Origin of the sequence: Epibacterium sp. Ofav1-8 (assembly GCF_022348185.1) — a bacterium.
In the GTDB taxonomy this organism is placed as follows: Bacteria; Pseudomonadota; Alphaproteobacteria; order Rhodobacterales; family Rhodobacteraceae; genus Epibacterium.
Window position 1 is genome coordinate 1 of record NZ_JAKRFD010000018.1, and the last position, 57,543, is coordinate 57,543.

At 55.1% G+C, this 57,543-nt stretch carries 54 protein-coding genes (1 of these 54 only partly in view); 41 read left to right on the forward strand and 13 right to left on the reverse strand.

Annotation, left to right across the window (positions count from 1 at the left end; translation table 11 throughout):
- Positions 1 to 147: 147 nt before the first annotated feature.
- On the reverse strand, positions 148 to 543 hold the full coding sequence (locus MHM97_RS21170; RefSeq protein ID WP_239325355.1) for a DUF6220 domain-containing protein: 396 nt from the start codon (positions 541 to 543) through the stop codon (positions 148 to 150).
- Positions 544 to 546: 3 nt separating this feature from the next.
- On the reverse strand, positions 547 to 1,131 hold the full coding sequence (locus tag MHM97_RS21175; RefSeq protein WP_239325357.1) for an NAD(P)H-dependent oxidoreductase: 585 nt from the start codon (positions 1,129 to 1,131) through the stop codon (positions 547 to 549).
- A 94-nt stretch (positions 1,132 to 1,225) separates the two neighbouring features.
- Here MHM97_RS21175 and MHM97_RS21180 point away from each other — a divergent pair, with 94 nt between their 5' ends.
- Entirely contained in the window at positions 1,226 to 2,209 is a 984-nt protein-coding gene (locus MHM97_RS21180; protein ID WP_239325359.1) for a LysR family transcriptional regulator, read from the forward strand.
- 133 nt (positions 2,210 to 2,342) lie between these two features.
- Here MHM97_RS21180 and MHM97_RS21185 read toward each other — a convergent pair whose 3' ends face one another.
- Positions 2,343 to 3,707: an adenylate/guanylate cyclase domain-containing protein gene (locus tag MHM97_RS21185; RefSeq protein ID WP_239325361.1), complete on the reverse strand. Its 1,365-nt coding sequence runs from the start codon at positions 3,705 to 3,707 to the stop codon at positions 2,343 to 2,345.
- A gap of 745 nt (positions 3,708 to 4,452) precedes the next feature.
- Here MHM97_RS21185 and MHM97_RS21190 point away from each other — a divergent pair.
- The 7 genes from MHM97_RS21190 to MHM97_RS21220 all read left to right on the forward strand — a co-directional run bounded on the left by MHM97_RS21190 (position 4,453) and on the right by MHM97_RS21220 (position 14,592).
- Positions 4,453 to 5,331 (forward strand): LysR family transcriptional regulator, encoded by an 879-nt coding sequence (locus tag MHM97_RS21190; protein ID WP_239325363.1) that lies wholly within the window; start codon positions 4,453 to 4,455, stop codon positions 5,329 to 5,331.
- 1,132 nt (positions 5,332 to 6,463) lie between these two features.
- On the forward strand, positions 6,464 to 8,527 hold the full coding sequence (locus tag MHM97_RS21195) for a prolyl oligopeptidase family serine peptidase (RefSeq protein ID WP_239325365.1): 2,064 nt from the start codon (positions 6,464 to 6,466) through the stop codon (positions 8,525 to 8,527).
- A 123-nt stretch (positions 8,528 to 8,650) separates the two neighbouring features.
- On the forward strand, positions 8,651 to 9,676 hold the full coding sequence (locus MHM97_RS21200; RefSeq protein WP_239325366.1) for an alpha/beta hydrolase: 1,026 nt from the start codon (positions 8,651 to 8,653) through the stop codon (positions 9,674 to 9,676).
- Between the two features lie 369 nt (positions 9,677 to 10,045).
- Positions 10,046 to 10,966, forward strand: a complete 921-nt coding sequence (locus MHM97_RS21205) for a CPBP family intramembrane glutamic endopeptidase (RefSeq protein ID WP_239325367.1) — start codon at positions 10,046 to 10,048, stop codon at positions 10,964 to 10,966.
- A 303-nt stretch (positions 10,967 to 11,269) separates the two neighbouring features.
- Positions 11,270 to 11,944: a response regulator transcription factor gene (locus tag MHM97_RS21210; protein WP_239325368.1), complete on the forward strand. Its 675-nt coding sequence runs from the start codon at positions 11,270 to 11,272 to the stop codon at positions 11,942 to 11,944.
- The gene (locus MHM97_RS21215; protein ID WP_239325369.1) at positions 11,941 to 13,257 is read left to right on the forward strand and encodes a sensor histidine kinase; all 1,317 of its coding nucleotides are present in this window, start codon (positions 11,941 to 11,943) and stop codon (positions 13,255 to 13,257) included. Before MHM97_RS21210 ends, MHM97_RS21215 begins: the two co-directional genes overlap by 4 nt.
- Positions 13,258 to 13,656: 399 nt before the next feature.
- Complete coding sequence (locus MHM97_RS21220) at positions 13,657 to 14,592, forward strand: alpha/beta hydrolase (RefSeq protein WP_239325370.1); 936 nt, start codon at positions 13,657 to 13,659, stop codon at positions 14,590 to 14,592.
- Positions 14,593 to 14,735: 143 nt separating this feature from the next.
- Here MHM97_RS21220 and MHM97_RS21225 read toward each other — a convergent pair.
- Positions 14,736 to 15,838, reverse strand: a protein-coding gene (locus MHM97_RS21225) for an IS3 family transposase (protein WP_239325371.1) whose coding sequence is annotated in 2 segments (ribosomal slippage) — positions 14,736 to 15,577 and positions 15,577 to 15,838 — 1,104 coding nt in all. Because the reading frame shifts where the segments join, the coding sequence is not laid out codon by codon here.
- Between the two features lie 247 nt (positions 15,839 to 16,085).
- On the opposite strand from MHM97_RS21225, the gene MHM97_RS21230 reads away from it, so the two are divergent.
- Both MHM97_RS21230 and MHM97_RS21235 read left to right on the forward strand, forming a co-directional pair.
- On the forward strand, positions 16,086 to 16,313 hold the full coding sequence (locus MHM97_RS21230) for a hypothetical protein (RefSeq protein ID WP_239325372.1): 228 nt from the start codon (positions 16,086 to 16,088) through the stop codon (positions 16,311 to 16,313).
- A 193-nt stretch (positions 16,314 to 16,506) separates the two neighbouring features.
- A complete protein-coding gene (locus MHM97_RS21235; protein WP_239325373.1) occupies positions 16,507 to 17,133 on the forward strand; it encodes a hypothetical protein in 627 nt (208 codons plus the stop codon).
- 2 nt (positions 17,134 to 17,135) lie between these two features.
- Here the strand turns inward: MHM97_RS21235 and MHM97_RS22925 are convergent, their stop codons facing one another.
- The gene (locus MHM97_RS22925) at positions 17,136 to 17,906 is read right to left on the reverse strand and encodes a class I SAM-dependent methyltransferase (protein ID WP_370645782.1); all 771 of its coding nucleotides are present in this window, start codon (positions 17,904 to 17,906) and stop codon (positions 17,136 to 17,138) included.
- 34 nt (positions 17,907 to 17,940) lie between these two features.
- On the opposite strand from MHM97_RS22925, the gene MHM97_RS21240 reads away from it, so the two are divergent.
- From MHM97_RS21240 to MHM97_RS21340, 21 genes are all read left to right on the forward strand, one after another.
- Positions 17,941 to 18,369, forward strand: coding sequence for a hypothetical protein (locus MHM97_RS21240; protein WP_239325374.1), 429 nt, complete (start codon positions 17,941 to 17,943; stop codon positions 18,367 to 18,369).
- Positions 18,370 to 18,376: 7 nt separating this feature from the next.
- The gene (locus MHM97_RS21245) at positions 18,377 to 19,732 is read left to right on the forward strand and encodes a sensor histidine kinase (RefSeq protein WP_239325375.1); all 1,356 of its coding nucleotides are present in this window, start codon (positions 18,377 to 18,379) and stop codon (positions 19,730 to 19,732) included.
- A 953-nt stretch (positions 19,733 to 20,685) separates the two neighbouring features.
- Positions 20,686 to 21,054 carry a hypothetical protein gene (locus tag MHM97_RS21250; RefSeq protein ID WP_239325377.1) on the forward strand — a complete coding sequence of 123 codons (369 nt, stop codon included), beginning with the start codon at positions 20,686 to 20,688 and terminating at the stop codon, positions 21,052 to 21,054.
- A gap of 57 nt (positions 21,055 to 21,111) precedes the next feature.
- On the forward strand, positions 21,112 to 21,399 hold the full coding sequence (gene traL, locus MHM97_RS21255) for a type IV conjugative transfer system protein TraL (protein ID WP_239325379.1): 288 nt from the start codon (positions 21,112 to 21,114) through the stop codon (positions 21,397 to 21,399).
- Positions 21,396 to 21,953, forward strand: coding sequence for a type IV conjugative transfer system protein TraE (locus MHM97_RS21260; RefSeq protein WP_239325381.1), 558 nt, complete (start codon positions 21,396 to 21,398; stop codon positions 21,951 to 21,953). The genes traL and MHM97_RS21260 overlap by 4 nt, the downstream gene beginning before the upstream one ends.
- 8 nt (positions 21,954 to 21,961) lie before the next feature.
- The gene (locus MHM97_RS21265) at positions 21,962 to 22,681 is read left to right on the forward strand and encodes a TraK domain-containing protein (RefSeq protein WP_239325383.1); all 720 of its coding nucleotides are present in this window, start codon (positions 21,962 to 21,964) and stop codon (positions 22,679 to 22,681) included.
- On the forward strand, positions 22,681 to 23,961 hold the full coding sequence (locus MHM97_RS21270; RefSeq protein ID WP_239325385.1) for a TrbI/VirB10 family protein: 1,281 nt from the start codon (positions 22,681 to 22,683) through the stop codon (positions 23,959 to 23,961). The genes MHM97_RS21265 and MHM97_RS21270 overlap by 1 nt, the downstream gene beginning before the upstream one ends.
- Positions 23,958 to 24,347 carry a TraV family lipoprotein gene (locus MHM97_RS21275; protein ID WP_239325395.1) on the forward strand — a complete coding sequence of 130 codons (390 nt, stop codon included), beginning with the start codon at positions 23,958 to 23,960 and terminating at the stop codon, positions 24,345 to 24,347. Before MHM97_RS21270 ends, MHM97_RS21275 begins: the two co-directional genes overlap by 4 nt.
- A 211-nt stretch (positions 24,348 to 24,558) precedes the next feature.
- On the forward strand, positions 24,559 to 27,051 hold the full coding sequence (locus tag MHM97_RS21280) for a TraC family protein (protein ID WP_239325398.1): 2,493 nt from the start codon (positions 24,559 to 24,561) through the stop codon (positions 27,049 to 27,051).
- Positions 27,048 to 27,407, forward strand: coding sequence for a hypothetical protein (locus tag MHM97_RS21285; RefSeq protein ID WP_239325402.1), 360 nt, complete (start codon positions 27,048 to 27,050; stop codon positions 27,405 to 27,407). The genes MHM97_RS21280 and MHM97_RS21285 overlap by 4 nt, the downstream gene beginning before the upstream one ends.
- Positions 27,394 to 27,906: a S26 family signal peptidase gene (locus MHM97_RS21290; protein ID WP_239325405.1), complete on the forward strand. Its 513-nt coding sequence runs from the start codon at positions 27,394 to 27,396 to the stop codon at positions 27,904 to 27,906. Before MHM97_RS21285 ends, MHM97_RS21290 begins: the two co-directional genes overlap by 14 nt.
- Complete coding sequence (gene traW, locus MHM97_RS21295) at positions 27,903 to 28,550, forward strand: type-F conjugative transfer system protein TraW (protein WP_239325408.1); 648 nt, start codon at positions 27,903 to 27,905, stop codon at positions 28,548 to 28,550. Before MHM97_RS21290 ends, traW begins: the two co-directional genes overlap by 4 nt.
- A complete protein-coding gene (traU, locus tag MHM97_RS21300; RefSeq protein WP_239325411.1) occupies positions 28,547 to 29,536 on the forward strand; it encodes a conjugal transfer pilus assembly protein TraU in 990 nt (329 codons plus the stop codon). Before traW ends, traU begins: the two co-directional genes overlap by 4 nt.
- Complete coding sequence (trbC, locus tag MHM97_RS21305) at positions 29,521 to 30,276, forward strand: type-F conjugative transfer system pilin assembly protein TrbC (protein WP_239325413.1); 756 nt, start codon at positions 29,521 to 29,523, stop codon at positions 30,274 to 30,276. Before traU ends, trbC begins: the two co-directional genes overlap by 16 nt.
- On the forward strand, positions 30,266 to 31,699 hold the full coding sequence (locus MHM97_RS21310) for a hypothetical protein (protein WP_239325415.1): 1,434 nt from the start codon (positions 30,266 to 30,268) through the stop codon (positions 31,697 to 31,699). Before trbC ends, MHM97_RS21310 begins: the two co-directional genes overlap by 11 nt.
- Positions 31,690 to 33,000 carry a conjugal transfer protein TraN gene (gene traN / locus MHM97_RS21315; protein WP_255730096.1) on the forward strand — a complete coding sequence of 437 codons (1,311 nt, stop codon included), beginning with the start codon at positions 31,690 to 31,692 and terminating at the stop codon, positions 32,998 to 33,000. The genes MHM97_RS21310 and traN overlap by 10 nt, the downstream gene beginning before the upstream one ends.
- Positions 32,997 to 33,395, forward strand: a complete 399-nt coding sequence (locus MHM97_RS21320) for a TlpA family protein disulfide reductase (protein WP_239325420.1) — start codon at positions 32,997 to 32,999, stop codon at positions 33,393 to 33,395. The genes traN and MHM97_RS21320 overlap by 4 nt, the downstream gene beginning before the upstream one ends.
- Positions 33,395 to 34,219 carry a conjugal transfer protein TraF gene (locus tag MHM97_RS21325; protein WP_239325422.1) on the forward strand — a complete coding sequence of 275 codons (825 nt, stop codon included), beginning with the start codon at positions 33,395 to 33,397 and terminating at the stop codon, positions 34,217 to 34,219. Before MHM97_RS21320 ends, MHM97_RS21325 begins: the two co-directional genes overlap by 1 nt.
- Positions 34,220 to 34,232: 13 nt before the next feature.
- Complete coding sequence (locus MHM97_RS21330; RefSeq protein ID WP_239325424.1) at positions 34,233 to 35,468, forward strand: DUF1173 family protein; 1,236 nt, start codon at positions 34,233 to 34,235, stop codon at positions 35,466 to 35,468.
- Positions 35,465 to 36,856 (forward strand): conjugal transfer protein TraH, encoded by a 1,392-nt coding sequence (locus MHM97_RS21335; protein WP_239325426.1) that lies wholly within the window; start codon positions 35,465 to 35,467, stop codon positions 36,854 to 36,856. The genes MHM97_RS21330 and MHM97_RS21335 overlap by 4 nt, the downstream gene beginning before the upstream one ends.
- 3 nt (positions 36,857 to 36,859) lie before the next feature.
- Entirely contained in the window at positions 36,860 to 40,051 is a 3,192-nt protein-coding gene (locus tag MHM97_RS21340) for a conjugal transfer protein TraG N-terminal domain-containing protein (RefSeq protein ID WP_239325428.1), read from the forward strand.
- Positions 40,052 to 40,053: 2 nt separating this feature from the next.
- Here the strand turns inward: MHM97_RS21340 and MHM97_RS21345 are convergent, their stop codons facing one another.
- Positions 40,054 to 40,287, reverse strand: a complete 234-nt coding sequence (locus MHM97_RS21345; protein ID WP_239325430.1) for a hypothetical protein — start codon at positions 40,285 to 40,287, stop codon at positions 40,054 to 40,056.
- Positions 40,288 to 40,379: 92 nt separating this feature from the next.
- Here MHM97_RS21345 and MHM97_RS21350 point away from each other — a divergent pair, with 92 nt between their 5' ends.
- The 8 genes from MHM97_RS21350 to MHM97_RS21385 all read left to right on the forward strand — a co-directional run bounded on the left by MHM97_RS21350 (position 40,380) and on the right by MHM97_RS21385 (position 51,892).
- A complete protein-coding gene (locus MHM97_RS21350; protein WP_239325432.1) occupies positions 40,380 to 41,117 on the forward strand; it encodes a DsbA family protein in 738 nt (245 codons plus the stop codon).
- Between the two features lie 34 nt (positions 41,118 to 41,151).
- The gene (locus tag MHM97_RS21355; RefSeq protein ID WP_239325434.1) at positions 41,152 to 41,511 is read left to right on the forward strand and encodes a hypothetical protein; all 360 of its coding nucleotides are present in this window, start codon (positions 41,152 to 41,154) and stop codon (positions 41,509 to 41,511) included.
- Between the two features lie 158 nt (positions 41,512 to 41,669).
- Positions 41,670 to 42,155, forward strand: a complete 486-nt coding sequence (locus MHM97_RS21360) for a hypothetical protein (protein ID WP_239325436.1) — start codon at positions 41,670 to 41,672, stop codon at positions 42,153 to 42,155.
- 27 nt (positions 42,156 to 42,182) lie between these two features.
- Positions 42,183 to 42,617, forward strand: coding sequence for a hypothetical protein (locus tag MHM97_RS21365; RefSeq protein WP_239325438.1), 435 nt, complete (start codon positions 42,183 to 42,185; stop codon positions 42,615 to 42,617).
- Positions 42,618 to 43,160: 543 nt separating this feature from the next.
- Positions 43,161 to 45,434, forward strand: a complete 2,274-nt coding sequence (locus tag MHM97_RS21370) for a type IV secretion system DNA-binding domain-containing protein (RefSeq protein WP_239325440.1) — start codon at positions 43,161 to 43,163, stop codon at positions 45,432 to 45,434.
- Position 45,435: 1 nt separating this feature from the next.
- Positions 45,436 to 50,250, forward strand: coding sequence for a MobF family relaxase (mobF, locus tag MHM97_RS21375; RefSeq protein ID WP_239325442.1), 4,815 nt, complete (start codon positions 45,436 to 45,438; stop codon positions 50,248 to 50,250).
- Positions 50,247 to 50,717: a hypothetical protein gene (locus MHM97_RS21380; RefSeq protein ID WP_239325444.1), complete on the forward strand. Its 471-nt coding sequence runs from the start codon at positions 50,247 to 50,249 to the stop codon at positions 50,715 to 50,717. The genes mobF and MHM97_RS21380 overlap by 4 nt, the downstream gene beginning before the upstream one ends.
- Before the next feature lie 2 nt (positions 50,718 to 50,719).
- A complete protein-coding gene (locus MHM97_RS21385) occupies positions 50,720 to 51,892 on the forward strand; it encodes a hypothetical protein (protein ID WP_239325446.1) in 1,173 nt (390 codons plus the stop codon).
- Positions 51,893 to 51,995: 103 nt separating this feature from the next.
- Here MHM97_RS21385 and MHM97_RS21390 read toward each other — a convergent pair whose 3' ends face one another.
- The 7 genes from MHM97_RS21390 to MHM97_RS21420 form a co-directional block, all read right to left on the reverse strand.
- Positions 51,996 to 52,163 carry a hypothetical protein gene (locus tag MHM97_RS21390; RefSeq protein WP_239325448.1) on the reverse strand — a complete coding sequence of 56 codons (168 nt, stop codon included), beginning with the start codon at positions 52,161 to 52,163 and terminating at the stop codon, positions 51,996 to 51,998.
- 85 nt (positions 52,164 to 52,248) lie between these two features.
- Positions 52,249 to 52,701, reverse strand: coding sequence for a type II toxin-antitoxin system VapC family toxin (locus MHM97_RS21395; RefSeq protein ID WP_239325450.1), 453 nt, complete (start codon positions 52,699 to 52,701; stop codon positions 52,249 to 52,251).
- Complete coding sequence (locus MHM97_RS21400) at positions 52,698 to 52,937, reverse strand: FitA-like ribbon-helix-helix domain-containing protein (RefSeq protein ID WP_239325452.1); 240 nt, start codon at positions 52,935 to 52,937, stop codon at positions 52,698 to 52,700. Before MHM97_RS21400 ends, MHM97_RS21395 begins: the two co-directional genes overlap by 4 nt.
- Before the next feature lie 115 nt (positions 52,938 to 53,052).
- Complete coding sequence (locus MHM97_RS21405) at positions 53,053 to 53,442, reverse strand: thermonuclease family protein (protein WP_239325455.1); 390 nt, start codon at positions 53,440 to 53,442, stop codon at positions 53,053 to 53,055.
- A gap of 64 nt (positions 53,443 to 53,506) precedes the next feature.
- Positions 53,507 to 53,827, reverse strand: a complete 321-nt coding sequence (locus MHM97_RS21410) for an H-NS histone family protein (RefSeq protein ID WP_239325457.1) — start codon at positions 53,825 to 53,827, stop codon at positions 53,507 to 53,509.
- 802 nt (positions 53,828 to 54,629) lie between these two features.
- Positions 54,630 to 54,833 (reverse strand): hypothetical protein, encoded by a 204-nt coding sequence (locus tag MHM97_RS21415; protein WP_239325459.1) that lies wholly within the window; start codon positions 54,831 to 54,833, stop codon positions 54,630 to 54,632.
- A complete protein-coding gene (locus tag MHM97_RS21420) occupies positions 54,830 to 55,117 on the reverse strand; it encodes a hypothetical protein (RefSeq protein WP_239325461.1) in 288 nt (95 codons plus the stop codon). The genes MHM97_RS21415 and MHM97_RS21420 overlap by 4 nt, the downstream gene beginning before the upstream one ends.
- A 1,216-nt stretch (positions 55,118 to 56,333) precedes the next feature.
- On the opposite strand from MHM97_RS21420, the gene MHM97_RS21425 reads away from it, so the two are divergent.
- Both MHM97_RS21425 and MHM97_RS21430 read left to right on the forward strand, forming a co-directional pair.
- Entirely contained in the window at positions 56,334 to 56,675 is a 342-nt protein-coding gene (locus MHM97_RS21425) for a hypothetical protein (protein WP_239325463.1), read from the forward strand.
- Positions 56,676 to 57,016: 341 nt separating this feature from the next.
- Positions 57,017 to 57,543 carry the 5' portion of a ParA family protein gene (locus MHM97_RS21430; protein WP_239325465.1) on the forward strand. Its footprint extends 148 nt past the window's final position, so only the first 527 of its 675 coding nucleotides appear in the window; the start codon lies at positions 57,017 to 57,019; the stop codon falls past the right edge of the window.

Consider the following 57,543-nt stretch of genomic DNA (forward strand, 5'->3'; position numbering starts at 1 on the left):
TCTCGTGATCCAAAACCAGCCGCACCGCTCTCGCGCGCAGTTCTTCTCGATAACGTCTTCCGTTCTTCGTCTTTCCCATGACCCAGTATCCTTACTTCTGGGTCTCCGGCAAACAAGGGGCGGTTCAGAGGCGTTCTTACGACCTCATCAGTGAAGAGCATTTCGACGTTCCACCTTAGCGAGAATGACTAACGCCAAAGTTAATAGAAGAGCGCCATTGAAAGGATGGATGGCAAGTGCGCTAGTGTTGTCGATAGCTAGCACGACCTGTGTAATGTATAGGATAAGCGTAAGACCTGCCCACCAACAGAAGCCGCGCAGTCGCGCAACAGCAAACGCGCTGCCGACAAGCGCAAATACGGGCAATCCGACAATCCCACCAACAAGGCCGTGAAATTCCCAGGACATGCCGCCGAAGAGGGCTAGCCCAGCGAGCAGAAACTGTGCGCCAAGTAGTGCCGGAAGGGTACGCGCTGACCACAGAAAGAGAGCTGGAGTCCCTTGCTCAAGGTCCTTGAGTGTGTCGTGTTTCAGGGCATCCATGGCTCAAATGGTCTCCGAATTGCGGGATTGAGTTGAAGTGACGGTGATGAAGTCTGACAGTGCGCGACAATACTCTTTAGCCGCAGTTGAAAGAGCCTGGTCTGAGAGCCGGTCGGCCTCGAAGACCAGATAAGGTTTGTGCCAAGGCAGGCCGCAGCGATGTGCAGTGGCTCTTAGCGGAGTAAGGATTTCGTCAACCGTGAAGTGGTTTTGTCCTCCGCGCGTGTAGGCTGCGGGGAAGTTTCCGGCAGTCGCTGCGACCATAATGGGAGTTCCAACCAAACGATCACCCTCGGCCTCGCGTTCAATGTAATACATGCGGGTCAAGACTGCATCTTGCCACTCCTTCAGCAGCGAGGGTGTGGAATACCACTGAATTGGGAACTGCAGAACTATCCGCTCGGCTTTAAGCAGCATCTGCGCGTCCCGCGCCGCTTCACCAAAGAGTTCGATGCGGGCTTCGGGATATCGTGCCTGCATGTCGATTACTTCGACATCCTGCAAAGTTCGGGCCGCTTCGGCGAGCGCTGAGTTGGCCCTCGATGCGGCAAGGTCTCGATGAAAGACAAGAATCAGAGTTCCGGGCATCGTGGTCTCCTATGCTTCTGCGGAATTGCTTCGTTGTTAGGAGCCCACAAGAAATTACTCCAATCGATTTACGTTCTTTGCTATTATCGATGTCATGAATTTAAGAGCTGTCGACCTCAATCTTCTCGTGATCCTGGATGTACTGCTGGACGAAGCGCATGTCAGTCGCGCGGCGAAGAGACTAAACTTGTCCCAGCCGGCGGTTTCTGCTGCTTTGCAACGCTGTCGGCATCTTTTGGACGATGAACTATTGGATCGAGGGCGTGGGGCAATGCATCGCACGCCACGTGCAGATGCATTGCGTGGTCCATTGAAGTCGCTTCTTGCTGGAGTGCAGGACCTTATCGAACCTGATGAGGTTCCTCTGTCTGAGTTACGTAGGGTCATTCGTATAACCGCTGCGGACCTTCCGACAGCAACACTCGCTGGGCCGCTTTTAGAGACTCTTGGGAAGACCGCGCCGCATATTACAGTCGTGTTCCAGCCTTGGCATGGGGCTGACGCGGCCGCAGCTGCGCTGCGCAATGGCGACACAGATATGGCGATCTCCGTCTTTGACCAAAATGATAAAGATATCGATCGCCTCGTACTGTTAGAAGAAACCTACGTGGTTGCGATGCGTATCGATCATCCTGCAGCCGAAAAGTTCGACATAGACGCTTGGCTTGCTTGGCCGCATATAGTGGTTTCCGGCCGAGGTGAAATGCGTACGCCTCTTGATACCCAGTTGTCTGCATTGGGTCGCCAGCGTAGGGTCGGCTTGGTAGTGCCCTCGTTTCAACTTGTGCCAGACCTTCTCGAGCGCACCTTTCTGTTGTCTCTTATCCCAAAGCAAAGCCTAAATTGCTATCCCAATAATGCCCTTCTGATGCGGGAGCCTCCCATTCCGGTCACAGGGTTTCCGTTACACCTCGCTTGGCACAGCAGGCAGTCATCAGATAAGGGGTTGAGACATCTGATTACTGAAATAGCTGCATTATTCAGCACGAGCAATGCGCTGAATCGCAAACTCGTGCGGCCAGAAACTAGGATTTTCAACAACCTTCGCGATATTGAGCATTTTTTGCCACCGAACTGATGCAGGTTAAAGCGACGATGAATCCTTGTGTTTCTGAGATCCGATTTCATGCTGAATCAAAATTTAGAATGCCTCAAGCTTCTAAATGTCCCATTTAAGAATGTTCTTGGTTTGGTTTGTTTTTCTTTATTCGCTAGAGGCTTGCGATCTTTTGTGAGGGATCATTTGAAGAAGGTAAGCCAAGGCATCGGATCCTGATATCTCCTTTTCGACCTCGTACTTTGCAGGTTTGAAGTTCAGAAAAAGCCAACAAGACATCGTCTATCTTAGGGTCTTCGTTTCTAGCCGCAAGAATAGCTGCTTCGCTAACAACAACCTCAACGCCTAGCTCTCGTGTGAGCCTTTCGAGCCGAGTGGCGACATTTACCGTGTCGCCGATTATTGCAAACTCCAGTCTTTGCTCGTTGCCGATGTTTCCAATCATCACAATTCCTTCATGAACTCCTATTCCAATTCTCACCGCAACATTCTCCAAAATTTTTCTAGATGTGTTCCAGTCTTCCACCGCTTCGATCATCTCACGGGCGCACCGAATTGCGTTTCCGGCATCGCGGCTGCCGGAAACTGGCGCGCCAAAAATAGCGAGAACGCCGTCTCCGAGATACTTGTCCACTGTTCCGCCGTGGCGGAATATCACTTCATTCATCAGCCCATGGAATGTGCGAACGAATGAAAAAATTTCCTGGGGTGAGGCTTGCTCTGTTATTTCTGTAAATGAGAAAATGTCAACAACTAGGATGGTAGCGCATTTTTGTTGTGGTTCGTCGAATGCTGAAGGGCTGTTCGCAAGGTGCTCGACTATCTCTGAAGGGAAATGTCGTGCTAAGTTTCGCTTTGCTTGTGTGGCCTCAACTTTTCCAATCAACAATCGTCTGGAACGTACGACTGCAAACGAGAGCATTACCGTGACAATCAACATCAATGCGACTTCGTTCATCCATTGAAGGACACTGAGATAGTAGGGACTCAAGAACTCATCGAGACCTGGGAGGTTCTTGTCGGTCGAAAGAACAGTGTCATCTCGGGAGAAGATCCAAGCTACGCCCGCACTCCACATTATGGCACAGGAAAAACCAGCCCAAAGCATCCTCATCGGGGAAAAGCTAAATGCGGCTGCACCAAGTAGGATGAAGAAGTAGAGGAAGTTGTGGAATCGCAAATTGAGCTGCACTGGATGTGAAGATTCTAGAAGCGGGTTTGGGAAAATTAGGAGGTACGTCAAGAGGGCGGCATCTAAGAAATGGAGCGAAATGTAGGATAGGACTTTCCGCTTCCTGTCAGCTCCCCAAATAATTGGAATGAAGCCGAATGAAATAAATGCTGCGATGAAGGTTAGGTAGTAAAGAACTCGCAGGTGTGGAATGGAGAAAACAAGCCACACCGCAACGACCAAAAGCGTATAAATGCGCACTTTAATCTCAAAGCGGTCGTTTGCAGACTCCTCTTTTGCTATGACGTCCCAGTGATTTTCTGAATTATTTTTCGCGGTGTTTTTCATGTGTTTCAGTCTTCGCCATTGGAGCCCTTTGGGCATTGGGAATCATATTTCGCGTATTGAGATTGGGTGACTTGACAAGAGATATAGCCTTGGTGGCCGTGGTTTGTTTCTGCTTCTTGATGTTAATTTAGCCACATAACGGCACATGCATAGTAGTGAGAAGTTGTCTTTTGTTGTAGTTCAGGTGGCGAGCGGGGAAATTCTAAAATGACTAGCTTCAAGAAGTTTTTATAGTGTTAGGCCTTTAATTTCTTTCTTGGGCGGACTGCAGTGAAGTAGGCTGGGCGCAATATTCAAAGATTTGTTCTGATTGCTTTTCTTAGCGTGATTTTCAGGTTCCAGCTCAATGAGCTGCGGAACGGCGCTGAATTCGAAAAAGTTCTACCGAGGTTTCACGATCAACCTTCGCTTTTTTCGTCGATGCTTGGAGCGAAGAAACGCGAGGGATACAAGGTTGGCCTTGCTCGCCAACAAGAAAGTTCTTTCTTGCGTGGCACGCGCTGTCTGAAGCGATGCCTTTAAGAAGTTGAAGTCGATATCTTCCAGTGCCTGAATTGCAACTTCAGCGAACTTCCTTTGGGAATATTTGCCTACACCTTTTGTCATGATAGCAGCTAGACCGTTGTGGATCATGGCTTTGCCTTTTTTACACTTTCGAGAGTCATGATGGACTTGTTTCGTCGTCCACGGTATTGCTTTATTCCTGTTGGGGCTGGTTAGCGTTGCTTTACAAAGTGAGTGTGCCATGGATCTGAATCTGCTGACCCTCTTGCTCGCTGTTGCAGAGGAGAGCAACTTTCGAGCGGCCGCCGAACGGCTCGGCGTCACGCGTTCCGCAGTAAGTCAGGGTGTCCGTCGTCTTGAGGACGCTTTGGGTATTCAACTTGTCATGCGCACAACTCGTTCAGTCCGTCTGACAGAAGCTGGGGAGCGGCTGGTCGAGAGTCTTCGCGGTCCGTTGGAAGCTGTACAGAGCGCAATTGAAGCCCGCGAAGACGCGCCGCGTGGCAGGCTGAGGCTCGCCGTAACATCAATTGCCGAGGACTTTTTATCTGGGCCACTTCTTGCGCGTTTTGCCGAGGCCTACCCTCAGATCACGGTAGATGTGACCGTGACGGACGAAGAATTCGATATCGTGGAACGTGGTTATGATGCGGGGGTGCGGTTGGGCGAAGTCATCGAGCAGGACATGATCGCAGTTCCTGTTGGAGGCCCGCAACGCGAAGTCGCGGCAGCCTCGCCAACCTACCTGGCGCGACATGGCGTGCCGGATCATCCTCGAGACCTTCTGAGCCATCGGTGCATCGGTTGGCGGCCGGCGCCCAATACGGCGCCTTGGCGGTGGGAGTTTGAAACAGACGGCGAACCTTTCGACGTTATGGTGAATCCACAAATCACAACCAACGACCTCCGATTGATGTTGCGGACAGCACTGGCAGATGGCGGGATCACTTTCGCGCCGTGGGACTGCATGCAGGTACATTTCGCTGATGGCACGTTGATTCCGCTGCTGGAGGACTATCTGCCGCCCTTCGCAGGGTTCTATCTCTACTTTTCACAGCGCCAGAACATGGCACCGAAACTTCGCGCATTAATCGATCATGTACGACGCTGGAGACGTTGAGTAAGGCGCTGGGTCGTAGGGCTCGTATCCCCGGAAATTGCTATGTTAATGGCGAGGACGTTGATAGCCCTCGCCGCACCGAAATGTTCACGACCTCGGTGGTTCATTTGTAGGAGTTAGCCCCCCACCTGCCGTTCCAAGAGGGTCCCGTTCAAAGGTTCGAAATAACCGGTCACCAATCCGGGATCGCTTAAAGCCCGAAGGGTGGGGTCTGATGGGTTGGTCCAGAGTTTTTTTCACGGCTCCATGTTCACGCAATCTTCGCAGGCAACTTGCACCGCGACGGAGGTTCGCTGCGATGCGGACCGACGCCGAAAACAGGCACACAGAAGTCCGAAAGGAAAAAGGGATGCAAGTTAACTCCTTGTCACACGCTCGTCGAAGGACGGCGCGCCTCTTCGTCTTAGCAGCAATCACAGCCCTGATGGCTGGATGTATGCAGGACGATGGCTCTGCTTTGGAAAGGGCGCAATTGCAGAACCTTACTAGCGAAACCGCGCTCAATGCCCAGATCATGTCCGATCGGGCACGTGAGCAACGCTGCAACCGCGACCCGCAGCGGAAAGAGTGCTGACACCGTCAGGTTCCTCGGCGTGATCCAGCCAATTCGACTGCGCTGCAGGGGCGATCCTGCGTCGCAAAGGGCTGGATCATGCCTGTCTGAGGGCGAGAACGCCTACGCTGACTTTCGCAGCGCGTCGCGTTGCCGAGGGCCATGACTTAAATCTGAACAAAACGCGCACAGGATCGTTCCACGAAAAGTAACGGTCAACATACCACCCAGCGCCGCTGCGACGGTCCTAGAGGCGTCCTCTACATCACTGAAAGGGGCGTTCCAGATGTAGCATGCCGAGCTGTCAGCGCTTCTACGACACGCCTCATCTGGGATGCCGCCGGAAGGCGGCCGTGACCATGTGGAGCCAGCGCTAACCTGCTGGCCACCCAGGAGAAAGAAAGCAACACCATGACATCAATAGGAACACTTCCCGCCGGGCAAAGATCCACCAGTCCTTTGCCCACAGAGGTGGCCGAGCACGAGGGGCGTTTGTCGATGCATATGAGTCGTCTTAGCGTCGCCGTCACGGCGCTGCTCCTATCTATCCCCGCGGCCCTGGCAGAGGAGGCTTTGCCGATGACCTATCCAGACACACGCCAGACCGACACCGCAGAGGTCCAATTCGGCGTCACTGTTGCAGATCCCTTCCGCTGGCTCGAAAACGACCCCCGCAAGGATCCCGAAGTGGCGCAATGGATCGAAAAGCAAAACGCAGTTTCCGAGCCCTACCTGGCGGGTCTCCCGGGCCGAGATGTCTTTCATCGCCAGCTGACGGCCATGTTTGACCACGAAACACTGACCCCGCCGATCGAGCGTGGCGGCCTATACTTTTTTACTCGCAGCGGTGGTCTCGATAATCAGGCGCAGCTTATGCTGCGCGAGGGGAATGATGGCGCCGATCGTGTCTTGATCGACCCCAATAGCTGGTCCGGCGACGGCACCGTGGCCCTCGCGGAATGGGCCGCCTCCGCGGATGGCGCCTTTGTCGCCTTTGCGATCCAGGACGGCGGATCGGATTGGCGGACGATCCAGGTGATCAACAGCGCTACAGGGGAGATCCTGGCCGACCGGGTCGAATGGGCGCGTTTCACCGCTATCGCCTGGCATCCGGATGGATCCGGTTTTTATTACTCCCGCTTCCCCGAGCCCGAGGCGGGCACGGATTTCAATGCCAGCATCGAAGGCCATGCGGTCTATTTCCATCGGATCGGAACCCCGCAGTCGGACGATCGGCTGGTTCACGCGCCGACACCGGGGCGCGCGCTGCTACACACGGTCGATGTCACGCCGGATGGCCGCTATCTGCTTGTCTATACCTCCGCTCTGACCGGAGGCGTGGCGGTGACGGTGACGGATCTCGCCTTCGCCGACCCCGCGCCACGGACACTTGTGGAAAGCCATGACGACATGTGGGTCTTGTTGGGCAACAGCGGCACCGAACTGCTCTTCTCGACGCAGAAGGATGCGCCGCGGGGCCGGGTCGTCAAAATCGATCTTGCAGAGGCGCAGCCCGCCTTCTCCGAACTGATCCCGGAGCGGCCGGATGCCGTGTTGCGCGCCGGCGGCTCCGCCGTACTCGGCGACAGGATCCTCCTTTCCTATACCGTGGATGTGCAATCGCAGGTCGAACTTTACCGGCTGGACGGAACGCTGGACGGGACCGTGCCGCTCCCGGGCCCCGGGAGTACCGGCATCGTCCGCGGCAAACCCGGCGGAAACGAGGCCTTCTTTGCCTTTACCAGCTATGATGCGCCGCTGACCGTGCTGCGTCTGGACGTGGATGCCAAACGCACGACGGTCTGGGCCGAGCCCAAGATCGCGATCGACCTCGACACCGTCGTCGTTGAGCCGCAGTTCTATACTTCGAAGGATGGCACGCGGGTGCCGCTCTTTGTTGTCCGGCGCGAGGACATCGATGGTCCGGCCCCGACGATGCTCAATGCCTATGGCGGGTTCGGGATCAGCATGATCCCGCATTTCTCGCCGGCTGCGATGGCCTGGGTCGAGATGGGCGGCGTCTATGCGCTGGCAAACATTCGTGGCGGGGGCGAATACGGGCAGGCCTGGCACCATGCCGGTCGACGCGACAACAAGCAGAACGTGTTCGACGACTTCATCGCCGCCGGTGAATATCTGATCGATCAGGGCATCACGCCTGCGGATGGATTGGCGATCCACGGAGAGTCTAACGGTGGTCTGCTGGTCGGCGCAGTCGTTAATCAACGGCCGGACCTCTTTGCGGCCGCCCTGCCGGGGGTCGGGGTTCTCGACATGCTGCGGTTCGATCGCTTCACGAGCGGCGCCACCTGGGTCGAGGAATTCGGCAGCCCCGCCGTGGAGGACGACTTTCACACTCTGCGTTCCTATTCGCCCCTTCACACGATCGATGCCGATGCGCGCTACCCGGCAATTCTGGTCACCACGGCGGATACGGACAACAGGGTCGTTCCGGCCCATTCCTTCAAATACACGGCCGCGCTTCAGGCCGCAGACATCGGCGACCGGCCGCATCTGTTGCGGGTGGAAACCCGCGCGGGTCACGGGGCCGGAAAACCGACCCATATGGTCATCGACGAGTTCTCCGATATGTGGGCCTTTGCCGCTTACTGGACCGGGCTCACGCCGGCCGAGCGGGACTGAGAGAGCCCCCCACCAGGGGTTTCGGTGGGGGAGACCACAGAAAAGACCGATCGGCTGAATTGGTCGGTCGGATGTCACCGAAAGAACATGGAAACCACAACAAACGCGAGGACTGAGGCCACCATGGACGACACACAGCAATCCGCAGTAATGACCGGCGTCAGGCTCGACGAGCGTGTCGTTCCGGTGCCAGGATCGATCAGCCCTGCCGCGCAATTGATCCTGCACGGGGCCGTGCGCGAGGACGGCGTTCCGCATAATGCCCTATACGAGATGCCAAGTCCGCAGGACCATGATGCATGGCGCAGTCTCAAGCAATCGGCTGACGCGCATTACGCACCCAGGTTGAGGTCCATCAGGGCGGAGGCCTCCGCGCAGGCCGTCGTTGCTCGGATCGGATCCGCGACCGTGCATATCGCAACGCCAGCTAAGGGCGAAGCCAGCGATTTTGTCTACATCGACCTTCACGGAGGCGCTTTTGTGTTTGGCGGCGGGGAAGCATGTCGAGACAGCGCCCGCGCCATGGCCGATTTCCACGGGATCCGATGTTACGGGGTCGACTATCGCATGCCGCCTGATCACCCTTTTCCAGCCGCTCTCGACGATTGCCTGAGTGTCTATCGCTATGCGGCAGAGAACCATGGTGCCGATCGCATCATCCTTGGTGGTCGGTCTGCCGGTGGCAATCTGGCGCTTGCAACCGTGTTTCGCGCGCAGGACGAAGGGTTGGTGCTGCCGGCCTCTGTCATCCTGCTCTCACCGGAAGTCGACCTGACGGAGTCGGGAGACAGCTTCTCTGCGAACAGGACGTTGGACGTGAACCTGCCAAACCCTTTGATGTCGGCAAACCTGCTTTACGCGAATGGCGCGGATCTGGCGCATCCCTATCTGTCGCCGCTTTTTGGTGAATTCACAAAAGAATTTCCGCCGACATTCATCCAGAGCGGCACCCGAGACCTCTTTTTGTCGAATGCGGTTCGCCTGCATAGGAAGCTGTGCAGAGCCTCGGTTCTCACGGAATTGCATGTCTTCGAGGCCATGCCACATGGCGGATTTGGCGGCACGGAAGAGGACGACGAAATCGCAACGGCAGTGTTCCGTTTCCTGCGCGCCAACCTCCGCGGTCTACCGGGGTGTTCACCGGGTTGATGTTGGTGCCAAGCCGCGGCTTCGGGTAGTTGTCGATCCCTCCGCCCTGTTTCCACGCGCATGGAACGTTCCGCGACTGCTGGACCCGCCTCTGCGAAAAAGGTCGGGTGCCAGAATGCCCGGCCCGGATCCTCGCCGAACGGTCTTGGCTCGCGCATCCCCCCCGGATTTTCATCCGCGCAGAGGGCGGAACAATGGGGGCGCATCAATCTGTTCGTTCCTTCGATGCGACATCATCGACATCATCCAAAACGAGCGACGACAGCACATGCCGCGATATGCGCGTCTTGCGTCGGCGGCAGAAACGAAAGGAAGAAAATGCGCGGCACTATTGATTGCTGGCTGCTGAGATCCGACAGGATTGTCCCCATGCAAGGGGTTCCGGCAGAGGTGGAATATCACCGCGTCTATGCGGGCGAGAAACGGCAAATTCTCCGCGGCATCGCGGCGATTGTCCTCCTTGTGGCGGGGCTCATCGTCTTTGCGCAACTGTGCCAGGCCGCCGCCTCGATGATCGACACCGGGTTCCTTGGGCGGACCGGCCTCTCCCCGCTGACACAGGCCGCCGGAGCTTTCTCCCTGGCGCTGCTCATCCCCTACAGCATGCTGCTGCAACGATCGCTCTACGGTCAGCCCGCCGGATCCCTGCATTCGGTCGCTGGGCATTTTCGCTTTGGGGTGTTCGGCCGCTCTTTGCTTGCCTTCGGCCCCTTCCTCCTCATCGTCATGTCGGTCGGATTTCTCTTCACGCCCGATGACACGATCCCCTGGAACACCGCCGATCTTGTTGCGTATTTCGTCATCTCCATGACCATGATCCCGCTAGCGGCGGCCGGAGAGGAATACGGGTTTCGAGGCCTGATGTTTCGCGTTCTCGGCGGCTGGACGCGCGGATCTCTGCCGGGTGCGATCCTCGGGATCACCGTCACCACTGTCTTGTTCTCGCTTCTTCATGGCAGCCTAGACCCTTACATTCTCGGCTCCTATCTCGTGCTGTTTGGCGCGATGGCCATCATAACCTGGAGGACGGGCGGCCTCGAGGTCGCCGTTGTGCTGCATGGCGTGTACAACGTCAGCGCGCTTAGCCTTGCCAACACGCTCCACCTCGACGTGGGAGGCGACCTGAGCAGCCGCAGCGAAATCGCGGGGACGCCGGCCAACCTGGTGCCGAGCGCTGGACTCGCGGTCATCACCGCGATTGTCTGGTGGACAACGCGAAAATCCGGCCCTGCGCTCACACCGGAGTCCGGATACGCAGACTCTGTTCCTGGGGTCTCCGACGATGCGTGAGGCATACGGAGTTCAAAAATGTGAGCTGATCCTGAAGAGGCTTTTTTTGAACTGACATCCCCCTTTGCCGGAGAGAAGCGTTAAAGTCGATGTTTCCATGGCTTGTGAAATGCCAGTTCTATGAAAAATCCAAATGGAATGCATTTCCGACGTACTCGACCGCATCCTCGAGGAAGAACAGACGGACGGTGGGAGTTAAGCAGCATGTTGCTTGTCACAACAAAGGGCGCTGGACAAATCCAGTGTCGACTTGTCCTACATAACTAATGCCCCCCTAGGCCCCGGAAAATCGAAGGATTAGACTTGAAAATCCTGTTGGTAGAAGACGAGCAGGGACTTGCGGAATCTCTTCGCGATGTCCTGCAGCGCGAGAGGTTCATCACCGATCATGCGGACAGGCTTGAAGCTGCCCGTGAAGCCGTACGTCTTGTCCCGTACGACCTCGTGCTGCTGGACAGGACTTTGCCCGACGGCGATGGCCTTTCGCTGATCCCGCTGCTTCGGTCTAGCAATGCCGGTATCCATGTTATTGTTCTCAGCGCCCGCAACAGGATAGATGACCGGATCGCGGGCCTTGACGGCGGGGCTGACGACTACCTGACCAAGCCTTTCTCGATCGACGAGATGCTTGCGCGCATCCGGGCGGTTCGGCGAAGGCCCATCGAATTGCTCAGCGAGGAGATCCGTGCCGGTTCTCTGGTCTTCGACCTTTTGCACGAAGAGGTTACGGTGGACGGTTTGAGGATTGATATCCCACGAAGGGAACTTCGGGTTCTGGCGGCGTTGATCAAACGCCGTGGCCGAACCGTGCCGCGCGAAGCGTTGGAGAATGCGGTTTTTGGTTTCGACGATGAAATTCAGTCGAATACATTGGACTCGCACATTTCCAGGCTGCGCCGTCGGCTGAACTCCGTGCAGGCGCGGATCGAAATTCATGCGATCCGCGGGGTTGGCTATCTTCTTCGAGAGGCTATGTGAAAGCTCGTCCGTCGCTGAAACGGCCCCTGATCGTCTATCCGCTGGTCGTTCAATTTATTACACTTCTAGTCGCATTTGCCATCCTAATCGCTGTTGCGATCCGGATCGATGCGGGTGGTCCTTACTCCGACGAACAGATCATCGAGATTTTCGCCGGCGCCACCTCGCGTGATGAGGCGGGTCAGCTCATCGTTTCGATGACCCCGGAATTGAACGAGCTGCGCGAGACCTCGCCCGATCTGTGGTTTGTGGCAGAGGACGACGACGGACAGAGCGTGACATTCGGACCTGTACCCGATCACTTCGAATCCCTGATTGGGCGGCTGAGCGATATCTCCTACGGGCAGCTGCGGGATCGTGCTGAACCCTATAATCTGGCGGCTGTGATCCGCAGAGAGACGACCGCGATTGGGGCTGTAACCATTCTTGGCCATGGGGCACTCTCGGAACTCAACTTCCTGCTTATTTTTGCCACCAATACGATCATCCTGCCGATCTTTTTGATGCTGACCTTGATGTCGGTCCTATTCACCCCTTGGATCGTGAAACGGTCGCTCGCCGGTGTGGACCGTATCGCACGGGAAGCCGAGAGCATCGACGCGGAGCGCCGGGGGCGACGCCTCAGCGAGACCCACGTTCCGATCGAGATCGCCCCGCTTGTGCGCGCCGTGAACGAGGCGCTACGCCGTCTTGACGAGGGGCACGAACGCCAAGGTCGTTTCATCGCATCAGCCTCCCACGAGCTGCGCACGCCCATCGCCGTTCTGTCGAGCAAGGTCTATGCCTCCGAAATCGAGGCCATTCGTGCGCTTGCGCCGGATGTGCAGAGGCTCGCGACTATGACTGAACAGCTTCTCGATCTACAGCGTCTGGATAACAACCGGAACGACGCGGTGCTTGACCTCGCGGCGATCGCGCGGCGGGTGGCCGGAGATATGGCACCGTTGGTCATTGCGGGCGGCAGTTCGATCGAGGTCGATGTTTTAAGCAGCGAGGCCTGCACCGGGGACGAGGCTGCGTTGGAACGTGTGCTCATGAACCTAGTACAGAATGCGGTCGAGCACGGGGGAACGCATATCATCGTACGGGTAGTAGGGGCCGTCTTAGAGGTGGAAGACGATGGGCCGGGGATTCCCATCCAAGAGCGCGACCGGGTGTTCGAGCCCTTCCACCGTCTGCAACCGCGCGCCACCGGAAGCGGGCTCGGTTTGAATCTGGTGAAGGAAGTGGTCGTGCGGCATCGCGGAGAAGTGACGATCTGCGATGCCGCGGGTGGCGGTACCATCTTCCGTGTCGAACTCGGCTCTTCCTGAGGGCGGCAACGCTCCCACGGCCCGAGATTGCAACGTCGCAAATCGCCTCTCCATTCCTCGAGTGCAACATACTTTGGAACCATACTAAGCAGGGGATGCGCATCATGATCCGCGCGGGCGGTCGCCAAATTGCGCACCCAGGAGACGATGAAACTGCAGGGAAGTCATTGATTGCAAATGCGTTCACAAATTTTCCGATGCTGCCATGTTTGCGCAATCTTTCATCGGCATCCTTAGGGCAGGGGGCTGAACCCATTAGCGAATGACACAGATCAAGGATCTTGAGCGGTGCGGAGCATTTTGTCCAACAAGCGTGGCTTATTGCTCTTGGTTCTATCTATATCCGCTACAAGTTTGATTGTGAGTGGTGAAACCGGTCCAAGGGGAGTTGTGGAAGAGATGCAGCTGGTTCATGAGGAGTTGATCGCGGCCGGTCCGGCTGGCTCACTTGCAGGCACCTTGACCATGCCGGCCGAGGCTCACATGCTGGACGAGGACGTTCCCGTGCTCCTGTTCGTGCCAGGGTCGGGGCCGACCGATCGGCACGGTAACTCGCCTCTCGGGGTTTCGGCAGCGCCTTACCGATTGCTTGCAGAGGCGCTGGCCGCACAGGGCTACCCGTCGCTGCGGATCGATAAGCGCGGCATGTTTGGTTCTGCAAGTGCGATCCCGGACCCAAATGACGTCACGATTGCGGCCTATGAGGAGGACCTTGTCTCTTGGGCGAAGGCCATTCAGGGTCGGTTGCCGGTGACAGGCGGCACGCGCTGTGTGATCCCGGTCGGGCACAGTGAAGGCGGGCTGGTCGCCTTGTCTGCCATGGCGAATATGACAAACCCATGCGGGTTGGTTTTGATTGCAAGCCCTGGCAGACCACTCGACGCCGTTATTCGCGAGCAACTGCACGCCAATCCTGCCAATGCGCCGTTTCTTGACGAGGCGGGTGTGGCACTGGCGGCGCTGAAACGCGGTCAGCAGATCGATCCACTTAGTTTACGTCCTGAGTTGCGGACACTTTTCGCGGCACAGGTTCAAGGCTACCTGATTGACGCTTTCTCTCACGATCCGGTTGAGCTGGCGGCACAAATCGACGTTCCCATGCTCGTCGTTCAAGGCACTCGCGACCTTCAGGTCAGAGATGTAGACGCTGTGATGCTGGCTGAGGCCAACCCGCGCTCAAAGCTGGCCTTGCTTCCAGAGGTCAACCATGTGCTCAAGATCGTTGCATCCGAAGATCCGCAGGAAAATCTTACAACTTATGGTGATCCGAACCTTCCAATCGCTCGGACCGCTGTAGATGCTGTGTCGCAATTCCTCTATCAACTCTCAAGGTAAGGCTCGATCGATTGTTGATTAGCCATAGAGAATGAGGTTGCTTATGGCGTTTACATAGGTCGTCAAGATATTAAGCGACGTCCTATTGTATTGCTGTGCTACCGGAAGTGTCCCCACTCGGGGCTAGATTTTCCGACCTTTGATCACACAGACGGGCTGGATGCGTCTGGCAATTTCATGAGCGCTGCTGGAACCTTGTTCCCAATGGCGCTGTGCGGTCTTTCTTCGTTGTAGTCTCTACGCCAAGCCTCCAACTTTTCGGCGGTATCTTCAAGACCCATGAACCAATGCGCGTTCAGGCATTCAGATCGGAGTTTGCTGTTGAACGCCTCAATGTAGGCATTGTCGGTCGGCTTTCCCGGCCTTGAGAAGTCCAGCGTGACCCCCCGTTGGTAGGCCCAAAGATCCATGTCACGAGAGACAAATTCGCTGCCATTATCGACCCTGATTGTCTTGGGATAGCCGATCTTGCGGCAGATGCGGTCCAAAGTCATCACGACGTCTTCGCCCTTGTAGCTAAACCGGGCGTCCAGCACAGGCACGTAGCGAGAGAAGGTGTCGACGACCGTGAGTATGCGTATCTTCCGACCCGTTGCCAGTTGGTCATGCACAAAGTCCATCGCCCAAACATCATTTGGGTACACGGCCTCTTCGCGATCTTCCCGAAGCTTCGCCTTTACACGCCGTTTGGGTGTCTTGTTGCGCAGCTGCATGCCCAATTCTTTGTAAACACGATAGGTTTTCTTTGCATTGATCTCCCAACCCTCCCGACGCAGAAGCACATGGATGCGCCGATAACCAAACCGCACGCGTGTCTCACAAATCTCCTTGATCCGCGGTTCCAACGCGGCCTGGTCGCGTCGACGAAATTTGTACCGATACGTCCGAGGATCGAACCGGATAAGCTCACAAGCCTTCCGGATCGATACCCTCCAATCAGCCCTGATCTCGTCGACCAGCGTTCTCTTGCGAGCAGGCCTCAGAGCTTTCGCTTGATGACGTCCTGAAGCATTTCTTTGTCCAGAGCCAGATCTGCGACGATCTTCTTCAGCCGTCTGTTCTCGTCTTCCAGTTCACGCAACTTCTTCATGTCCGTCGGCAACATCCCGGCGTACTTCTTCTTCCAATTGAAGTACGTCGCTTGGCTAATCCCAGCCTTCCGACAAATCTCAGCAACCGGAGTTCCTTTTTCGCCTTGCTTGATGATGAACGCCTTCTGCGCGTCAGTGAATTTGGATGCTTTCATCGTCATCCGCTCCTCTCCCAGCCAAGAGAAATCTAGCGGAAAACTCTAACCTTAAACGAGGACGTTTTCAGGGATCACAGCACCCCAATGAACCCAAATATAACTGAACAGGAAGTTGCCGGTGCCACGTCTTTTCTGACCAGCATGTTGAAAACCATCTACGACATTGAAAACGTCGCTTCCTAGCGGTTACGAGGAGGGGGCCGTTGATAAACACGTGCGAGCTTCAATAAACAAGGCTAACAAGATGACTGATTTCCTTATGACCTTCGATGCGGAGCCTCCTCATGGCGAGCACGAGGCTCATTTTCGACGTGGGTATCACCATGGAGCTGTTGCCATCGTTGAGGCCCTGAAAGAGGGCGTGACAATCGATGAACTGGATGCGTTTGTTAACGCTGAATTGCGAGCATGGAGGGAAGATCATAGCGTTCCATCGTTTCCCCCAGAACCAAACGCGAGCAACAAGGTTTGAATCCTGATGACCTGTTAGCAAATCATGTAGTGTTCACAAGTTATCAAACTAAGAGCGTTGATGAATATCTAAGGATAGCTGGTCAGATCGCCTATCAATTCTTGAATTGAGGCTTCAGATTCTGTTTTTTGATTGATCCGAAAATCTAGTCGACTATAGAAATAGATTCTGCATGCCCGCTTAAGGTAGTGAAATGAAGAAAGTTCTACTTCTGGAAGATGAGGGCATTCTGAGACATGCCATCGCAATGAGTGTACAAACGCTTTTTGGTGAGGCAGAGGTTTTTAGCTTCAACAGGTACGACGGCCTCCAATCAACTTTCAGTGCAGATACTAGGATCTCAATGCAAGATTTTGATTGCGCTCTGCTCGACCCAGGTGTTCCTCCTGTTTCCCCAGTTTCGAGTCCTCACGCATTTGAAGAACGTATTGATATGATTTCTTCTATTATTTCTGATTTAAGGAGAGATTGCAGCATACTCGTGCTGACCGGATCGTACAATGAGGCGGAGGCAAGGGTCATGATGCAAATGGGAGTTTCGAAATACCTTTCGAAAGATAGCTTGGATCTTATGCAACTACGTGATCATATCGACACGGCCTCATCCCCTCAGGTAGTCGGCCCAGATACCGAGCTCAGGGCAGAGAGGTTTTTTAGTGGACTAACAGAGAAAGAGCGGATTGGACTAGCTGTTCATCAAAAAATATATGATGAAGAACTTGTTTCCAGAGCCTTAGACCTAGATGTCGATAGCATCCGTCGATATGTCACAAGAGCGAAGAAGCGTGAGCGCAATCTAAAATCCGAACCTTGTCGATAATCTCAGTTACGCTCACATAGTACTGCAGACTCAATTTCCGATAGGAATCCTTCTGATGGATTTCCTAAATAGTGAACTCCTGGGCTGAAGGTCTTTATACCCGGAAACAGTTGGTTTAGTGACGCCTTCGAGAAGGCGTGTATATGCCCGTTTCGTGGCCCCATCCACCAGTTCTCGTGTTCAGTCGCTTCTGGAAGGAGTAGAGTAGTCACCACAAGATCAGCGCCTCTACCCGCATGCTGAAGCAGTGTCTCCGCTGCCACCCACGGATTGGGGACGTGTTCGAGCACTTCAATGCAAAGAAGCAAGTCGAATTTGTCGCTTGAGACCAATGGTTTTGTAGTCATTGGATCAAACGCGATCGATTCCATACCAGATGTCGACAAGATCTTGGACAGGAGACCTGATCCCGACCCATAGTCGAGCACTTTTTTTGAGCTTTCATAGAACCTCTCTACTGCAGCTGCAGTCGCAATTGGTCTTCGCTCAAGGTAAGCTGGATCGTGGACATGGTATTGATCGTTATATATTTCTTCCCTGAAACGCTCGTGTGTCCATTCATCGAAATAGTCCGTGGATACATGCCCACATGAACTACACTCACCATATACTACCAATTCCCCATCAGTATCTTCTATGGGACTCCCAAACCTTACACCGCAAGAGTGGTTCGAGGACCGGCTCAATACCGGACTACTCTGGCTTGAACACACTGGACATCGCATAGTACGATTCTTCCACTGCTCCACCATTTCGAGAGTTTTTTCTAACATGCTTAGGATCTTAAGTGCTCTAGCTATAGCATTGATGCCATTGAATACTTTAAGGGCGTCGGAGAACGTATCCACCGTTTTAGTGGGTGACACAAGTTACACCATCGATCAACTAGAGAGCGAATTTGATCAAGTAACGATCCGCACTGTGTCTACATGGACCCAAGATAGGATCATTGAGTATACTGGCCCTGCGTTGCTCGACGTTGCTGACAAGTCAGGGCTTGCTGGTCAACCAGGGCTGAAGCTAACTGCTGCAGATGAGTATTCTGTCACAGTGCCGAGAGATGAAGCGGAGCTGTATCAACCGATTATAGCTATCAGTGTTGATGGCCAACGGATCGGCTTTGAAGAGAAAGGTCCGGCTCGAATGGTATGGCCGAGGTCTCAATATCCAGACGAGATTGGTGCCGCTCAAGATGGCTATTGGCTGTGGTATTTGATTTCCGTTAGTAAAAACTGATTTGTTGATGCAGGGGTTTCTTCGGCTTGCACTTTATGGTGTCGTCGCGTCGTCCTTTTCGCTCATGATGTTGGTTGGTCACGATTGGTATCGCCAACTCAACCAGATCGATGAACAACAAGAGCAGATTGCAGAACTCGGCCGTTCTTATGGCGAAGTTATGTGGCGTGTTACCTCTGCTCGCCGCTGGTGGCTGGAGTATAATCAACAAGTACAGATAGGTTACTTGACTGGTAGATCTTCCTCGCACCTTGGCTTTTCTCAGCGGTATCAGTTTTTTAAACAGAATCTCACCGATGCTCAGGCTTTGGAAGGCGATGTGATCGAGATTGCTCAAGAGGCGATCGATCAGCTGACCAGTGTCCTTGCTAGAACCGAAGCTTTACATAGGGAGGTGCTTAAGAGTCCACGCATTACAGCTGAACTTCGTACTCAGTCTGAGAGCATTGAGAAGGAGGTGGTTTCTCTTGCGGCCACTCTCGGTACATTTCAGCACGTCTATTTTGGCCCCTTGAAGCTCCAAGCGCCCATCAAGCGAGACTTGATGCTTCGTTCACTGTTCTTCCTCTGTTTATTAATCGTGTTGGCCATCAGTTCCATCGCTATTTATAGGCGCGGAATTATTCAAGAAGAGCGTGCAAGACAAACAAAATTAGAAGCGCTGGGATCTCTAGCGGCTGGATACAGTCATGCGATTTCATCTATAGTTGGTGGTCTTCAGATCATCCTTGACACACTCAGAGTGAGTCCAAGAAACCAACGAGACCTGGATGCTTTTCAACAGTTCGAAATTGGCATCGAGAGAATGCGTAGCCTTAACGTCAATCTGACTCTCATCGCCCGAGGACACCCAATAAACGATTCACTGAGTTCGTTGCAGGATACATTGGAGCTTTGTGTGAGCTCGCCAGAGAACCAAGATCAAGCCACTACATATCATCTTGATATTTCGCATCAGGCTTCAGAGCTTCTTGTCCCCAAACTTGCTATTTCTACAATAATAACAGAGTTGTTGAATAATTCTAAGCACCACGTTCGCCCTATTTTACCGCCTTGCGTATGGATCAAATCCGAAGTTACTGCTCAGTCTGATCTACAAATAAGGGTTTCAGATAATGGTGTTGGCATACCCCCTCAGAACATCTCCAAGGTCCTCGATCCTTTCTTTTCTACTTCAGGTGAGGGACACGCTGGCCTTGGCTTGACCAGTATAAAGTCAATGGTTGAAGCCATGGGTGGAACCATCTTGATTACATCACGCTCAGGTGGGGAAGGAACGATGGTCTCAATCATCTTACCTTTGCAGAATGGAACGGTCTTCCCCCCGCGCATGGGAAAGAAATCTGTTCCAAACCCTAGGTGACGGACAAGTTGTCCCTAGATTTGGAAACTCAACCTAGGGCAGATCTCTACGAACAAACTCGCCTCAATGATTTTGCGCGTTTGAGTTACGTTAGAGAAGGAACCTGCACAGATGTGCAAATTCGATGAACTGAATAATCACCCACACGTTAACGTTGTCGACTATCTCGTTTCTGATGAGACAACCACCTCTCTGACAGACAAGCTTCTTGGTACTAGTCGCGTCGTAGGGATCTGTTGTCTTGCGCCCAGTTCACACGATCCGGAACTGCGTTGAAAATTTGGGATAGTCGTTATACTACTTTCGACACTTTACTAAATCGTCAGAAGTAGTATAACGACCACAAGCACGCTTTGCGGGCATAGTAATTACTGTATGAAGTCGTCCCATGGTGGGCCGACATATACCGATAGAAAGACATCAATCTTTGATCACTGAGAGCGGAGTTAGACAACTTCGTGAGAGTGGCACTGATTTTCGCTGTCGGTACGATTTGGTGAAGTTCGGCTCCCATGGGAAACCGATTTATATCTGCATCATTCTCGTTTCTGGAGAGGAGCGCGTGCTTATCTCTGAGCGCGCCACGTCTAGTGGTGTCAAAGCCAGAGAATTTGCCATATGGCCCGGCCTGTTCAACTTTCATCTTGAACATGGCGACGGTACGTCTCTTACATTCCACGACGATCTCACCATCTCGTCTGAGCTTTCTGGGGCAACAGTCCGCGGACTACTCAAGACTGAGCCCTAATCAATCAGTCCATCACGATTTTTCACTGTATGCCAGCTCGCAATTCGAGCGGGGCATCTGCGTTGAGTTTGCTCACTTACTTCGGAAGCTGAGCTCAATCGCATCGCTATTTCTTATCCGGTTTCTCCCCGCTTCGGGGTGAAAACCCTGCGGCTAGGGACCGCAGGGTAATTTTGTGCATCAATATTCGAAAGGAACGAGGGACATGCACGTCAAAAATAAACTGAAGGCGGGCGCAGCCGCAGTTGTCGCACTTGCGCTCACAAGCACTTCCGCCATGGCGGCAGGCTCGGACACCGGCGTGGAAGCTGGCTTCTTTGCGATTGCAACGGATTTTTCCACAATCCTTGCCGGCGCCGGTGGCTATCTGGTGTTGATCATCTCGGTTGCCATCGCGGCCGTCACCCTTGCTGTGAGCGGTCGCTGGACCAATGTCGCTGTTGCACTCGGTGTATCGGTGTTCCTTGGCTACGGTGTCACGACACTTACCAGCCTCGGCGGCGTGACAGCCAGCACCGACCTCTTGGCGCAGACGTCCATCGACGCAACTGCATCGCAGGCCACCACTCTGTAAGCGCCAAGCGGCTCCCGTGCTTTTGCGCGGGAGCCACCTTCTGCAACAGGAGCAGGCATGACCAAGGTTGTAAAAGTAGAGCAGCGGTTGCAGGATCCGCCGCAGTTTTTCTTCTTTCCTGCTGATGAGGCGATGGCGGCGGTTTTCCCGTTCATGATGGGATTTGTCACCAATCACGTCTTTGGTGGCATCATCGCTGGGATCATTCTGTATTTCCTATGGAAACGAGTGAAGGGGGAGCGCGGCCTTCATGGTCTTCTCGCCTTGATCTACTGGATCGTTCCGATGGAGCTCAGTATGTTCCGCTCGTTCCCTGACAGTGCTGTCTGCACTTGGAGGGCATGATGAACTTCCAGGCTATGGATAAATCTCTGCGCCAATCTCGCCGCGCTGTTCTTGTTCTTGGTGGCGTTTCGGCTGCGCTCGTTGCGTCCGTTTTGTTTCTGTCCGCCAAGATGTATAGCCAATCTAATCAAGTGGTTCTTGTACCTACTGTCGTTAGTGATGGCATGGTCGCACGGGGAGCGGTTGATAAGGGCTACGTCGAAGCTCTGGCCCTGGATGCTGTTTATTCGATGTATAACAGCTCCCCTAAGAACCTCTCCTATGGGCGCAGTGTCCTGGAGCGCCTGAGCGGCCCCGCTGAACGCGCGTCGATCCTCGACAACTATGACCGGATCGCCAAGGACATTACCGAGCGCAAGATCTCAACAGTCTTCTTTCCACGGAAGATTGAACACAATTTTGCAGAGTACGAGGTCGTAGTTGAAGGCGATCTCGTGACCTACCTCGAAACGACTCAAGTCACCCGCGAAGACCGCCGGATTCTCGTCCGGTTCAAACCGCAAGCTGGGTCAGTACGCCTTGCTGCGATTGGAAAGATTTCAGCGGAGGAGTGAACCAAACAATGCTGAAGAAACTGAAACTGGCTGCGGTGCTCGCAGCCGGGCTGGCCTCGGCTTGCCCGTCGTATGCTGCAGATCAGCGCTTTACCGTCAAGGAAGACGGTCTTGTGCGGTTCAAAGCCTCTGTCACAGGGATCACCCGCGTCAGTGTCGTTGGGGATAGGATCTCTTCTATCGTCAATGACAATGAGTCCTCAGTCTACCAGGTGCGCAACGACGAAAAGACCGGCGACATCTTCCTGAAATATGCCGGATCAGATGAGATGCCCTCGAAAGAAGGCGGCTATCTGGTCACGGAAAAGGGCTACACCGTCGCCTATGAAATCTTGCCCATCAGGTCCAGCACTCAGACTGCGCTGATCACTGTACGCGGCTCTTCACCGGAACCTCAAACTGCCTCTGGCGGGGCAGGGGGCGGATTTGCGGAAACCTCCTTTGGAGGTGGCGACGGCTTCGTTGAGCAGCTGACCTCTGCGACCCGAGACACCATCCGCAGCAAGATCAGAAGTCCGCTCCCTAAAGGGGGAAATAACGGCGCTTTGATTTCCACCCATCGGATCGGGGAGCTGGTCGGTGAGGTGCGAGTTGCCGCCGCTGGCAAGTCTGCTCGTCAGGTTCGTGAGCAAGAGTTTTATCGCTCTGGCGTTCTTTCGGTTTGGGTCCAGAAGAAGAGCCTTGCCGCGGGCGAGCGCTCCTGGGTCGTTGTTGTGAGGTCGAAGTAATGGCTGAGACGAACCGCAAGAAGAACCAGATCGTTGCACTCTCCATCATCGGTGGTGTTGTGGTCATCGGCTTCGTCGCTCTCGGCACCGTCATGAATAGCGGCCCGAACACAGCTGGTCTGCCCAACCGCGCATCCCCGACCATTGATGAAACCATTATTTCTGACCGCACGTCTTCTGCGTCCCCTGAGATGTCGTGGATTACCACTGGCCGCATCGAAATGGAGCGCCTGAAGAAAGAGACCGAGGAGCTAAGAGATCTTGTTGATCAGGCTCGTCGTGACTCAGAAAAAAAGGCTGAGGCCATTCGTCTTGAGTATGACGAGCAGCTTATCCAGCAGGCGGAAAAGATCGCCCAGCTCGAAGCGGAACGTGCGAACGCTGCACCAGCTGCTCCCGCATCTGGTGCGGTGGACACTCTCAATGCTGCTGCCCAGGCCCCCGGCAACCAACTGCCTCTGACTGCGCCACCTGCTGAGAGCGGTCCCGGAAGCGATTTTGTGCGCCGCAGCCCTCTGTCTCGAACACCGGCACGTCGCACCCAGCCCGAACAGACGCAGGAAGCTGGCGGAGGAATTGGCAGCTTTGGTCATAGCTTCACCCTTGCAGCTGTCGAACAGCCAGAGCAGGAGGATCGGGAGATCCGTCGTCTGGGGAACTACCTTCCCTCGGGAAGCTATGCCCCTGCAGTCGTTCTCTCTGGTGCAGATGCGGCCACTAATGTCTCCAATCGAGACAACCCCATTCCCGTACTGTTTCGCATCACTGGCCCTGCTGTCACAGCGGCTCTCGGCACGCGCCGTGCTGCACGGGTGAACCTCAAAGGCTGTACTGTTCAAGGCTCTGCGACTGGTGATCTTTCATCTGAGCGGGTGAAGGTGCGGCTTATCTCGATGACCTGTGTGAATGGGCGCGGTGAGATTTTGGAGACCAAAGTCTCCGGCTACATGGCTGGCTCGGGTAAAGAGGGGGTGCGCGGTCATGTTGTGAGCCGTGAGGGGCCGGCCGTCACCAATGCAATGATCGCAGGTGCTCTTGGCGGCCTTGGCAAGGGTATCAGTGCAGCTGGTAACGCCTCGATCTCGCAAGAGAATGCCTCTGTCGATCAAATCCTGCGCGGTGCTGGTGTTGGAACGCTGGCCGGTGGCGCAGAAAACGCGGCTACGACGCTGGCCGATTATTACGTGAAACGAGCCGAGCAGTATCAGCCAATCGTCTCCCTCTACGGCGGGACGAAGGTCGAGCTTGTGTTCCTTGAAGGTGTGGAGCTGGGCCAATGAAAACCATTGCTGCTTTGATTTTTGCAACGATTGTCACAGGGTGTGTCGCTTCAAATACAGACAAAGACTTTCTGTGTGAGGCTCAAGCGGGATCTCCTTGCACCACGATTTCAGCGGTGGATGGGACTGGTGCTGCTGGTGTCACGTCCATCCAGGAGCGCCCTGAAGACACTGCCGTAAAAAGCCTCGCTCAGAACCCTTTGTTCACAGGTAAGGGCGCTGTGACTGGCCTGCCGGATGGGGGCTTTCCCTATAACGCGGCCGCTTACCGCTCTCCCGAAGTTGTTGGCACGCTCTGGATTGCCCCGCTCCTCGATGAAAGCGGCATCATGCATGAAGCCCGCTTCGTCCACTTCGTCATCCAAGAAGGAAAGTGGCGGCAGTAATGGGCGGTCAGAAGAAGTGTCCCAAGGCCGAACGCATGGCCGAAATCCGTACAGCCCGCAGGGAAGAGGATTTCTCTGAGGTCTCTCTTTGGCTTCCGAAAGAGAAAGTGTCCCACTTCCGGGACTTGGCTTGGTCCGCGATCGACACCTGTGGACGTGACTTTCCTCATCGCGCGCCTGAGGGCAAGCGCACCCGTGAAAGGAAGATCAAATGACATTCTTTCAAGATGTAATGTCGGGTTTGTTCGGTGATGTTCCCTACACCGAAGACACGCCGGATTTAATGGCAGGTGATGTCCTCTCAGACATCTTGCCATGGCGGGTTTATGACTCTGAAAAGCAGCTTTATCACTTTACCCATGGCAGCGGCTTTCTCATGGAAGTTGGTGCAGCCATTGGCAATAGTGAGTTGGCCGAGAATATCGGCGGCGTACTCGCTGCCAACCTGCCGTCAGACGCGACATTCCAAGTCATCAACTGGACCTCACCCTCGATCACGCCGGTTTCAGGCCCGTGGCAGCGTGTCCGCACCGGCCTTACACCGCTTGTCGATGAGATGGTGCGGCAGCGCGTTTCTCACCTGAATAGCATCCGCTTCGGCATGGATGAGGATGGCGCTCGATCCATCCCATTTGATCGCCACATCTTCGTTGCTGTTTGGCTGGATGGGGAAGACCTCAGCCTAGAAGCGGAAAAGCGGTTGAGCTCTGTCCGCTCCGGACTGAGCAATGTCTTCAAAACCTCTAGCTGGGTTCAGGACGTGCAACCGGCCCGGTTCCTCGCTCTTCTGCGCGAGTTGTTCCACTCAGCTCGTCCAGATGAGGCAGAGGTTAATTGGGACCTGGAAGCATATGACGAGAATATGCCTCTGAACTACCAGTTTCCCGGCGCGACATTGCGGGTGACGAGCGACGCAATTGAGTTCGCCGGAACGCCTCAGATGTCGGCAACCGTTGCCTCTGCCAATGCCTACCCGGAAGAATGGGTGTTTGGCCTTGGGATGACTCTAAACGGAGATCCTGCACGCTTGATGGATCGTCCTGTTGGTCCTGTTCTCACCTCTTTCACGATGAAAGCGATGGCTCCCCAGAAAGCCGCCACGATGATGGCAAAGAAGCTGGGCAGCGGTGAGTACAACGAGGGTAAGTCCTGGTCCAAGTTCATTCCTGATGCAGCGCAGAAAAAGAGAGAGCTAACCGACCTCAACAAAGAAATCCTGGCAGGGGAACGCCTCTTTGAAACCCTCTACACGGTTGTTTCCTATGCCAAAGGAGGTCCGACAGAGGCATTGATGGCGTCAGGTGAGGTGGAGTCTATCTATCGCCGCCAGCGCATCAAACTCTCCAAAGACAAGTATCTTCAGCTTCCACTCTTCATGGCCAGCCTGCCCTTTGGCTGTTCATCCAAGATGATGTCTGATTTTGGACGCCAGATGCGCATGCGTCTGCTGAAATCCGCAGCCGCAATGGCATTTCTGCCCCTTCACGGCGAATGGAATGGGAACTCTCGCGGGGGCGGGATGCTTCTCGCTGGACGTCAGGGCCAGCTCTTCCAATGGGACAACTTCAAATCCTCCGGCAACTACAATGTTGCGGTCGTAGGCAAGTCCGGCGCCGGTAAATCTGTAGCGATGCAGGAAATCTCGGTGGGTATCTACACCGCTGGCGGGCATGTTCTTGTCATTGATGATGGCTACTCTTTTAAGACCACAGCCGAGATCCTCGGCGGCAGGCATATCGCCTTCGATGGTTCTACTCGCATCCGCCTCAATCCGTTCTCACTGCTCGATGCCGAAGCCATGGAGCAAGATGACTACCGGACTGACGCTATCGAGCTGATCACCCGCGTGATTGCGACCATGGCTGACCTCGGCGCAAACCGTGGTGGCCGCGTTGAAGGTGTTGAAGAGGACTTTATTCGGGCCTCAATCACCAACGTCTGGAATGAGAAAGGACGTGATGGTGAGATTTCTGATGTCCGTGATTGCCTGATCAAAATTTATGAAGAGCAAGAAGACAAACGGCTTCCGGACGTTATCCGCAAGCTGGATGCTTACTCCCTTGGTGGTGCCTACGCTCACTATTTCGAGGGTGAGGCCAATATCTCGCTCGATGCACCGTTCACGGTCGTTGAACTGAGTGACATCAAGGGCCAGGCGGGTCTTGAAGCGACAATCTTGCAGATTGTGATGTTTCTCGGCACTGAGCTCATGTTCAAAACACCCCGCTCGGTGCCTGTGGCTATCGTGATCGATGAGGCTTGGGATCTTCTGAAAGGGCAGGGCACCGCCAACTTCATTGAAGGTGTCGTTCGTCGTGCACGGAAGTACACCGGGGCGCTGATCACCGGCACTCAATCGATGCAGGATTACAAAGCCAACCCGGCTTCAAATGTCTGCCTCGAAAACTCTGACTACCGTATTTTCCTCGCACAAAAACCCGACAGCATTGACGCGCTGGACTCGATTGAACCGCCAGTGAAGATGCTCCTGAAATCCATCACTTCGGTTCCGGGGCGCTTTTCTGAAATGGCGATCCAGATGCCTGAAGGTTTCGCTTATGGCCGGCTGATGCTCGACCCATTCTCTCTGGCGGTGTTTAGCTCCAAAGGCTCCACCGTTGAGCGGATGAACCAATATAAAGCGCAGGGCATGGATACCGTGCAGGCCATCAAAACGCTCATCGAGCGCGGAGAGGTCTCATGAGTTTGTTCAAGAAAGCGCTCATTGGCCTTTGTGCTGTCCTTATTCTGCAGATCGTCGTCGCATGCTTCATTTTTGTGCCGCGGTTGATGAGCTCTGAGCCGAGCATTGCTGTGTTCGATCCAGAACGCAGCCTCGTCATGTTCGTTGAGTGGTCCAGCGAGAAGATTTCCGATGAAGATTTCGCGACGATCCTGCCTGTGTTCCAGCAAAACTTGCAGGTGGAAATCGACCGCTACTCCCACGCCACTGGTCGGCTGGTCGTGCGCAAGGGAGCCGTTCTGACATCACAGGCTGCTGTAGCAACCGATGCGACCGAAACCATTATGAGCGAGGTGCTTCAAGATGCGGCGCGCTAACCTCATTTGGATCATCCCCACAGCAATTACATGTGCTGTTGGATTCTATGCTCTGGCGTTCGGTCGTTTGACCCTCAATGCCTCAGACAGCCTCGACGGCAACGCTTACGCCATGGTCACATGGCCCTTGGATCTACGCCCCGGCACCATCGCGGCAATCGAGCTGCCAGAGGTGCTGCGCGACAAGTTCGACGGTCATGATCTGTACCTGACAAAGCGCATTGTCGGCATCGCCGGAGATCCTGTTTCAGTCAACGGCAACACCTTCTGCGTCAACGACACTTGTGTAGAGGGCCAGCTGAAGGACGGAAAACTCGTGTCTCCCCTTTGGCAAGGAACCGAGGTGCCTGAGGGCATGATCGCAGTGTTTGGTGACAGCTTTGATAGCCTCGACAGTCGCTATGCGGTGATCGGTCCTCGTCCGGTTGATGACGTGATCGCCACGGGCATCGAAATCCCGTTCCCCCATTGGACCGAGCTGGAGGACATCCTGAAATGAACCTCCCCCGTCTCTTTCAAACCGCAGCCTTCGTCGCTCTGGCCTCAGCAGGGCAGGGCACGGCAAAAGATCTGGGCACGCATGGGCCGCTCTTTGAGGTTGAAGAACCCTCGCTCCTGGACACGATCAAGAACCGCCTCACAGAAATGGAAGCCGCAGGCGAGCTGGATCAGATGCGTCAAGAGATGCAGGACACCACCCGCGCCTATGTGAACCGGCCTCGTCCCGTTCCCGGTCTCGGCAAGGCTGAGGAATACGCAATCTGGGAAGTGGATCTGTCGATCACTTTGACTGAGGATTTGGTTGACCACCGGGGGGTTGTCTTCGCGCGAGCCGGAACTGTGGTGAATCCCATGGCATATTCCCGCTTCAACAAGCGCATTGTGCTGATCGATGGGGATGATCCCGACCAGGTAGCTTTCGCACTCTCGGACGGTGATGAGCTGAATACGCTACTTGTTCTCGTCAACGGCGATCCTCTCGGGCTGATGCGGGAACACGGGCGCCGGTTTTATTTCGATCAGGACGCCGTACTGGTGAACCGCTTTGGCGTTCAAAACGTGCCGGCTGTCGTCCAGCGCGCCGATCCCTTCATGCAAGTGGAAGAAATCGCCCTCGGGAAGGGCGGGGAGATTGCACAATGACATTCCGTTCCTTGCTCTTCGTCCTGACGTTCAGCCTCGTTGCGACACAGGCGGCCGCCATCTGCAACAAGCGCTTCCTGAACCCTATCACCGAGATTTGCTGGGACTGCATTTTTCCCATTTCCATCGGTGGCCTGAGCCTTAGCCTTGGTGCATCCCGGCCAGATACCGACAATCAGTCTTTTCCTCTGTGCATTTGCCCCGGCATTCCGCCGCGTCCAGGTCTTGCAATTGGCCTCTGGGAGCCTGCGCGTCTTGTCGATGTCGCGAATGAGCCGGGTTGCTTTGTAAATATGGGCTTTGACATGGATTTTGGTCTGTTGTCGCTTGGGAAATCGACTGCGACACAGCAAAATGGCGGCAGCACCGGATCTCGCTGGCAAGCTCACTACTACTTCTATCCCCTGATCTCGTGGTTGGGCGTCGTGGTCGATGGTCTGTGCATGCAGAATGCACAGTTCGATGTGGCCTATATCTCCGAGATTGATCCGCTCTGGCAGGATGCGGAGCTGAACAACCTCATCAACCCAGAAGCCATTCTCTTTGCAAATCCTATTGCTCAAGCCGCCTGTGCCGCTGATTGCGTCCGGTCGTCTTCAGGCAATCTCTCGATGGATAATCTTTTCTGGTGCACCGGCTGCGGTGGCTCGATCTACCCAATTCAGGGGGAGGTCAGCGCCCACGTCGGCGGGGTGATGGCAAGTCAAGTGGTGGCGTCGAAGATGGTTGCTCGCATGCACCGTCTGCTGATTGCGCGCCAAACTGCACACACAAGCGCTCTTTGCAGCACACGGTCTCAACCGGTGATCAAAAAGAGCCAGTACCGCATGCAGATCACCCGTCCACGGCCCAAGACATCCGGGCGCTACGGCTGCGGCCCAATTGGCTTTTCAACACAATACATCGACCGCCTTCGGGAGTTCCCCTTCAAGGGAGAATCCTTCGGCTGGCTGCTTTGGAGGAAGAGAAATTGTTGCGCACTCTGAGTTTTGCTGTTGCCGCATCTACCGCGCTGACTTCTGCACTCTTCGCACAAGATAGCGAAAATGGCGTGGTTGAATATGCCCCCGGCAGCACCGGGCGGATCACTGCACCCCTTGCGACTATCGTTGATGACGCCAAGCGTCAGGGCGAGGCCCTGCGAGACACACTGATCCCCCAAGACGCTGCTAAGGGCGCTTTCTCCGGCGTCGATTTCGATGACATCCGTACCAAGGCATTGTCTCACCCTCGGGTGCAGGCGCTCCTTGGCGCCGGTGAGGCAGGAGGCAGTCAAACCGCACCAGAAGAAGTGCGTTATGACGGGGCCACTGTCTTCCTGCTGGCCTCTTTCTCAATGCCGAAAGCCTCCCTTCGGCAAATGATGGAAGAGGCCAGCACCTATGGTCTGCCCATCGTGTTCCGGGGCTTTGTAAACAACTCTGTTTATGAGACGCGGGCTGCGCTGGAAGAAACATTCGGCTCGATGGAAGAGGCCGTTGGGTTCTCAATCGATCCAACTGTGTTTGCCCGCTTCGACATTACCTCTGTGCCGCAAGTGATTGCCATGAGTGAAGCGGTGGATGTTTGCGAAACGCCTGGTTGTGAAGCAGATCCCGTGCCGCCTCATGATCGCGTCAGTGGCAATGTCCCCGTCGAGTTCGCCCTGCGCCTGATCGCTGAGCAAGGCGATGTTGCATCAGCTGAGGCAACTCGTCTTCTGCAGGAGTCCGAGTATGCGCGCTAAAGCCTTCGCTCTGTCATCCGTGATCCTTGCGGCATCCTCACCCGCACTGGCTCAATCTGCCATGGATCGCGCCGCCGCGGCCGCCGATGCAGCGGTGGACACCGGGACCACGTTTCAGGATGGCACAATCAATGATGTTGTGACGCCTTTCGAGACTGCAAATCCCCCTGAATCTGGAATGAACCATACCAGCTTCGAGGACCGGATTATCCAGATGCGGGATGCGGACAATGATCAGGGGCGCGTGTTGCGCGCCACTGAGGACAGTTCTCAAATCCGCCCCGATGTGGACATTGACGGGCAGGGCGAGCTTTTTGACGACGCCAACTGGGCGCATGAAAATGCCGGTGACATTGCGGGGCAGTATTTCACCAGCGAAACCGGCGCTTGCACTACTCCTGACATCCCGGTCTCTGAAGTGCGGGACGAGTTCTGCGAGAGCCTACCGCGCCGGCAGACCCGTACCTGTGATCTCATTCGAAACATCTGGGTTGATCGCACGGATGAATATAGATGCGACAAGCGCGCTGCGAGCTATGTGAAAGTCTGCGAGCAGGACGTTTCATTCAGTTGCAGTCGCCAGACCGATTGCATCAGAAGCAATGTCAAATTCAGCGGTGTCTCCTCCGAGGTTTGGAGCGGTGACACAGCAACGGTTACGGTGCGCGGCACTGGTCCTCACACGGTTCCGGGTCTTGTCCAGGAAACGCTCAAGATTCAGATCTCCGATCAGTTTTTACCCGACGAAGTGCGGGTCTCACGGGTTGATGCCAATGGTTTCGTCCAGCTGCTGGACCATCGGGGTGTTCTTGAAACCTTCTCTCCTGAGCCTTTGCAACAGGCGTCTTCAGTCGGAGGCACATGCCCGCAGGGACCCGATGATGGCCTTCTGGTCCCGCTTACCAAATATGGCGTTGCTCAATCGCGTGTTCCGTGCGCGCCTGAGCCTGACATTCTCTACGCGGCGATCACCAAGACACCGATAACCCGAGATTTTTCCCATAGAGGTTATCATTTTAGGCTTCCCCAGAACAGCGGCCCGACTGTTTTTGAAGCTGATTGGGAGATCTCTTCGCCTTTCCGCGTTCTCTACCATGTCAAATGGGATCAGCCTGAAGGGTCTTCGGATAGAGATTACCCGACGTGTATCAGCAGGTTTTCCGTCCCGGATCAGCACTGCTATCTGATTGCCCCTCTCCGTCAAGGGCAGTCGTTCAACAGAAACACGCTGCGCTGGCTTGATCTGGATTTCTACCAGAGCGCCGATCCCGAAACCGGGAAGAGATATTTCACAAACGACCTGACCGTCAGAATGGTGACCCTGCCCGGTCATGAAGCAAATACCGAAGTCACACTCAAGATCGAGTTCTCTGGCTCCTGCTGCAATTCGTTCACCGAGGAGGTCAGCGAAAGATGCGAGTAGTTCTTTGCGTGCTTTTCTTCCTTGGTATCGCTGTATCAGATCGGGCAAGGGCCGATGAAGTCTGTGAAACCCCAGTCTACACGGTCTGCGTCGACGAGGGCGGTACCACCGTGGGCGGCATTAGCCTGACAAGCCACTGCACTCGGTACGTCGGTACCCAGAATTGTGTAGATTCCGATCCCTTAGACCAATGCACTGCTCTCCGTGCCAGTACCAGATGCGAGCGCACAAGTCGCGAATGTGTCGACTACAAAAACGGTGACTGCCGCCAATGGCGCGAACGCTTCAGCTGTCTCAATGAAGATGCGGACATGTCGCCCGCAGTGCTCACCAACACTGAATTTGGCCCAACACAGGAGAGCATCATCAACCAGTGCTCTGAGTATGAAGAGCGCGGTGATTGTGATCTGGTTAGCACCGAAACAACCGAAGGTCGGGAAATCCGCGACATCAATAGAAAAGCCTTCTCACGTAGCTGGTGGCGGCGTGAGCGGACCTATTCTTGTGTCGTTCCCGGCGAAGGCGATAACACCTGTGGCCCGCTTGAGAGCGATCCAACCTGTATCCTTCAAAGCGCAACCTGCCTTGTTGAAGAGAATGGTGTCTGTAGCAATCGCGAATTTCACTATCAGTGCGGTGTGTCGTCCGGGGATCTGGAGACTAGCTGTGAGCCGATCAACGTTTGCGTAGGCGACAATTGTATTGGGGTCGAACAAGAAACCTCCGATGATTTTGGTAGCTCGGCAGCATGGCTGAATGTTCTGGCCCAGATGCAGCGAGATTACCGGGCTCAAGCCACAACTGACCCAAATGATGTGCGCTTCTTTCAGGGCGGATACATGAGTTGCAGTAAGGCGCCTGGCCGCAACTGCTGTTCGACGGGCGGTATCTTCGGCAGCACATGCCCGGACTCAGCTGCCATCCTGCGCGATAAGCGATCTGCCGGAGCGACACACTATGTGGGTGTCACATGCCAGCAGAAGATTTTCGGGGCCTGCATCAAGAAACGCTACCACTATTGCACCTACAACTCGAAGTTTGCCCGAGTCTTCATTGAGCAGTTCAAGCATCAGACTGAGGAAGGTTGGGGCGTGGCACCACGTGCGCCTGATTGCGGCAGTGTTACAATCGAGGATTTTGGGAACATAGATATTGAGGAAATGGATCTCTCTGAGGTCTTCGGAGACATTATGGGCAGCATTCAGCTGCCAGTCGCGGAGGGCCTGGAAGATTTCTTCGATGATCGGTTCCCCAATGCCGGAGACGATGCTCAAGACACCTATGAGGAGCTGGCTGAATGAACCGTCGCTCCTTTCTCCTGACTGCTTTTGCTGCTTGTTCTGCGCCGGCCCTTTTGCGCGCGCAGGCAAATCATGGTGTCGGTGTGATCTTCGTTGGCGCTTCCTGGTGCGCGTTCTGCAAATCGGCCGCACCTGTTCTTGCAGCCATGACGCAACCGGCCGCAATTCCGGTACTGGTCGCGTCTCATGATGCCCGACCAATCCCGCCCTTTGCGGAAATGGTCGATGCCACATCTCACCCTATCGCCTCGGAAATCAAAGTCCTTCCCACGACGCTGATCTATTCGCAAAGCGCAGGAACAGTGACAGGGCAGATCTCCGGCTATCGCAATGCGCGCCACTACGCCCAGTCCGTGCGCGCCGCAATCCTCGCCGCTTCAGGGGAGAACCGCTGATGCTCAAAACCGTTTCTATCACACTCTTGTTGGCCTCTGTCGCAGTGCCTGCCCATGCACGTCTCGCTTGCAATGGTGAGGAGGTCGATGGCTGGCATTTTTATTGCGATCCCGAGCCTGTGAAAGAGCCAGAGCTTGCGCCGCCTCCGCCAGAACCAGAACCCAAGGCTGAAGAAACGCCCAAAGAAGCTGAGGAGCCAAAGGAGCTCACCGCGACCGAAGAGATCGAGGCGTTCCGCGCCTATGCCGATGAGCTCAAGCACCGCGCCATTCTCGATCCGACACCGGAAAATGTTCAGGCTTATATGGAGGTCAACAAGCAGATGTCTCAGCAGGCCGCGCGATTTGCCGCTGTTTGGCAACGCGTGCTGTTTGGCGCCCCACACCTTGACGCCAATGTGAGCCGCCCGCTGACCCAGATGGGGACCAACATCTATCAGGATCAACGCAACGCCGCTGAACAGGCCGCTTTGCGCCGCGCCGCGCAAGAGGCTGGTTTGATCTTTGTCTATGATGATCCTGTCGATTGTAGGCTATGTCTCGCGCAGGCCCAGATCCTCGATGCGATGCGCAATGCCTATGGCGTGGAAATCCTTGCGGTTTCCACCGATGGCAGCCCCATCGAGTATTTCCCGAACGCGGTTCAAAACGAGGGCCAGCTTCAAGCGCTGAACCTCGTCGATAAACCGCGCCCCTTCATTGCAATTGTCGATCCAGCGAGCGGGGAAACTCAGCTCATCGGGGGCGGCTTGCTCACAGAAGATCAGATCCTGGAGCGCATCTACGTGGTTCGGGAAATCCCCATTGGTGAACGGTTTGAGTGAAGGAGCTATTTCTTTGGCCTATTTTCTTGATAACACAGAAGTTGATCCCGCATCCGAAGACGGTCAAAACCGTCTGGGAAAAGCGCACCAGGACCAAACACGCATCACCTGCAGCTGCGCCGAGCCACGCCCAGAAATGTACGTCGCTTGTGTGGCCGGTCGCTTCATCCTGAAGCGCATGCCTGGTAGCGGTGCACAGCATGCGCCCGGCTGTGACTCTTTCCTTCCGCCGGAGGATCTGTCTGGCCTTGCGCAGATCCACGGCAGCGCAGTCAAAGAAGATCTGGAAACCGGCACCACGACTCTGAAACTGGATTTCCCTCTGAGCATGGGCAGCAATCGTCCTGCACCTCCTCCACCGTCTGGAAAAAGACCCACGGAAGCCAAGCCCAAGCCACAGAAACTCGGACTGTCCAGCTTGCTTCAGTATCTTTGGCACGAGTCTGATCTGGTGAAGTGGACGCCCGCTATGAAGGGCAAGCGCTGGTGGGGGCCAGTCCAATCAAATCTGCTGGCGGCGGCTTCTGGAAAGAATGCCAAATCCCAAAATCTGAGAGACATTCTCTACATTCCCGAACCATGGAACAAGGATCGTCAGCAGGGGAACGCGGCACAACGCAATCAGATCTTTCACCGTCTTCGTGCACCGGCAAAAGGAACAGCCCCTCTTGGCATCCTCATTGCCGAGTACAAATCCCATGAAGCAACCCGCATGGGTGCTCGCTTCCTTTTCAAGCACTCCCCTGACTGCACCTTCTTTGCCGAAGCCGATCTGGTGAAGCGCTTTGAAAATGTCTTCTCGCCTCAGCTTATGCTCGCGGAGGCATTGGGTGATGTCCATGTCATGGTCATCGCGACATTCAATATCGCCAAGGCCGGCTATCCCGTCCTTCGCGAAATCGGCATGCTTTTGACCACGGCCAACTGGATTCCGTTTGAGACGATGCGCGACTACATGCTCATCGGAGCGCTTACGGAAACCGGGCGCAGGTTCCAAAAGTCCCAGCGGTTCAACCTGGCCCATAACACCCCGATCGCGTCCATCATCCTCACAGATCTCGCCGGCCCACTTTCCATGTTTGCGGCCGATATATCGGCCGATGCGGTAGAGATCGCAGCCCTACGCGAAGTGGCGGCCGAGGGCACCTATCCGGCATGGCTCTGGATCGAGGATGAGCCTCTGCCCGAAATCCCTGCAAAAGGCACAGAGCCGACCTCCCACGTTGTTCAAGAAAGGAATGACGCATGAAACACCTGCTCATGAAACTCGCACTTGTTGCTGCGTCTTCCCTTGCTGCTTCATCTCTCAGCGCAGACGTAGGGTCTGATCTTCGTGATTTCTGGGAACGGACTGGCGGCGGTGTAAACGTCACCAAACCAACCGCCTATCAGGGTCAGCAGGCGGGCTATGCCACGCTTGGCTCGCTCTATCTGCGCACTCGGCCCCGCAACAGTCAGCTGGCCGCAATTCAGCTGCCATCTGTCCGTGCGGGCTGCGGCGGTATCGACATCTTTGGTGGCGCATTCTCGTTTATTTCCGAGGAAGAGCTGATCGCTCTCATGGAAGCCATCATGCAAAACGCTTCAGGCTTTGCCTTTGAGCTGGCTTTGGAAAGCCTCTCACCTTCGGTGCAGGAGATTGTCGCCAAGCTGCGCGACCTGATCCAGCAGGTGAACTCTGGCAACATCAATAGCTGTGAGGCCGGTCAGCTGCTCACAGCCTCGCTTTGGCCCAAAATGGATGGTGCCTCCCAGCATGTCTGCCAGACAATCGGCGGTTACACAGGTCGCTTTGCTGACCGGGTGGCATCCCGGCATGGGTGCGGCACCGGGGGGCAGCATGGCTCCACCATGGACCGTGCAGATGGGGCGCTTGCTGACCAGGTTCCAACGGATGTGAACTATGCGTGGCGTGCTGTGAAAAAGAACAATTTCCTGTCGTCGAACCCGCGCATTGCAGAGTTCTTCATGACTCTCACAGGTACGATTATCACCGTGTCGGCCGAGGATGACGACTCCAGCCCGACACACCGCACGATCCCACCGCGCGCTTTGTCCTCCGATGCTGCAAAGGCCCTTGTGGAGGGAGGTTCCTATCGGAGCCTGCGCTGCAATGAGACCAATGAATGCCTCAATCCGGTCATGCAAAACCGGACGCTTTCAGCGAATGATGCGCTCTTTGCCATTACCGCCACGGCCATCGAAGATCTCTCTGAAGCGATCAGCAATGACACTGAGCCGCCAGCCGAGTCTATCGCCCTCATCAACCTGACCTCCGTTCCTGTCTATGAGCATTTGGTCACGGCCAAGAGCTACAAATACAAGTTTGTTCAGGACGACATCAATTCCATGGCTGAACTTGTCGCTGTCGATCTTGCCATCGCTTACATCGATGAAGGCGTGAGTGAGATCCTGAACAGTGCTGCAAACGTCGATATCGCGGGCGATATAAATCGGGAGTTTCAGGAAAAGGTCAGCCAGACCAAAGGCGTCCTGCAGGACCTCCGTGCATCCGCGCAGCGCAAATACGCTGAAGCGCTCCGCAACCTTGAGCGCCTTCACCTCGCAAAAGGTGAGCTTGCGGCCACGTCCAACTCCATCTTTGGCAATCTCATTACCATGACGGGAGGGCAGTAAATTATGCCCGAATTTGAAATTCATACCGTCGGTGGCGGGTATTACCTCTACGACGTCTTCAACTATCTCTCCGCCTTCACGGGATCCGGTAACTTTGAAGCTCTGCTCTACGCCGGCATTGTCGCCGGTGTTCTTGTCGGCGCATTGCAGATGGCCATATTCGGCGCTGTCCGTCAGGTCGGCACCTATATTATTGGCACCGTGCTTGTGCTTGGGATCGGTATTGGTCCCAAGGCGCGTGTGATCATCATGGATTCCACTGTTCCGCTCGGGGTTTATGGGGCCGTCGGTAATGTGCCCTGGTCAGTTGCTTGGGTGGGATCTCTGACATCCCGCGCCGGCGCCGCCATGACCGACCAGATGGAAACACTATTGGCCGCGCCTGACAACCTCACCTACCAAAAGTCCGGTATGATGTTTGGCTCCACCATTATGAGCCAGGCTGCTCGTTGGCGTGCAGTTACACCTATCGTCCATGAAGGGCTCGTGAACTTCATGGAAAATTGCATGGTCGACGGGGCCAACATCGGCCTTGTCGATACTGGAGAACTCGGCAACTCTGGAAACCTTGATGAGTTTATTAGCGATAATGTGCCGAACTCACTGGCCTATTTCGATCCAGTTCTGGAAGAGACCACGCTTTGTAGCGATGGCTGGCCGCAAATCCAGACGCGCATAGCCAATGAGACCAACAACATTCTCTATCAAAAGGCGGCATCACAATTCGGAGTACGTTCGGGCCCTGATCTCGCTGCGAACAAGATGCGGGCCACGCTCAGCGATTTTCAGAATTTCATCGGCATGACCTCTGCGGGTGCGGCCCCCGCTATCCAGCAGACGATGCTCATCAACTCCATGGATGGAGCAATTCAGAGGCTCATCGCAAGCTCAGGCAATAACGCTGCTATGACCTCTTATCAGGCTGCTCGCACAGAAGCCCAAACCTCTGCGAGCTATAGCGCCGTTGGTATTTCTGCGCTCAAATGGGTGCCACTCCTGAAGATCGTCTTTGAGGCCATTTACTATGCCTCGTTTCCACTGGCGATGATCATGATGATGACACCCATGGTCTGGAACGTCATGAAGGGTTACTTCGGCGGCTTTGTTTGGCTGGCTGCATGGGACCCGATTTCCGCGATCCTTCATTCCATCGTCATGAAAGCCAGTTCCGGATATTACCGCGAGGCTATGGGTTCGTTCAGTTCCGGCTCGCTTGAATTCCAGATGTCTTTTGCCAACTACCTCGGCGTGCGTGCCGTCGAACAGGATGTCGGCACCATTGCGGGCTATCTGATGATGTCCGTACCGTTCATGGCGACTGTGGTCCTCTTTGGGGCAACACGCATGGCTGGTCTTGCGACCTCGATGCTGAACGTCAGTCAAGGTGCCGCTATTGAGTCCGGTCGCGAGGCCGCAACAGGCAATATCTCCTTGGCAAACGCCAGCATGAACAATTTCGCGGCGAACAAGTGGAACACATCCTCTGTCTTTGATGCCGGCGCGCACACTACTCGTATGGCGAATGGTGCCATGCGCACCGTCAACGCTGACGGCTCTGCTGTGTTTGGTGCTGGATCTGCTCAGTCCTCAGGCGGCATGTCTACACGCGTAGGTCAGACCATTCGCGAAGAAGTTCAAGATCGCCGCGAAGAGGCTGTGAGGAATGCAACGTCTCTGCGTGATGAGTGGAGTAGCGCGCTCAATGAGACCGCTGCGAATTATGCTGATTTTGGGCGTTCGCTCACCAATGGAACATCCGTTTCCAATGACCACTCAACCTCTCAAGGGCATCGTCGGCAGGAGGAGGCGAGGGAAGCGCATTCTGCGGTAGAGAGCTTTGCCAAAGAACACGGAATTTCTCTGGATGCGGCTTACAAGGTCGCGATTTCAGCCGGAGCAAAGGCTGGAAGCGGAGCGGGGGGAACTGGTTTGTCAGCCGGTCTCGATGGTGCGATTGCTGGCACAGGCCTCGATCAAGATGCATATCGAACCTTGCAAAACGCGGCCCGTGAATCTGGTCTGTCCGAAACTGTCTCCAAATATGGTGAAGCAGTGAACGCCATTCGGGCGAGCTCTTCCAGCAGCCAGACAGATACAGAAAGTGGTGGTGATCGTTGGAGCGTCGAAGATGTACGGCGTAAGGGCGAAACCTATGCTGAGGCGCGAGAAGAGGCCGAAACGCTCTCGGCCGCTGAAACCCACCTTTATTCGCAAGGTATCAGCTACGATGGTCAGCTTACCGATGCGATCATTGGTGAATGGCGCGAGGCGGGCGCAAGCGACGAACAAATCTCCGCTTGGCTCAATCCCAAAAGCACGTCTGGCGTTAAAGCCCAGGAGGCTGCTGTTGAACGTGTCCTTCCCAATCTGATGAGCGAGTTGGGACTGGATAGCCCCAATCGGGATCTTGCAAGCGCCCATACACTGAGACGGCCCGAAGATCAGATCACTGAGCGTCCTTTGCCATCCGCAGGCGTCGATCATCAACGTGAGTACAACCGCGTGAAAGGTGCGACTGAGAACGTATCAACCGCAATGGATGGGCGTCGTGAGTCTCTGGAAACTAACGCGAAATCAAATGCCACAGACAATGAGCGGGCAGTTGTTGAAGGGCAAGATTTTGGTGTTGTTCCCGGCGCCGTGAAGAAAGTAGCGACCACTGTAGGTGATGTTGCTGACAGTGTGTCCGATGCGTGGCATGGCGCATCTGCTGCCATTACCGGCAGACCTAATATTTCCAACTACGACCGAGATGTAATGATCCGGACGATTGCCGGGGAAGCGGGTCGTGAAAGCGATGTTGGTCAAGCGGGCGTAGCTCATGTGATAATGAATCGCGTGCAAGATCCTCGTTGGGGAGACAATCCCGCAGAGGTCAGCCTTCAGCTCAAACAATTTTCTGCATGGAATGGTGGTGCAGGAGGCAACAGTATTCCCGAAAGGCTCGAAGAGGGCAGCGTGGCCTATGAGCGGATTGGTCGGATTGTCGATGGCGTTGCTTCCGGAAACATTCCTGATCCGACAGGAGGCGCCACACACTATTACTCGCCCCAGGGAATGCAGCAGCTCGTTCGTGATGGCCATCAATCCAATGACGTTCCTGATTGGCTGCCTCAGACATCAAGCGAGCGCGAGCATCAAAACGTGACGATTGGAGGACACATATTCTCCGGCCGCGCGAGGACCGCAGAATGACTTCAATGCTCCCTGTAGTAACTTCCGTGCATGTTTCTGGAATCCAGCATGTCACCGTTGATGTCAAAGCCACCATCACGGCTGGTGTCATTGTTTCTCATAAGCCAGAGAACGAGCCACGCCGTGCCGAGCAAACCATAGGCCACAGTCAAGTTTTCAAACGGGGTGAGCGCAAGCAGTACAAAGCCCGTGATGTAGGCGATCACTTTCCACTTTTTGATCATGAGGCGTTGCATAGCGGTCTCTCCTCTAAGGCGAAGCATTATAGCAGCTTTCGCGTTTCCAACCAATGAACCTCCGAAAATTCGAAGCACAGAAGGAAAACGGCATGATTTTGAGCAACAGAGCATTTGGTAAGGCCTTGATAGCGGCTGCAGTGGGTCTCACCCTGACGGGCACCCCTGCTGCCGCTGAGACGCCGCAAACCACATCTGAGTTTGACCAACAGGTCCGTGATGCGCTTCTGCGCAATCCGGAGATCATTTTGGAAGTCTTTGCTTTGCTTGAGCAAAAGGAGCAGGCCGCCAAAGCCGTTAAGGACAACGACTTAATCGCCTCCGTCGCTGATGAGCTGTTCGCTGGCCTCGATATGAGCAAACCCATTCTGGTCGAGTTTCAGGACTACAACTGCGGCTATTGCCGCAAGGCCCATCCAACCGTGATGGAAATGCGTGAACAGATCCCTGGCCTTCAGTTTGTGGTCATGGAAATGCCCATCCTGAATGATGGATCTCGCTACTCCGCTCAGGCTGCGCTCGCGCTGAAGGAGATCGAGGGCGAGGATGCATATATGCGCTTCGTTGATGAGATGATGCGTAATGCTGGCCCTGCCAACGTCGCGACGGTCCTCAAAGTGCTCACCAAACTTGGCCATGACGCCGAAGAAATCGTGAAAGCGATCAAAGAAGGGAAGGGCGCTGACGAGCTGAACAGATCCCGTGACTTGGCTGACGCGCTCGGCGTGACTGGCACTCCTTATTTCGTCGGACCCGGCGGCATCATCCGGGGCGTTGCTAGCAAAGACCGGCTGCAGGCCCTGACCATCGCAGACGGATCAGACAGCTAATCCCCCATTTTCTGCGCATTTTTGGAGAAACATCATGTCCTTGAACAGCTTCAACCACACTTCAAACGCCCTGAAAACTGTAGCTTCCAGCATCTACAACACTTCAGCACTGCTCCCGGCCGTACTGACTGGAAACCTCCTTTGGATCTACAGCTTTGCTGATGTCTCGTCGCCGCCGGCACCAATCACGTCTGTTGAGACCCGCGTCGATGTTTGGTTTGAGGTGTTCTCTGCCGCGATAAGCCCGATGAATGCGCTGGCCGTCGCGCTGATTGCAGCTGTGATCGGAACCGCCTTGGCAACTCGCCATGTTCCGCATCGCATCGTCAGTCGCTCTGGATACGCAGTAGGGCGCGGGGCAGGCATCAAGTCACTGCCCCAGCAGGCAATTTGACCGCTTTAATTTTCTGATCGCGGCGGGCCTCAACTGGAAACTTAGGTTTGATGAGGTCGCCAGCTCATGGGGCAAATCAGGCCCGCCGCTTGCTCTTAAACACAACCTGAAACGGTGCAAATGTAAAGTCGCTATCGCTTAAAGGATTCTACATAGATATGAAAAAGACCCTTATTTCCTTCGTCGTTCTTTCCTCTTTCACTCTGTCCGGCTGCATGGGCGGAGTGTCGCAAACCTCCGCGAATGTGATGGGCATGCAGTCCATTGCCGGGATGCAGCGCGCGGCACAGGCACAGCCTTCTGAACAGGATCTCACGCTGTCCTGTGCTCAGGTGCAGAGCGAGTTGAATGGCCTCTATTCTAGCATGGAAGCCATCAACAAGGCGGAGCGCGCACGCGAGCGCGAAGCAAACCTCCGTAGCGGTCTTCTCGATGCTGGTCTCTCTGTCGTCGGTGCGGGCGCGATCGCCAATGCTGGCTCGGCACAATCGATCTCCAACATTGGAACCGCAACTACAGTCGCCGGCACGGCCGCCAACGCCACGCGCGGATCTGGCCCCAATGCTCAAACCTACAATGAGGCGATGGCAATCGCGGAGCGCAGCTCGATCCTGGAGCGCGTCAAACTCTCCAAAGGCTGCTGATCTCCACGCAACACAATGAGGCTCAATATGTTCAAGAATCCTATCGCCGCAGTTCTTCTGGCCGCATCGGCACTGGCTGGCTGCATGAATGACGGTACCGTTGCCGACAAACACACGATCACCTTTGAAAAGCCCAACCCCGGTGGTGGGCCGTCGAAGGCTCAGAGCGAGGCGGCACTGCGCAGCTGGCTTGTCGCCAATGTCCCTGAAGGAGACACCGCGAAAAACATCAGCGTCGGGCCAGTCCGTTATGCGGCAATCCTCTGGCCTTTTCCTGAAAAGGACTTCTTTGTCTGTGCCCGCTACACGGCGAAGAACCAGTACGGCACCTATGAGCCGCCACGCAACGTGCTCATGACCATGCGCGTCTATGACGCCTCCAAAGGCTGGCAGACCGCCTTGGTGAAAGATGAGACGTTCGACGGCTACCGCCAATACTGCATCGGTCAGCCGCATGCCTGAGGTGGAAAACAACAAGACCAAGCTAAAGCCGCCATAGGGTTCATCGGGTTTAGGTCAGCTCAAACAGGAAGGCATATTTAACATAAGTAAGCTTATGGCGCACATTGAAATCTCACCAAGAACGTAAAGGAGGACGGCATGAATCGCATCTATCATAGCTTTTATCTGGCTGGATATGGCGGATGGATCATGCCTCGCCTCCTTCGGAGGGTGACAGCTCGTTCTGAGATTCATCGTGCGTGGTTACTTGGCTTTCTGGGCTTCTTTGAGGAAAGCGGCGTGAGGTTTAGTCCAGCCAACCCCTGCCCGCCTATCTGACCTCAGCAACCTTCGCTTGCACGACCATCAGCGCGATCCGGTGAAACACACGGGCCGCAACGCCCCGGCCTATTGCCGACTCACATCAACAACATGCCAAGCGCCGCGGCTGTCCTGAGCTCTAGGGAAGCTCGCGTTGCAACGGAACGAGGGACATAGCCCATGCGCAACAGAGGACACACGCAACTTGTCAGAGGCGGCCAGACGACACAACACTGGACGCGTATGGCAACGCAGGTGCTCAAGTACAGCATCTCAATGGCAGCAGCCGCGTTTTCAGTCACTTACATCTATTTAGTGTCTCAAAATTACGAAATCGATAAGGTCCGCCTGACGGGCACGTATTGGCTTGCGAAATTCAACGTCGAGCAACGCGGCACTGAAGAACGCCTGCTCTCTTACATCGATGATGGGCGCCGTATGGAGCGCACAGCAGGTCAGATCTATGCAGACCACGAGATTGCAGAAATCTACGATGAGTATGCCGATAATGCTCTGCTCTTCATGTACTACTCGTTCATCCCATCGGCTCTGGCTTTTACCGTCGTCTTCGGGATCTTCGCCCTGGTCGGGAGAAGTCTGCAAGAAGAAGAGTACATACGCGGCGCGCGCCTGGTCACAGCGAAAGAGCTGAAAGCTTGGTCTAAGCGCAAGTGGCGCGAATATGAGAAGCGTTTCGGCAAAGGCTCAAAAAAGGGGCCTCGCTATACGCTGGCCGGCATCGAGTTTCCGCCGAACTCTGTCGAAGCTCAGATCGGGATTACCGGGACCGTCGGTGTCGGGAAAACCAATGCGATGCACGAGCTGCTGAACACCATCCGTGAGGCTGGCGGCCGCGCCATCATCTATGACCGCATGGGGGGCCTGCTTCGTGACCACTATGACCCCGACAAAGACATCATCCTGAACCCATTTGACGAGCGATCGGTGGGCTGGTCCCCCTTCAATGAGGTGGTGTCGCCCGAGGGATTTGCCCAGATCGCAGAGGTGATGATCCCCGATCACCCTGGCTCATTGGATAGCTTTTGGACACAGGCTGCGCGCCTGGTCTTCCAGTACACCGCGCGTGAGCTGGCGAAAAAGGGGCACAAGTCCAACGACGCATTGCGCAAAGCCATCATGAACATCCCCTCAGAAGAGCTTGCGGAGATCGTCGCCCCCACGCCTGGCGCTCACTTCTTCGGTGAGCATGTCGCCAAAACCTCCGGCTCGATCCGCGCGAACATGATCACGGAACTGCGCTTTCTGGAATATCTGCGCGATGACGCCGAACCGTTTTCGATCAGAGATTGGGTGGTGAATGACAGGCCCGGTTTCGTGTTCCTGACCGGCAACGCAGAGCAATCCGCAGCGGTGCGCAATATCGTGTCCACGGTGTTCGAGGTCGCGGCAAACGCCCTGATGACCACTGAGGAAAGCCGAGACCCCAAGATCTGGTTTTTTCTTGATGAGGTGCCAACCCTCAACAAATTGCCCTTCCTGCCGAAGAGCCTTGCGGAAATCCGTCAGTTCGGCGGAGCATTTGTGGTGGGGTATCAGGTCTTCTCGCAGCTCGAAGACATCTACGGCGACAAGGCGGCAGAAACCATCTCCGGTGTTCTGAACAACCGTGTCGTCTTCAACACGCCTGACTACAACACAGCGCAGCGTTCATCTCGATCCCTTGGCGAAGAGGATGTGGTCGAACAGCAGGAGAACATCACCCTCGGCGCCCACGACACCCGCGACGGTGTGGGCATTGTCGGCCGCCGCACGCAGCGCGCGATCGTCACCCCAGCGGAGATCCAGTCCCTTCCCCAATTCGTGGCCTACTTCCGACCGGCCTATGACGCCCCAACAGCCAAAGTCATCTTTGAACCAGTGCCTACCACGGCCACCGCTGCGAAGTTCATCCCCTACAACGGCAATGGGTTTGATGAAGGCGGTATGCGCGTCTCCGCAATCAATGTCGAGATCCGCGAAGGCGCAGCTGTGGTTGAAGGGTTTGCATCACTCGATGCAGAGGAACAGAAGACAGAATTTTTCCGGTGGCTTGACCGTGTTCGTCCCGATGGATCTGCCGGGATCGAGGCGGAAGGGAACCAGTCAGAGCGCGATTGGTACTGGCAGCACTTCGCGACAGCGCGCGTGCGCGGTCTGTCTGCCAAAGAAATTGCGCACCCAGATCCCTACGCTGGCTTTGCCGGAAATGGGACCAATCAACAGCGGGAAACTGCATTTGTCCCCTACCCTGGCACCCTACCCGCCTCACCGCCGCAAGCCCCTGTCGAAGAGCCTGAAACCCCTGATGCATCGGATGAGGCCGATCAGAGCGTGCTTGAGACAGTCCCCCAGCAACCCGCCCTGCCCCTCTCCGTGCGCGCTCACCCGGCGATTGGACAAGTCCAGCCAGACCGGAAATCACCAAGCCGACCAGCTCCGCCTGTCGCATCACCAGCACAACCATCTGCCGCCAGCGCCTTGATGGCACTTGAGAAGTCCATCCGGGAGGACAGCTAACATGATGTCGATTTCACCAGTGTCGGCCGGCGCGGCCGCGAGCGGCTACTACAAGCAAGAAGGCTATTACAAAGAAGGGTCAGATGAGGGAAAGCAGGCGGCAACGTGGTTCGGCAAGGCTGCTGAAGAGCTTGGCCTGAACGGCTTCATTGACGACAAACAGTTTGCACAGTTTCTCGACGGTGAATCTCCGGACGGTGAGCTGATGGGCCGTCATATAAACGGAGAACGCAAACACCGCCCCGGCATCGACCTGACATTCTCAGCGTCTAAATCTGCATCTGTTGCAGCCTTCGTTATTGGAGATCAGCGTATTATCGACGCGCATGACGCGGCGGTGCGGACCGCAATGAAGGTCGTTGAAGAACGCTTTGTGAAAACACGCTTTCAGCAGGACGGTGAAATAACCACGAAAAATGCAGAAGGCATCATTGCAGGCATTTATCGTCATGATACTTCGCGCGCCCTTGATCCCAATTTGCACAGCCACGCGGTCATTACAAATGTCGCCAAAAACGAAGAAGGCGGATATACTGCGATTAGAAATGAGGATATCTACAATAATAGAAAACTCATTACAGAAATTTATCGCAGTGATTTTGAAAACAGTATGCGCGAACATGGAATTGCGACAGAGCGCGGTCGGTATGGTGAAGTCAATATTTCCGGAATACCCCAAGAAGTCACGGAAGCCTTTTCCAAGCGCAGGCAAGAGATCCTGAAAGCGATGGAAGGCAAAGGTGTTGATTATTCGCCTGAGACCGCAAGCAAAGCGGCATTGGCAACCCGCGCCGTAAAACACAAAGATCTGGACCGGGATGCATTGCGCGCTGAATGGCGCGCTGAAGGTTTGGCCGCTGGTTTGACAAAAGACCAGTTGGACAAGCAGCTCATTGAAAACAGCCCTACCCCAGCGACAAAGGAACTGCCTTCCTCCCCTCAGCTCGTCGCGCCGATGAAACCGGAAAACCAACAATCGGAACCGTCCCAACCCGGCGCAGCCAACGCCACGCTTGTTTCCAGTGTTGTCGGCTGGATGAAGAACCTGATCGCGACCCCGCAAGTGCAGAACTCTGAACCAGGTAGCGCGGCCAAGAGTGCAGAAACTCCGGAAGGCACGGCGGTTACGAAAGCCATCCAACACGTTAGCGAACGCAGCTCTGTTTACGAGCGTTCAGAGCTGGCCGCGGCGGCTTTGCGCTTTTCTCAGGGTATTGGCATCAGCAAGATCGATGAGGAAATTGATCGCCTGATTTCAGCCAAGGAGCTGTTTTCGCACAGCAAAGACGGTGAGCATCTGACCGACAAGGAAACCGTCGCGACTGAGGGCTCAATCCTGAAGACCTGGCGCAAGGGTGAGAAAGCCCCGAGCCTAAACCTTGGCCCTCAACGCGGCGTTGCCGGTGTCGTGGATCTCGCTGACCGTCTATCCAAAGACGAGACCATGACCGCAGGCCAGCGGGAAGCCATCGACGCATCCCTGTCCGGCACTGGTCGCTATGTTGGTGTTCAGGGTCTGGCCGGTTCGGGTAAAACCTATATGGCTCAGAAGCTCTCAGAGATTGCTGCAGAGGGTGGCTACTCGGTCAAAGGCTACGCCCCTACCCTTCAGGCAGTGAACGAACTGAACAAGGTCGTGGATAGCGCTGCGACCGTTGCCAGCATCGTCAGCAGCGAGCGGAATTACCCTCAGAAAGTGGACAACAGCAAATCTATCCTTCTGGTCGATGAGGCATCGATGCTGTCAGCAAAGGATATGCGCAGCTTCATGGACTATGCTGAACGCACAAAGGTCGCGCGCGTGGTTCTTGTTGGTGATACCAAACAGCTCGACGCGGTGAGCGCCGGCCAGCCGTTCGCGCAGATGCAAGAAGCTGGCATGAGAACGGCCGTCATGGACGAAATCCAACGCCAGCGTGACGGCAACCTTAAAGCAGCGGTCTATGATGCGGTGCGAGGCGACATCGCTGGGGCCTTTGACAAGCTGCAGGACAGCATCGAGAAGGCAGACAATCCGAGACAGGCTGCGGCCGATAAATACCTTGCCCTCTCCCCCGAGGATCGCTCAGAGACGCGCATCCTGACCCTCAACAACACCGCACGCGCTGAGATCAACAGTGCTGTCCGTGAAGGGCTTAAAGCGGAAGGCGCGCTGTCTCAGGACGGACTGGCGGTTCAGGGGTTGGTGCCCCGGCCGATGACATCCGTGGAAAAGTCCGACTCTCGGAACTACGCGCCCGGCGACCTGGTTCAGCCCATAGTTGGCAACCGTGAAGCGGGCCTTCAGCGCCATACGCTCTACCGCATCGAGCGCGTCGATCACGCCACCAATACGCTCTCTGTTGAGCGGGAGACCGATGGTGAGCGGATCTCGATACCGCTTGCCGCGCAGGCGGGACATCAGCCCCTTGGAGCCAGTCTCGTTGCCTATCAGAACGAGGCCCGCGAAATCTCTACTGGTGAGGCAGTACGTGTCCGGATCACTGACAAGGATCAAGGGCTGACAAACGGCACAAGAGCCACTGTCACCTCCACAGAAAACGGTCTCATCACGCTCTCCACGCGCGACGGCCGAAACGTTGAGATCGAGCCTCAGAGCCTCGGTGCGCGTGGTCTGGAGCATGACTATGCGGCCACGGCACATTCCGTTCAGGGTGAGACAGTAGATCGCGTCATCGTCTCGATGAACTCCGGTGATCGCATGGCGACGCAGAAAGGGTTCTATGTGGAAATCAGCCGGGCACGCGATGAAGCGGTACTCGTTACAGACAACCGCGTCGCGCTTGCCCGCAACATTGCCGAAAACACCGGCGTTCAGGTCAATGCTCTGACCAATAAACTCGATGGCTTCTTTCAGAAACCTGAAGTTGATGCGGAACGAGCCGTGTCACGCGCGGTAGAGCATATCAGTGAAAGAGAGTCTGCATATCTTCGCACCGACCTCGCCACTGCGGCGCTCACGTTCTCGATCGGGTCCAGCTTCGAGGACGTAGATAAAGAGATCAATGCGCGCATTGAAGACGGTCGCTTGTTCGTCAGCGGCAAGGACAACCTGGTCCTCACCGATAAAGCCTCGGTTGAGCTTGAGCGGTCGATCATCGCCACTTGGAAAGAGTCCGAACAATCTGAGGGTCTGTCCATTCCATCAGAGCAAGGTCGGAATGGTGAGTCGCTTCTTATCCGGAGATTAAGTGTTGTTCGTACACTTACTGATGGACAACGAAGCTCCATTGAAACCGCCCTTACCGGGACTGGCCGCTATGTTGGCGTTCAGGGGTTCGCCGGCACTGGCAAAACACATATGCTGGAACGGTTAGCTCACTACGCCCACGGAGCTGGCTATGAAGTCAAAGGTATGGCCCCCAGCCACCAAGCGGTTCACGAACTCGCAAGCGTGTTGGGCAGCGCGGAAACTCTTGCGAAGAACACCACAGCAGAGCGGCACCATCCTGAAGATGTGGACAACAGCAAAACCATTCTTGTTGTCGATGAAGCCTCGATGGCGTCAGCAAAGGAGATGCGCGACCTCATGGACTATGCGGAGCGCACAGGATCTCCACGCGTGGTCTTTGTGGGCGACACCCAGCAGCTCGACGCGGTTGCTGCAGGTCAGCCGTTTGCTCAGCTGCAGAAGGCCGGCATGCGAACAGCTGTCATGGATGACATCCGGCGCCAACGTGACGTGGATCTGAAAGAGGCAGTCTACCACTCCATCCGTGGGGAAATTCAGCCGGCCCTGGATCGCCTGGATGGCAACGTCCTTGAAGTAGATGACCCAAGGGCTGAGGCTGCTGATCGCTATCTTTCTCTGCCACCGGAGGTGCGCGATACGACCCGCATCCTCACCCTCACCAATGCAGCCCGCAGCGAGATCAATGAAGCGGTGCGCGAAGGGATGTGGAAAGAGGGCACTCTCACCGGTGAAGAAGTCACTGTTCAGGGCCTCTCAAACCAGCAGCTCACAGAGTCTCAGCTGGCGGATGCACGAAGCTACGCCGTAGGCACGCGCGTCATGCCGGTTGCCACCAGCGAGAAATTCGGTCTCGTGAAAAACAATGTCTATGTGGTGTCGCAGGCTGATCCAGAGCGGAACCGGATCACTGTCACCCATGAGGAAACCGGTGAGAAGTCTATCCTCCCGCTCGAAGCTAAGTTTAACCGACGCGAGCTTGGTAAGTCGCTCGTCGCCTACGATCCAGAGCAACGCGACGTGGCCGCTGGTGATCAGGTCCGGTTTCGGATCACTGACAAGGAAAGCGGCATTACGAACGGGTTGCGGGCTGTCATAAGTTCAACCTCTGGTGGAGTTATTGAGGCCACCGGACAAGACGGCTCCAACATATCTCTCCCCATAAACAGCGTAGCGGCAAGAGGTCTGGAGCATGACTATGCCGCCACCGCACATGCCGTGCAGGGGGAGTCTGTAGACCGGGTGATCATCGCCATGCGCGCCACTGAACGGCTCGCGACGCAGAAGGCTTTCTATGTGGAAATCAGCCGGGCACGCGATGAGGCGGTCTTGCTCACTGATGACCCTGAAAAGCTCTCAAAAACCATCGAGGACCAAACCGGCATTCGCTCCACTGCGCTCGATACCTGGATGGATGGCCGGCTGATTGGCGTCCGCGATCTGCCCCCGCCTGAGGACAAATCTAAGGATCAGCCCGAGAAAACGCCTGAGCCAGAGAAGGTCAAAGAGACCAAAGAGAAGGATCAGGATACGCCCTACCTTCCGGGCATCATGGAAGACAAAATTAAAGAAGTTGAAAAGCAGGCAGAGATTGTTCTGCAGCGAGAAAGAGGAATTGAACGATGAGCAGCAAACCCCGCGTTGTACTTGGACCCGTTGCCCGGCAGTTGGTTGGAGACGCAAAAGAGGGCGTTCCAAAGGTGCTCGATGACGCCATCACCACCTTAATGGAAGAGCGCGACCAACGGCCTGATGCAGCATCTCCGGAGGGCCGCCTGGCGTCTTTGGAAGCTACCTTGAAGGAGCAATCCGAGGCTCTTCGACAGCTCTCCTATGTTTCCGCCCTTGAGATGAAAATGACCCGTGTGCTCATCGCATCCCTGATGAGCAAGACGGATGAAGACCAGCAGTCGCTCATCTCTCTGGCAAATTCTGCCGTTCAGGAGGTGCATGAAAAAGCACGCTTGATAGCGGATTCAGATATGGAGAAACTGCGCGAAAACGAGATCTCAGCACTGACTGCAATCCAACGGGAACTGGAACGGGCCGGGCTGGAAGAGCAGGAAAAGTCAGAGGCGGAGATTGAGCGGTGAACATGTTCTCAGAGAAGCCAGAAAATGCCCTGAGTGGCCGCGTCATCGCGTGGCACGGCCCTCAAAAAGCGTGGCACGCCCGTGCCACGCCCTGTGCCACGGCCCGTGGCACGGCTCTGAAATCCCTTAAAAATAGGGCAAAACGGGTTGCTGCCAGTGCCCGATTGGCAAAACGACAGTTTTGTCAATTAAATCAGCGCCTTGCGCTGATTGCAGCATCGCTGCGTTATGTGTGGACCTTTTATGAGGACCGCAGGTCCGAACCCCCTTTCTCTGGCCCGAATTTCTCAAGAAAGAGTGGCCTCCTGCCCGCCTGTGAGACGGCGCTGAGCGCTTCCAACCGCCTCGGCACCTCTGCCACCCTCAAACCCATCCTTGCCCTCACAGCGGCTCTCCTGGCCCCTACAACACCCCTCGCCGGTGATTGGTCCAATAGCGGTAGTTTTGACCTGGAGGAGACCGCGCTCATCCGTGACGCAGAGCCACAGCCTGACCGCTCTGGAAACATCGCTTGGAGCTTCGCAGATCGAGAAAGCGATTGGGTTGCCCTCGATGCCTTTGAACGCTCTCGGCCGGGGAAGAACCCTCCAACGCTCTCGACCTTCAGGCTCCCCTCGGGATCATCTGTTGAACAGCTCTTCGCATTGATCGCGTTTGCTGAAGCACCCAAAGGACGGTACGACGCCATCCACTACGGCGCGAAGGTGAGACCTTCCAAGAAACCGTCTCAGCTGACCCTCGCGGAAATCTATCGCTGGATCGATCAGACGCCAGGACAGCCTCACGCCATTGGGAACTTCCAAATCATACCTTCCACACTTCTTAACCTGCAAAAGCGGCTTGGGCTTCCTGATAGCACCCTGTTCAGTCCCGCGACCCAGAACCGAATGGCCGCTCTTTTGCTTTCTGATGCCGGACACCAGAAGTTTGTTGAAGGGAAGATCTCGCGCTCGACGTACCAGGACAACCTCGCAAAAATCTGGGCTGGCCTTCCGCTCGCTTCCGGCAAGTCAGCTTATCACGGGTATGCCGGAAACCGGTCTACGATCACTCGCGCGTTCTATGACGAGAAAATGGCCCAAATTTTCGGAGGCTCACAAACCCGCCTCGCTAAGTCCGATGGCACGGATCAGACCGCACCTCTAAGCTCTGGCTGGCGCAGACTTGGAGAGTGAACGCTTAGCCCGCTCACATAGAAAAGAGGCCCCGCGATTACGCGCGCGGCCTCACAACCCAAGATATAATTTCAAAACCTAGATGTCACTGCGGCAGGGCTGGTCAGCTGCTTGCCTTTGAGGGAAGAATCTTGTCGCAGATCAGCTCAAAATCTCCCGACAAGATCGACCAGAAGAACAGGAAATAGGCCCCTGCGCATAGTCCGGACCAGATACCAAAGACCCCGGCCCAGACCGCCGTTGCCAGAAAAAGTGTCGACTGGTTCAGCAATCTCACCTCCCGAAATTCGGATGCCTGCGAGGCACCCGACTCCGGAATGATAGTAACGCGTTTCCATTGAATGTCTCTTAACGTGTTACCCGTGCGCCTTACCGAACCCCGCTGACGGGCAAACGAAGGGATTGATTACCTTCACTCCCATCGCCTCGAAAGGTCCGACATCCCGCGTGGCCACCTGTGCCATATTGTTCGCGATCACTATTGCTGCGATCTGGCCGTCGGGCACCCCTACTGCCTTCCCTTGCCTACGGCACTCGGCCATGCGTCTTCCGTAGACCTGAGCGGCTTTGGAATCGAACACCAGGATCCTGTCTCTGAACTCGTCCTCGATGATCTCAACCACCGCATTCTGTAGACCTGTCGCCCGCTTCCCCTCAGGCAAAGAGAACGCCCCGAACATCAGTTCCGCGACCGTCACAGAAGTCAGATACAGATTTGTGGGTTCTTCGTCGTTCAACCATTCCACCACCTTAGGATTGGGTGATGGCTTCTGAAGCTCGGAGATGACATTCGTATCGAGAATGATCATTCGAAGCTCGCAGGCTGTGCTGGGGTTCGATCACGTTCAATATTCAGCTCGTCGCCTTCCACACCCTTGAAGCGCTTTGTGAGGCGGCTTCCAAAGCCCCCTGAATTTGACTGTCGGGCTGTCTCGATGATCATCGCCCGCACCTCGGCCTCAGCGCTCCTGCCGTTGCTCTTTGCGCGGGCCCTCAAAGCCTCGTGGGCGTCATCTGGAATATTGCGGATAGACATGTTTCCCATCACTTCCTCCAACTGCTATCAACTCACAAGAATGATAGCACATTGGAGGCGTGATAGCAAAACCGATTTCTGCTAGCAGACTCTATTCAGTGGCCTTCGATCTGCCGCCTTCCCCTCAACGGCACCAGCTTGAACGTCTGCCGCCCTGGTATCTTCTAGCCAAGCCCTCAGATACGAGAATGTTCGCGATGTCGTCACCTCGGATGAACATGCGCGCAAGCCCGCGCCCGTATTTGTCACGCCCTGGCAGCACCACGATTTCCACACTGCCTGCCATTTTCACCAGTTCTCTTGCGCGTCTGGTTGCCTCTGTTCCAAGTGCCTTTTCATAGTCACACCTTGGCTTGTAGGTCTCTGGCGTGTCGTATCCCACGAGCCTGTATCTCTGACCTCTGATGTCTGCTGTGTCACCGTCGATCATGTAAATATCGCCACTCCTGATAGGTGCGGCGGTTGCTGATGAAATTGATAAAATGAAAACAAAGGTTGCGAATATCTTTCCCATCGACCGGTCCTCTCAAATGAAATTGGCGAGGTTCACCACCCCGCCTGCCTCTTTGTGCTCACCTTTATGCGGTCAAGTCTTCTAGGGTCACGCCTTGGTTAAGTAGCTCCCTGATCCAAGCTGGTCGTCGACCACGTCCAGACCATGTTTGATTTGGATCGTGTGGGTTCCTGTAGGTTACACCAGGCTCCGGCTTCTTGCGGCTCTTCTTCCTATGCATCTCTATCACATCTGCGAACGGTAGTTCATATTTTTGAGCGACCTCAATCATTTCAGAGAGGGCATTCTGCGTATCGGTTTTCAGCTTGTCGTCCAACTCCTTCTTGATCTCGTTGGCAAGGTCTTCAAGCTCGCTCTTGCGGTACTGCTTTAGATCAATTTCCATTCACTAAACCTGCTTCCATTCCTGTTTCGATTAAGTGACTCGCTATACTGATACGGTGGGCGTGCCAAGGCAGAGTAATAATCATTGTCCTTCGATTTCTCGATGCAACGGAATTTCAGCAATGGACTTCATGCCAAACTCATCCCAGCTGACTTACTCTCAATGGATAGCCAAGTTGCGCCCGCCTTATCGGCTCTCGTACTACGCAGCGGTTTGAGTTTCTGGACGGAACGGAACCCGCAATCGCGCGCGTTCCATCCTCAATTTTCTTACGCCTTTAGTGTCGCCAGTACCGGCGCCCGTATTTTCGCCCATTCACCAAAATTCGTGAGTTCTCGTCAATAGGCACATCTTCACGGTATAATTTTCCTTGGCTATCCACTCGATAGACAGAGGCAGTCGTGTCATCGAATCCGAAACCATAGATCACAAATTGCCAGCCCCCTATGCCGTCCTCACGCACCTGATAGTACCCTTGGAAGTTTCGGCACTGGTAATTGCCACGCCACCACACTGACCCATCCATTCCTTTCTCAGCACCAGTCATCTCAAACAGTTCAGCCTGCGACACTGCTCTTCCCCTTGCCCCGTCCATACTCGGCTAGCTTGTTGCGCATGTTGCCCCCAGCGAATGCACGTTCCAGCCTCAACACCCTCGCTGCCTCAGCCCGGCTGATCCACTGGCTATTCAATGGACAGTCATCGGGATACTATTTCGCGCGGCCCATTTTGTTGATCCCTACCCTGCCCTCACGGAGGACAGAGCATTGATACATACGCCAGCCATGTAACTTGATTGCCTTCACTGCTGCGGCCCCTCAAGCTGCCCTGTCCTGACATAGTACTCCGGGTCCAGTTCGACTATTTGGCACTCGCCCTCGGTATGACCGTGCTTGATTGCCTTTGCCCTCATTCCATCGAGGTTTTCCGGTTTGATTTGCTCTTTAATCACCAGTGCGACGGCATAGGTGTAGAGGTGAGTTTCCCAATGCTCCTTTTCCATCACTCGCCTCGCTCTCTGCCAATCACGCCCGGATCGGCGTAGGGAACCCCATGGATCCAAATGACGGACTTCCCATCTCGCAGCGCTTGACGTCCCTCCAACCGCGCTGCTGCCTGCATTGCAGTCAATTCTCTGATATTGATCTTGGTATTGCTTCTGCTTGTGGGCATCTCACTGTTGGCGAGGTTCAGCAATTTGTTGATCGGCCCGCAAATCGGAGTGCGGTGCAGATACCGTAGGTTCAAGATAACCAGTCTGAGCCGCATAGCTTCCAGATCGAGTTTCATATCGACATCCTTTGTGGTGAAGCGGTGGAGGCTTTTTGCCTTCCTTCCGCCGTTGGGCGTGGCCTCGCCAATCTGATCTGACGAAAACCATGTTTTCGGCGGAACAGAGTGGAGAGGGCGAAGCCCGACCCACGGCCCTGGAGCGGACAGTCAAAGGATCGGAGCCGAGGGGTGGTGCGGCCCGCAGCGCGCAGCGCGAGGACACGGCCCTCGGTGGAGACGACGCCATAGGCGGCGCTTGTCTTTTGACTTTGCGATGCAGGGATGTTGGGCGGAAAAACAAATGAATGATGTCAGGGTTGGGGTGAGCGGGCATAGCCCGTCGATCCCCTGCCCTGTCACCTGAAACTATGTGAGCCGCGCGACAAGCGTGGCTCTCCACTGGCTCTCAGGTCAAAACTTTCCAGTCCGCAGGAGGCTCAGGAGCCGATGTGGACCTTGCATGCTGCGAGCTGACCGCGCCCATCATAGAGCGAAGGGAAGTGAGCAGCCTGTGGGAAGATTTGACCTGAGAGCGCGGCCGAGCTTCTGGGCTATAGATCCATTGTTGAGTCAACACAGCTTGTTCCTTATTTGTACCGCATGCGTGTTAGAGACTACCCACTTCCAACTGTCGAGATCGCCTGCAGGTATTGCAGTCGCCGTGGTCGGTATAGTCGCGAGCGTTTTGCGGAAATTGTAGGCGCCGACACATTGTTACCTTGGGCGCTTCAAATCATTTCGCGGGATTGTCCTGAAGATCCACCCAGTCCCCATAATCTCGACGGGCGGTGCAGCCCTTATTGCGCTCAAGACTGGGCGAGCGCGATAAAACGCCCCTGATCCTACAGCCGCAGATGTGAGATTTTCGTTGAACCCGTTAACCGAGCGGAGCCTACCTTCCGGGGTCAATCGCTCCCCAGCTTGCTTGGGTGTCCGGACGCCGGCGACCGCAAAAGGCCGAGCTGAAAGCGAGGGTAGACCGTCACCCTTTGGGCTGAGACTGTGTTTTCTGATCGACATAAGGCCGCGGCGCTGTCTGGCTGATCGAGACAGTCAGCGCCGCACCTGGACCTTAGGAGAGCAGGAAATTCAGGCTCAGGTCATGTGTCTGCGCAGCTGGCACATGACTAGGGCCCGGTCCTCATCTTTGATGAGGATTTGCCCATGCTATTAGCCCCCCCCTACCCTACTGGAAAACCGCCTCGACGGTGTTGAGACCGAAGAAGAATGAGTAATGGGCGACCGAGGCCGCCCATATGTGATGTCATTCGGTGACATCGTTTTTGTTTGGGAATGCGACCATTTCGACATCTGGGAACATGTTGTGTTTGACCTTGATGGAAGTGATGTTGCGGGCTTGATCGGTTGTTACGAAGAGAACGCCGCAGCTATCCCAGAAGTTTTTGCCATCTTTTTCGCCGGTTTTGACTTTGAACTTCATGGTTTGAGTAGACATTTTGTGATCCTCGCTTTGAGTGTTTCGATGAACATGGCTGAAGCGTGGTCAAAGGGTATGTCAGCTGGAAATTTGCTGCGCGAGGAATGGGCTGCAGGCCCAGGGGAAATTTCCAGTTGAAGCGAAGCGGTCATACCCGACACCCCGCTTAGTGTTCATCTTTGAGAAACACGGCTAGGCGAGGATCTTGCTGTCTATGCCTTGAAGCCCGTCAGACCTAGATGAACTGATGTCTTTATCTACTAGATATGGCTGCTTGCTCCCTCAAAAACGTAAAGTGTACGCTATATTATAGTCCATACCATAAACTCTACTGTTCTTTATATGATTGTCTATATAGTCTATTCTTTACTATATTGTATCATAGGTGATAGCATACATTATATGAATTGCTCTTTAGTTGATTATACAGTACATTGAACAAAAGAGCCTACTCACTAAAGAAAAGTCAGGATCGAGCTATGTATGTGATTTCATTCGCAAACCCCAAAGGCGGGTCTGGTAAGTCTACAACCGCGTTACTTGTCGCTGAGCAACTGGCTCTGAGTGGTCAGAAGGTAGTCTTGATTGACAATGACCCAACTCAGAATCTTGTCCACTGGTCGAACGTACGCCGTGAACGCGGTGCTGAAGAAGTATTCCGCGTCGAGCCAAAGAGTAGCCCAGACGACTTTGACAACCTTATAGAAGACCTTGAGCAGACCTATGATTTCGCAATCGTCGATATGGAAGGCGTAAAAGACCTAATGGCCAGTGTTGTGACCATGAGTTCTCATTTGGTCGTGATCCCCCTTCAAGCCTCTCCCATGGATGCGCGCAACGCGGCTTCACAACTCTCAATCGTCAAGATGGCTCAAAAACACTCGGGCCGTGTGATCCCGCACCGCTTTTTGTTCACCCGAACCAATCCCACAATCGCAACAAAGCTCTATAAGGCCATCAGGCATGAAATGGGCGATCTTCCTACGCTTGACGTAAACTTGGTTGA

Bases quoted from the DNA above. Each gene is read 5' to 3' on its own strand.
- MHM97_RS21180 (WP_239325359.1), top strand. From the start codon at position 1,226: ATGAATTTAAGAGCTGTCGACCTCAATCTTCTCGTGATCCTGGATGTA.
- MHM97_RS21190 (WP_239325363.1), top strand. From the start codon at position 4,453: ATGGATCTGAATCTGCTGACCCTCTTGCTCGCTGTTGCAGAGGAGAGC.
- MHM97_RS21385 (WP_239325446.1), top strand. From the start codon at position 50,720: ATGTTCTCAGAGAAGCCAGAAAATGCCCTGAGTGGCCGCGTCATCGCG.
- MHM97_RS21245 (WP_239325375.1), top strand. From the start codon at position 18,377: ATGCAGGGGTTTCTTCGGCTTGCACTTTATGGTGTCGTCGCGTCGTCC.
- MHM97_RS21410 (WP_239325457.1), bottom strand. From the start codon at position 53,827: ATGGAAATTGATCTAAAGCAGTACCGCAAGAGCGAGCTTGAAGACCTT.
- traW (WP_239325408.1), top strand. From the start codon at position 27,903: ATGAACCTCCCCCGTCTCTTTCAAACCGCAGCCTTCGTCGCTCTGGCC.
- MHM97_RS21275 (WP_239325395.1), top strand. From the start codon at position 23,958: ATGAAAACCATTGCTGCTTTGATTTTTGCAACGATTGTCACAGGGTGT.
- MHM97_RS21350 (WP_239325432.1), top strand. From the start codon at position 40,380: ATGATTTTGAGCAACAGAGCATTTGGTAAGGCCTTGATAGCGGCTGCA.
- MHM97_RS21365 (WP_239325438.1), top strand. From the start codon at position 42,183: ATGTTCAAGAATCCTATCGCCGCAGTTCTTCTGGCCGCATCGGCACTG.
- MHM97_RS21355 (WP_239325434.1), top strand. From the start codon at position 41,152: ATGTCCTTGAACAGCTTCAACCACACTTCAAACGCCCTGAAAACTGTA.
- MHM97_RS21395 (WP_239325450.1), bottom strand. From the start codon at position 52,701: ATGATCATTCTCGATACGAATGTCATCTCCGAGCTTCAGAAGCCATCA.
- MHM97_RS21265 (WP_239325383.1), top strand. From the start codon at position 21,962: ATGCTGAAGAAACTGAAACTGGCTGCGGTGCTCGCAGCCGGGCTGGCC.
- MHM97_RS21260 (WP_239325381.1), top strand. From the start codon at position 21,396: ATGATGAACTTCCAGGCTATGGATAAATCTCTGCGCCAATCTCGCCGC.
- MHM97_RS21205 (WP_239325367.1), top strand. From the start codon at position 10,046: ATGCAAGGGGTTCCGGCAGAGGTGGAATATCACCGCGTCTATGCGGGC.
- MHM97_RS21420 (WP_239325461.1), bottom strand. From the start codon at position 55,117: ATGAAACTCGATCTGGAAGCTATGCGGCTCAGACTGGTTATCTTGAAC.
- MHM97_RS22925 (WP_370645782.1), bottom strand. From the start codon at position 17,906: ATGTTAGAAAAAACTCTCGAAATGGTGGAGCAGTGGAAGAATCGTACT.
- MHM97_RS21290 (WP_239325405.1), top strand. From the start codon at position 27,394: ATGCGGCGCGCTAACCTCATTTGGATCATCCCCACAGCAATTACATGT.
- MHM97_RS21250 (WP_239325377.1), top strand. From the start codon at position 20,686: ATGCACGTCAAAAATAAACTGAAGGCGGGCGCAGCCGCAGTTGTCGCA.
- MHM97_RS21280 (WP_239325398.1), top strand. From the start codon at position 24,559: ATGACATTCTTTCAAGATGTAATGTCGGGTTTGTTCGGTGATGTTCCC.
- MHM97_RS21240 (WP_239325374.1), top strand. From the start codon at position 17,941: ATGCCATTGAATACTTTAAGGGCGTCGGAGAACGTATCCACCGTTTTA.
- MHM97_RS21220 (WP_239325370.1), top strand. From the start codon at position 13,657: ATGCAGCTGGTTCATGAGGAGTTGATCGCGGCCGGTCCGGCTGGCTCA.
- MHM97_RS21425 (WP_239325463.1), top strand. From the start codon at position 56,334: ATGGGCGACCGAGGCCGCCCATATGTGATGTCATTCGGTGACATCGTT.
- MHM97_RS21270 (WP_239325385.1), top strand. From the start codon at position 22,681: ATGGCTGAGACGAACCGCAAGAAGAACCAGATCGTTGCACTCTCCATC.
- MHM97_RS21335 (WP_239325426.1), top strand. From the start codon at position 35,465: ATGAAACACCTGCTCATGAAACTCGCACTTGTTGCTGCGTCTTCCCTT.
- MHM97_RS21405 (WP_239325455.1), bottom strand. From the start codon at position 53,442: ATGGGAAAGATATTCGCAACCTTTGTTTTCATTTTATCAATTTCATCA.
- MHM97_RS21195 (WP_239325365.1), top strand. From the start codon at position 6,464: ATGACCTATCCAGACACACGCCAGACCGACACCGCAGAGGTCCAATTC.
- traU (WP_239325411.1), top strand. From the start codon at position 28,547: ATGACATTCCGTTCCTTGCTCTTCGTCCTGACGTTCAGCCTCGTTGCG.
- MHM97_RS21170 (WP_239325355.1), bottom strand. From the start codon at position 543: ATGGATGCCCTGAAACACGACACACTCAAGGACCTTGAGCAAGGGACT.
- MHM97_RS21200 (WP_239325366.1), top strand. From the start codon at position 8,651: ATGGACGACACACAGCAATCCGCAGTAATGACCGGCGTCAGGCTCGAC.
- mobF (WP_239325442.1), top strand. From the start codon at position 45,436: ATGATGTCGATTTCACCAGTGTCGGCCGGCGCGGCCGCGAGCGGCTAC.
- MHM97_RS21235 (WP_239325373.1), top strand. From the start codon at position 16,507: ATGAAGAAAGTTCTACTTCTGGAAGATGAGGGCATTCTGAGACATGCC.
- MHM97_RS21400 (WP_239325452.1), bottom strand. From the start codon at position 52,937: ATGGGAAACATGTCTATCCGCAATATTCCAGATGACGCCCACGAGGCT.
- traN (WP_255730096.1), top strand. From the start codon at position 31,690: ATGCGAGTAGTTCTTTGCGTGCTTTTCTTCCTTGGTATCGCTGTATCA.
- MHM97_RS21175 (WP_239325357.1), bottom strand. From the start codon at position 1,131: ATGCCCGGAACTCTGATTCTTGTCTTTCATCGAGACCTTGCCGCATCG.
- MHM97_RS21320 (WP_239325420.1), top strand. From the start codon at position 32,997: ATGAACCGTCGCTCCTTTCTCCTGACTGCTTTTGCTGCTTGTTCTGCG.
- MHM97_RS21370 (WP_239325440.1), top strand. From the start codon at position 43,161: ATGGCAACGCAGGTGCTCAAGTACAGCATCTCAATGGCAGCAGCCGCG.
- MHM97_RS21325 (WP_239325422.1), top strand. From the start codon at position 33,395: ATGCTCAAAACCGTTTCTATCACACTCTTGTTGGCCTCTGTCGCAGTG.
- MHM97_RS21185 (WP_239325361.1), bottom strand. From the start codon at position 3,707: ATGAAAAACACCGCGAAAAATAATTCAGAAAATCACTGGGACGTCATA.
- MHM97_RS21340 (WP_239325428.1), top strand. From the start codon at position 36,860: ATGCCCGAATTTGAAATTCATACCGTCGGTGGCGGGTATTACCTCTAC.
- MHM97_RS21230 (WP_239325372.1), top strand. From the start codon at position 16,086: ATGACTGATTTCCTTATGACCTTCGATGCGGAGCCTCCTCATGGCGAG.
- MHM97_RS21285 (WP_239325402.1), top strand. From the start codon at position 27,048: ATGAGTTTGTTCAAGAAAGCGCTCATTGGCCTTTGTGCTGTCCTTATT.
- MHM97_RS21360 (WP_239325436.1), top strand. From the start codon at position 41,670: ATGAAAAAGACCCTTATTTCCTTCGTCGTTCTTTCCTCTTTCACTCTG.
- traL (WP_239325379.1), top strand. From the start codon at position 21,112: ATGACCAAGGTTGTAAAAGTAGAGCAGCGGTTGCAGGATCCGCCGCAG.
- MHM97_RS21345 (WP_239325430.1), bottom strand. From the start codon at position 40,287: ATGCAACGCCTCATGATCAAAAAGTGGAAAGTGATCGCCTACATCACG.
- MHM97_RS21380 (WP_239325444.1), top strand. From the start codon at position 50,247: ATGAGCAGCAAACCCCGCGTTGTACTTGGACCCGTTGCCCGGCAGTTG.
- MHM97_RS21310 (WP_239325415.1), top strand. From the start codon at position 30,266: ATGCGCGCTAAAGCCTTCGCTCTGTCATCCGTGATCCTTGCGGCATCC.